The sequence below is a fragment of the Flavobacterium sp. T50_26 genome (assembly GCF_057652995.1).
Genome location: NZ_JBYFCC010000025.1, coordinates 1 through 50764, shown reverse-complemented (window position 1 = coordinate 50764; position 50764 = coordinate 1). Strand labels below are relative to the sequence as shown.

At 32.0% G+C, this 50764-nt stretch carries 35 protein-coding genes and 1 tRNA gene; 16 read left to right on the top strand and 20 right to left on the bottom strand.

The genetic code is table 11. The annotated features are described in order from the left end of the window. On the top strand, positions 1–632 hold a 632-nt coding region (locus AC23MC_RS13870; protein ID WP_487568912.1), incomplete at its 5' end, for a T9SS type A sorting domain-containing protein. Between the two features lie 215 nt (positions 633–847). On the opposite strand, the gene bioB is transcribed toward AC23MC_RS13870, so the two are convergent. The 3 genes from bioB to AC23MC_RS13855 form a co-directional block, all read right to left on the bottom strand. Continuing rightward, positions 848–1933 (bottom strand): biotin synthase BioB, encoded by a 1086-nt coding sequence (bioB, locus tag AC23MC_RS13865; protein ID WP_487568913.1) that lies wholly within the window; start codon positions 1931–1933, stop codon positions 848–850. Between the two features lie 74 nt (positions 1934–2007). Beyond that, the gene (locus AC23MC_RS13860; protein ID WP_487568914.1) at positions 2008–3342 is read right to left on the bottom strand and encodes an HTTM domain-containing protein; all 1335 of its coding nucleotides are present in this window, start codon (positions 3340–3342) and stop codon (positions 2008–2010) included. Next, a complete protein-coding gene (locus AC23MC_RS13855; RefSeq protein ID WP_487568915.1) occupies positions 3342–4268 on the bottom strand; it encodes a bifunctional riboflavin kinase/FAD synthetase in 927 nt (308 codons plus the stop codon). Before AC23MC_RS13855 ends, AC23MC_RS13860 begins: the two co-directional genes overlap by 1 nt. Before the next feature lie 164 nt (positions 4269–4432). Between AC23MC_RS13855 and AC23MC_RS13850 the strand changes: the two genes are divergently transcribed. Both AC23MC_RS13850 and AC23MC_RS13845 read left to right on the top strand, forming a co-directional pair. After that, positions 4433–7081, top strand: a complete 2649-nt coding sequence (locus AC23MC_RS13850; RefSeq protein WP_487568916.1) for a zinc-dependent metalloprotease — start codon at positions 4433–4435, stop codon at positions 7079–7081. 104 nt (positions 7082–7185) lie between these two features. Next, on the top strand, positions 7186–10476 hold the full coding sequence (locus tag AC23MC_RS13845; protein ID WP_487568917.1) for a zinc-dependent metalloprotease family protein: 3291 nt from the start codon (positions 7186–7188) through the stop codon (positions 10474–10476). Between the two features lie 68 nt (positions 10477–10544). Here AC23MC_RS13845 and AC23MC_RS13840 read toward each other — a convergent pair whose 3' ends face one another. The 4 genes from AC23MC_RS13840 to AC23MC_RS13825 form a co-directional block, all read right to left on the bottom strand. Next, positions 10545–11048: a hypothetical protein gene (locus AC23MC_RS13840; protein WP_487568918.1), complete on the bottom strand. Its 504-nt coding sequence runs from the start codon at positions 11046–11048 to the stop codon at positions 10545–10547. Positions 11049–11086: 38 nt separating this feature from the next. Beyond that, positions 11087–11710: an aminoacyl-tRNA hydrolase gene (gene pth / locus AC23MC_RS13835; RefSeq protein WP_487568919.1), complete on the bottom strand. Its 624-nt coding sequence runs from the start codon at positions 11708–11710 to the stop codon at positions 11087–11089. A gap of 319 nt (positions 11711–12029) precedes the next feature. Next, positions 12030–12638, bottom strand: coding sequence for a 50S ribosomal protein L25/general stress protein Ctc (locus tag AC23MC_RS13830; RefSeq protein WP_487568920.1), 609 nt, complete (start codon positions 12636–12638; stop codon positions 12030–12032). Between the two features lie 106 nt (positions 12639–12744). Continuing rightward, positions 12745–13686 carry a ribose-phosphate pyrophosphokinase gene (locus AC23MC_RS13825; protein WP_291091646.1) on the bottom strand — a complete coding sequence of 314 codons (942 nt, stop codon included), beginning with the start codon at positions 13684–13686 and terminating at the stop codon, positions 12745–12747. Between the two features lie 154 nt (positions 13687–13840). Between AC23MC_RS13825 and AC23MC_RS13820 the strand changes: the two genes are divergently transcribed. From AC23MC_RS13820 to AC23MC_RS13810, 3 genes are all read left to right on the top strand, one after another. After that, a tRNA-Leu gene (locus AC23MC_RS13820) sits at positions 13841–13920 on the top strand. Positions 13921–14270: 350 nt separating this feature from the next. After that, positions 14271–17627, top strand: a complete 3357-nt coding sequence (locus AC23MC_RS13815) for a TM0106 family RecB-like putative nuclease (RefSeq protein WP_487568922.1) — start codon at positions 14271–14273, stop codon at positions 17625–17627. A gap of 210 nt (positions 17628–17837) precedes the next feature. Further along, on the top strand, positions 17838–18863 hold the full coding sequence (locus AC23MC_RS13810; RefSeq protein WP_487568923.1) for an AAA family ATPase: 1026 nt from the start codon (positions 17838–17840) through the stop codon (positions 18861–18863). Here AC23MC_RS13810 and AC23MC_RS13805 read toward each other — a convergent pair. The 10 genes from AC23MC_RS13805 to AC23MC_RS13760 form a co-directional block, all read right to left on the bottom strand. Beyond that, positions 18852–21299, bottom strand: a complete 2448-nt coding sequence (locus tag AC23MC_RS13805) for a S8 family peptidase (protein ID WP_487568924.1) — start codon at positions 21297–21299, stop codon at positions 18852–18854. The genes AC23MC_RS13810 and AC23MC_RS13805 overlap by 12 nt on opposite strands. Before the next feature lie 42 nt (positions 21300–21341). Beyond that, positions 21342–24224: a type I restriction endonuclease subunit R gene (locus AC23MC_RS13800; RefSeq protein WP_487568925.1), complete on the bottom strand. Its 2883-nt coding sequence runs from the start codon at positions 24222–24224 to the stop codon at positions 21342–21344. 143 nt (positions 24225–24367) lie between these two features. After that, on the bottom strand, positions 24368–27205 hold the full coding sequence (locus AC23MC_RS13795; RefSeq protein ID WP_487568926.1) for an N-6 DNA methylase: 2838 nt from the start codon (positions 27203–27205) through the stop codon (positions 24368–24370). A 129-nt stretch (positions 27206–27334) separates the two neighbouring features. After that, positions 27335–29443 (bottom strand): DUF262 domain-containing protein, encoded by a 2109-nt coding sequence (locus AC23MC_RS13790; protein WP_487568927.1) that lies wholly within the window; start codon positions 29441–29443, stop codon positions 27335–27337. A 2-nt stretch (positions 29444–29445) separates the two neighbouring features. Beyond that, positions 29446–31281, bottom strand: coding sequence for a DUF262 domain-containing protein (locus AC23MC_RS13785; RefSeq protein WP_487568928.1), 1836 nt, complete (start codon positions 31279–31281; stop codon positions 29446–29448). A gap of 322 nt (positions 31282–31603) precedes the next feature. Beyond that, on the bottom strand, positions 31604–33757 hold the full coding sequence (locus AC23MC_RS13780) for a VapE domain-containing protein (RefSeq protein WP_487568929.1): 2154 nt from the start codon (positions 33755–33757) through the stop codon (positions 31604–31606). 45 nt (positions 33758–33802) lie between these two features. Beyond that, positions 33803–34255, bottom strand: a complete 453-nt coding sequence (locus AC23MC_RS13775) for a hypothetical protein (RefSeq protein WP_487568930.1) — start codon at positions 34253–34255, stop codon at positions 33803–33805. A gap of 70 nt (positions 34256–34325) precedes the next feature. Beyond that, the gene (locus AC23MC_RS13770) at positions 34326–34613 is read right to left on the bottom strand and encodes a helix-turn-helix domain-containing protein (RefSeq protein ID WP_487568931.1); all 288 of its coding nucleotides are present in this window, start codon (positions 34611–34613) and stop codon (positions 34326–34328) included. Positions 34614–34669: 56 nt separating this feature from the next. Next, complete coding sequence (locus AC23MC_RS13765; protein ID WP_487568932.1) at positions 34670–35716, bottom strand: hypothetical protein; 1047 nt, start codon at positions 35714–35716, stop codon at positions 34670–34672. 3 nt (positions 35717–35719) lie between these two features. Further along, positions 35720–36976, bottom strand: coding sequence for a tyrosine-type recombinase/integrase (locus tag AC23MC_RS13760; protein WP_487568933.1), 1257 nt, complete (start codon positions 36974–36976; stop codon positions 35720–35722). A gap of 477 nt (positions 36977–37453) precedes the next feature. On the opposite strand from AC23MC_RS13760, the gene AC23MC_RS13755 reads away from it, so the two are divergent. Beyond that, complete coding sequence (locus tag AC23MC_RS13755; RefSeq protein WP_487568934.1) at positions 37454–40198, top strand: CHAT domain-containing protein; 2745 nt, start codon at positions 37454–37456, stop codon at positions 40196–40198. A gap of 3 nt (positions 40199–40201) precedes the next feature. On the opposite strand, the gene AC23MC_RS13750 is transcribed toward AC23MC_RS13755, so the two are convergent. Genes AC23MC_RS13750 through AC23MC_RS13740 form a run of 3 tightly spaced genes read right to left on the bottom strand, consistent with a single transcriptional unit; the run spans position 40202 to position 42123 of the window. After that, positions 40202–40813, bottom strand: coding sequence for a hypothetical protein (locus tag AC23MC_RS13750; RefSeq protein WP_487568935.1), 612 nt, complete (start codon positions 40811–40813; stop codon positions 40202–40204). Between the two features lie 53 nt (positions 40814–40866). Beyond that, entirely contained in the window at positions 40867–41580 is a 714-nt protein-coding gene (locus tag AC23MC_RS13745; RefSeq protein ID WP_487568936.1) for a tetratricopeptide repeat protein, read from the bottom strand. A 6-nt stretch (positions 41581–41586) separates the two neighbouring features. Next, positions 41587–42123, bottom strand: coding sequence for an RNA polymerase sigma factor (locus AC23MC_RS13740; protein WP_487568937.1), 537 nt, complete (start codon positions 42121–42123; stop codon positions 41587–41589). A gap of 125 nt (positions 42124–42248) precedes the next feature. Here AC23MC_RS13740 and AC23MC_RS13735 point away from each other — a divergent pair, with 125 nt between their 5' ends. From AC23MC_RS13735 to AC23MC_RS13695, 9 genes are all read left to right on the top strand, one after another. Further along, a complete protein-coding gene (locus tag AC23MC_RS13735; protein ID WP_487568938.1) occupies positions 42249–43559 on the top strand; it encodes an OmpA family protein in 1311 nt (436 codons plus the stop codon). Between the two features lie 2 nt (positions 43560–43561). Continuing rightward, positions 43562–44200, top strand: coding sequence for a hypothetical protein (locus AC23MC_RS13730; protein WP_487568939.1), 639 nt, complete (start codon positions 43562–43564; stop codon positions 44198–44200). Between the two features lies 1 nt (position 44201). Continuing rightward, positions 44202–45425, top strand: a complete 1224-nt coding sequence (locus tag AC23MC_RS13725; protein WP_487570648.1) for a hypothetical protein — start codon at positions 44202–44204, stop codon at positions 45423–45425. Between the two features lie 12 nt (positions 45426–45437). Further along, positions 45438–46178: a hypothetical protein gene (locus tag AC23MC_RS13720; protein ID WP_487568941.1), complete on the top strand. Its 741-nt coding sequence runs from the start codon at positions 45438–45440 to the stop codon at positions 46176–46178. A 2-nt stretch (positions 46179–46180) separates the two neighbouring features. Further along, a complete protein-coding gene (locus AC23MC_RS13715; RefSeq protein WP_487568942.1) occupies positions 46181–46798 on the top strand; it encodes a hypothetical protein in 618 nt (205 codons plus the stop codon). A 6-nt stretch (positions 46799–46804) separates the two neighbouring features. Continuing rightward, entirely contained in the window at positions 46805–47194 is a 390-nt protein-coding gene (locus AC23MC_RS13710) for a hypothetical protein (protein WP_487568943.1), read from the top strand. 10 nt (positions 47195–47204) lie between these two features. Next, positions 47205–47693, top strand: a complete 489-nt coding sequence (locus AC23MC_RS13705; RefSeq protein WP_487568944.1) for a hypothetical protein — start codon at positions 47205–47207, stop codon at positions 47691–47693. Positions 47694–47784: 91 nt separating this feature from the next. Beyond that, on the top strand, positions 47785–49938 hold the full coding sequence (locus AC23MC_RS13700; protein ID WP_487568945.1) for a T9SS type A sorting domain-containing protein: 2154 nt from the start codon (positions 47785–47787) through the stop codon (positions 49936–49938). Between the two features lie 165 nt (positions 49939–50103). Further along, a complete protein-coding gene (locus tag AC23MC_RS13695; RefSeq protein WP_487568946.1) occupies positions 50104–50724 on the top strand; it encodes a response regulator in 621 nt (206 codons plus the stop codon). Positions 50725–50764 lie beyond the last annotated feature (40 nt).

The window sequence follows — 50764 nt, the reverse complement described above, 5'->3', positions numbered from 1 at the left end:
ATGGAGCAGCATGTTCTGTATTTAGTCCAATAGCCCCAGAGGCACAAATAGAAGGATGTGGAACAGAGGCAGGTTTAGCACCGGCTAATTTGAACACGGTAATTTATGCTACTCCAACATCAGGAGCAACACAATACCGTTTCACTTTAACAGACGGTGGAAGCTATAGTCAAGTGTACACAACGAGCACAAGAACGTTTAGATTAAGCAACTTTAATGCCTTGTCACCATTGACACCGGGCGGAAGCTATTCTGTAATGGTTGAGACGTTGGTTTACGGATTCTATTACCTTGGAAAAGATTGTAACATTACCGTACCAGGTGGTGGAGCTATCATTAGACCAACGGAAGTAGTGAAAGAAACAGTGGCCAGCGAATTACCAACAGAATTCAAAGCAATTGCTTATCCAAACCCATTTGCTACAAGTTTTGCACTTGATGTAAAAACTTCGAATACAGAAAAAGTAAGCTTAACTGTGTATGACATGGCAGGCAGACTATTAGAAGTAAAAGAAGTAAATGCAAGTGAAGTAGCCAACTATCAATTTGGAGATCGTTATCCATCAGGAGTTTACAACGTGATTGTAACCCAAGGAGAAGAGACCAAAACGGTACGTGTGGTGAAACAATAAGTTTCTAAGATACAAGGCAACTGAGTTGCTGAGTTAAATAAAGAGAAGCCTCCGAGAAATCGGAGGCTTTTTTTGTTTGGTAGTTGTTCGGTCTTGAAATAGGTTAGCGGTAAATAGACTTAGTGGGGAATTAACGATAATAAAAAATGCTCTTAACAATATTGTTAAGAGCATTTTAAAAAGGGATAATTATTTTTTGTAATTAAAGTTAAAATTTACTTTCTTTTAACTGAAACTTCCACATTACGTTCTATTGTATGACCCGGTCTTGTCCATTTTGGTTTTTCGCCTAATGCTTGTAGTTGCGAATCTTGTGCTTCAACTGTTTTGGGCTGTAATCCTTTTTCAAATGGTTTTTGAGGTTTTAAACCTAATAATTCAAACATTTTCATGTCTTCATTAACATCTGGATTGGGAGTGGTAAGCAATTTGTCTCCTGCAAAAATTGAATTTGCTCCGGCAAAAAAGCACATTGCCTGACCTTCTCTATTTATTTCTGTTCTTCCGGCAGATAAACGAACCTGTGTTTCGGGCATCACAATTCTAGTTGTGGCAACCATTCTAATCATTTCCCAAATTTCAATAGGTTTTTGATTTTCCATAGGAGTTCCTTCAACGGCAACGAGTGCATTGATTGGAACGGATTCCGGTTGCGGATTCAAATTTGATAATGTCACTAACATGTCTGCTCTATCTTCAATACTTTCTCCCATTCCAATTATTCCGCCACTGCAAACAGTTATGTTTGTTTTTCTAACGTTGTTAATGGTTTGCAAACGGTCTTCAAAACCACGGGTTGAAATTACTTCTTTGTAAAATTCCTCAGAAGTATCAAGGTTATGGTTGTAGGCATATAGTCCAGCTTCGGCCAAACGGTGAGCTTGATTTTCTGTAAGCATGCCCAGCGTGCAGCAAACTTCCATGTCAAGTTTATTTATGGTGCGAACCATTTCAAGCACTTGATCAAATTCCGGCCCATCTTTTACGTTTCTCCATGCTGCACCCATGCACACACGCGAAGAACCCGATGTTTTGGCTCGTAAAGCTTGTGCTTTAACATGTGGAACACTCATTAAATCATTTCCTTCCACTTTAGTATCGTAGCGAGCAGCTTGCGGGCAGTAGCCACAATCTTCTGAACAACCTCCAGTTTTAATAGAAATTAGCGTTGAAACTTGAACTACATTAGGGTCATGATGTGCTCTGTGTATTGAGGCAGATTCAAACAACAAATCCATCAAAGGTTTGTTATATAAAGCAAGTATCTCCTCCTTCGTCCAATTGTGTTTTGTGGTATTCATAAAATTTTATTATATGTCAAAAGTACTTAATTTCTTTAGATGAATCAGAAGCAAAGCAGTAGATTTTTTAAAATTTATTTCTGCATTACATTTCCTTCTTTATCATAAAGAACTATCCATTCATTATGGCCAAAATAGTTCCATTTTGCTTGTGCAAAATCAACCGATGGATCGATAAACGTTTTATATGGATGATGATTGACCGATAGTTTAGAGTCGATATAAATGCTAACATCTATTCCTTTTGCTTCATATTCTTTTTTAATATGTTGAGCCATTTGCCAAATTCCATCCGGTTTACTGGTTACTAATGCAAGTTGTTTTCGAGTAAGTTTTTCTACAATGTTATAAGGAATTTCTTCTTTTGTTTTTTTGTTGACTACTTTAAAGTTTGTAATACCGGTTTTTTGTCTAAGCATCATTCGCCAGCTTAACCGATGAGCTTCTTCTGTCCAAAGCACATCGCCTTTAATAAAATAATGTCTGACGGGAAGAATGAATTGGATAATAAAAAAGGGTATAAAAAAATAAGTAATTGCCTTTGAATAGGAAAATTGTTTGGATAAATCTTCTGGTTGAAGAATTGGTTTGTTTTTGAAAAAAATAGTTCGAATGGTTTCCGGCGAGTAGAAAAAGACAATAAAACTCAATGCAAAATAGGGGAAAATTCCAATTTGCAAGGTGATTGAATTAAATAAATGAAAAACCAAGCTTGCCAAAAAGGCAATGTTTCTGGTTTTTTTCCAAAGAAGTGCAGGTATGATAAGTCCATCAAAGAAAATTCCGGCATAAGCAATACTTATATGAAACCAATGTTCTGTGAAAATTGGTCCTAAAACAGGAAAATTAGATTGGCTTGAAAACAAAATCTTTGTAAATGTGCCATTCAACCAATCGGGATAGAACTTAGCCAAGGTGGCAAAAAAGTAAACTATCGTCATTTGAAGAATCATAACCCATGAACACCATCTAGGCATAGTTAGGTTTTGTATGGATGGATTTCTTTTCGCATCTATTGAGGCATATTGATTAGCAGGCAAAAAGAGCATTATTAAACACACTAAAATCAGCAAATAATAATGATTATTATAGGATGCTTTTTGCATTAAATAAACAGCTGTCCACATCAAAGTATATAATCCTACTGCATAACGATATTTGTAGCCAAGCATAATAAAAATACCCAAAATCCCCATTATAACAAAATAGACATACATGCCATAGCCCGGAAGAGGAACCAGAAAATCAAAACCTATGTGAGGAATGGAAACTGTGGGTTCTATCAAATTTTTTTTAACCCAGCCTGTAAAAATGGAAACAATGCTTTCTGCGGTAATCAAAAGACCTAGGCTAATCCTAAATAGAATTAATGGTGAGTTATCAATTGGTTCAAACGCTCTTTTTAGCATTACAATGAGTTTATATAGTGAATTGCAAAAGCTTTATCTTTTAAAAGTTGTTCTTTTAATTTTTCTACATTTTCAAATTTCACTTCGTCCCGTATTCGATCTAAAAGTTGAATTTGCATTTTTTTAGAATATAAATCTTTATCAAAATCAAAGAAATGAATTTCAATTGATTTGGATTCTCCATTTACAGTTGGGTTAAATCCGATATTCATCATACCATAAACCAATTTATTTTCTATCCAACTTTGAACAATATAAACACCGTTTTTAGGAATTAATTTATAAGATTCTTGTATTTGTAAATTTGCGGTAGGAAAATCTAATGTTCTCCCAATTCCTTTTCCTTGGGTTATTGTTCCGGTTAAAAGATAAAAATAACCCAAATAGTCATTGGCTAATTTTACATTACCTTCCATTAAAGCATTTCTAATTTTTGTTGAGCTTACAGAAACTTCATCAATTTCCTGAGCAGAAATTTGTTCTACTTCAAAATCATATTTTTCACCAAATTCAATTAAATCATTAATGTCTGCCGTTCTATTTCTTCCAAAACGATGGTCATAACCAATAATTATTTTTTTAACGTTAAATTGATTAACTAAGATTGTAGAAACAAATTCTTCGGCGGTTAGTCTTGAAAAGGCTTGGTCAAATGGATGGATAATTAAATTATCAAGACCCAATTTTTCCAGTAGTTCTGTTCTTTCTTCGATTGTGTTTAATAATTTTATTTCACTGCTGTCTTGCAGCACCATTCTTGGATGAGGAAAAAAAGTGAGCACTAAACTTTCACAAGAAGAAGATGCATTTTGTAGTAGTTTTTCAATAATTGTTTTGTGTCCAAAATGAACCCCGTCAAAAGTTCCCAGTGTTAACACTGTTTTGTTTTTAGGTTTAAAGTTGTATATGGATTGAAAAGTTTTCAAAGATATTTTTTTTACAAATTTAATTATTATAAAAATAAATACAACAACTTTACAATTAATAAGAATATTCTAATTGAAAGAATTAAAAAATTATGTAAATCATTAAAAATAAATTAGAATTATTAAAAATATGATATATTTGTTGCCTAATTAATTTCCAAAAAATGAAAAAAATAATACTATTAACCTTGTTTACAGTTATGTCTTTTTTTGACATGAGTGCTCAAAAAAATAATTTTTGGAGCCCTGTAAATGAAAATGTTACAGCGGTTAACAAAACCGCCCAAAGAGATTCATTCCCTTCAGATTTTGCTTTGTATAATCTCAATATTGAGGCGTTTAGAGCTGCTTTGGCAGCTGCTCCTGATCGATTTTTATCGCAAGAAGGTGTAATCATTACGTTGCCAAATTCTAGAGGAGAAATGGAACGATTTGAAATGTTTGAAGCTTCTAATTTTGACCCTGAACTTCAAGCTCAATTCCCAGAAATAAGATCGTATATCGGGATTGGGATTGACGATCCAAAAGCTCAACTTCGATTAAGTATTGACCCGAATGGTGTTCAAACCATGGTGTTTAGAGCAGGCAAAAGAAATGAATTCATGGAACCTTATTCAGAAAGTGGATTGATTTATGCTTCATATGAGTCATCCAGACAAAAAGGAAAAATGCCTTTTACTTGTTCTACAGTAGATCATGCTGTAAGCAACCGTCTTTCGGATGAAGTTGGTGATCAAGAAATAATGGCAAATAACAGTGTTTTAAAAACTTTCCGATTAGCCATTTCTTGTACAGGTGAATATGGTGCTTATCATGGCGGAACTGTTGCCGGAGCGTTAGCAGCAATGAATGCCACAATGACGAGAGTTAATGGTGTTTTTGAAAGAGATTTAGCGGTAAGATTAAATATTATTGCAACAAATAATTTAGTTGTTTATACAAATGCAGGTTCAGATCCTTATTCACCAGCATCTGGAATAGATAATTGGAATGCTGAACTTCAAAGCACATTAACAAGCGTAATTGGCGAGGCAAATTATGATATTGGACACTTGTTTGGAGCAACAGGTGGAGGAGGAAACGCCGGATGTATTGGGTGTGTATGCGTAAATGGTCAAAAAGGTAGTGCTTATACATCACCGTTAAATGGTATTCCTGCTGGAGACCTTTATGATATTGACTATGTAGCTCATGAAATGGGTCACCAATTGGGAGCAAATCACACATATTCTGAAATTAATGAAGGATCAGGTGTAAATGTTGAGCCGGGAAGTGGTTCTACCATTATGGCCTACGCAGGAATTATGGAAAATAATGTGCAAAATAATAGCGATGATTATTTTACATATAGAAGTATTTTACAAATTCAAAACAATTTAGCAAACAAAGCGTGTGCAAACAACACTCCATTAAGCAATCCTGCTTTAACCATAACTTCTGGTGGAAACTGGACTATTCCAAATGGAACTGCTTTTATTCTAACAGGAACAAATCCAACCAATAACCCGGGAGCAACTTTTACTTGGGAACAAAATAATACAGCCACAAATCAAGTTACAGGGGCAAACAGTATTTGTTATCCTACTAAACCAGCAGGGCCAAACTTTAGATCTTTACCTCCCGTAAGCACTCCGGTGCGTTATATGCCGGCACTTAGTTCGGTATTAAATAACAATTTAACTACAACATGGGAATCTGTTTTAACTATTCAACGAACAATGGCCTTTACGTTAACCGCAAGAGACAATGTTGCCAATAATGGTCAAACAAGTACAGTATCGGCTAGTATCACTACTAGTGGTAGTATTGGTCCATTTTCTGTTACTTCACAAAATACGAGTGGTATTTCTTGGGAACAAGGCTCTACACAAACTATTACCTGGAATGTTAACGGCACAACTGGTTTAACAGGATCAAACAATGTAGATATTTTATTGTCAACAGACGGCGGTCAAACGTTTGCTACTGTTTTAGCATCTGGAACTCCTAATGATGGTTCGCATACAATTACGGTGCCTAATGTAGCTGCACCATTTTGTAGAATTATGATAAAACCAACGGGCAACATTTATTATGCTTTAAACACCACGCCTTTTTCAATTGGTTATACAGTAACTACTACATGTAATACTTATAACTATACTACTCCTTTTGCAATTCCTGATAACGGATCAACTTTTACAACCGCTTCACTTAACATACCAACTAATGTTACGATTAGTGATGTAAACATTGGTGTAAATGTAACGCACTCTTATTTAGGAGATTTATTAATTGCTGTGTTAGGACCTGGAAACAATCAAGTTAATTTGTTTGAAAGACAATGTGCAGAAAACCAAAATTTAAATGTTGTGTTTGATGGTAGTGGCACCACTCTTGCTTGTGCTTCACCAACTGTTGGAACTTTTCAACCGGCTCAAACTCTAAATGTTTTTAACGGATTACAATCTGGTGGCAATTGGATTTTTGGTATAAATGATAATTTTGCTCAAGATACAGGAACGGTTAACTCTTTTTATATTGAAGTTTGTTCACAGGAAATAACATTATCTGCACCTGATTTCGGATTTGACGATTTTGTAGTTTATCCTAATCCTAACAAAGGAGATTTCTCTGTTCAATTTAGCAATTCTACCGGCGATGTAACAGTTTCTGTTCATGATATGAGAGGTCGTTTGGTCTATGAAAATCAATTTGGAGGAGGTGATTCATTTAATCAAAACATTACGTTAAATGATGCTCAAACTGGAGTCTATTTATTAAGTGTTACCGATGGTAATCGCAAAGAAGTGAAACGAGTAATTGTTGAATAAAATTCACACTTTTTGTCAATATAGTAAAAGACCGTCAATTTTGACGGTCTTTTTTTTGGTTTTTTTCAAAAAAATTGATTATTTTTAAACCCAAAAAAAAATTTATGAAAAAAATATTATTCTTATTGTTTTGCTTACTGATTTCCTTGGTCAGCCATTCGCAAAAGAACTTTTGGGAAAAGATGCCAAACGAGAATGTCTCACCAATTCAAAGAGTTCAACGCACAACAATTCCTTCTAAGTTTGATGTTTATGCTTTAGATTTACAAAGTTTTAAAGCAGAATTACTTCAAGCACCTAAAAGAGAAACGGCAAACACGCTTTCTAATGTGATAGTCAGTTTCCCACAAGCATCAGGTGAATTTGAAAGTTTCAGAATTTATGAAGCTTCTGTAATGCATCCAGATTTGCAAGATCAATTTCCTGATATCAAGTCATATGTTGGTATTGGAGTGGAAAACAAAACGGCTATGGTGCGATTCAGCACAACACTATTTGGTGTTCACGCCATGCTTTTTGCTGCAGATAGTGAAGTGAATTATATTGATACCTATACAAAGGATCTAAGTCAATATATTGTTTACTCCAGAAAAAATATACAATCCAGCTCAGATTTCAGTTGTTTGGTTGAAGATGAAATTGCTGAAGAAGTAGATGGTATTCATTTTTCTCCAAGAAATAATAACAGTATTGAATCCAATACCGGCATATTTAGAACCTATCGTTTAGCCATGGCATGTACCATCGAGTATGCACAATTTCATTGGCAAGCAGCCGGAATGACAGCGGGAACTCCCGTAGCTACTCGAAAAACAGCAGTTTTGTCTGCAATGAATGTTTCTATGACGAGAGTTAATGGAATTTATGAAAGAGACATGTCGTTGACCATGCAGTTAGTACCAAATAATTTAGATGCTATATTTATAACTAGTGACAATTTTGATAACAATAACGCACAGGTTTTAATAGGTCAAAGTCAATCAGTAATTGACCAAGTTATTGGAATAGCAAATTATGATATCGGTCATACCGTTAGCACCGGTGGCGGAGGTTTGGCACAGCTTAACTCTCCCTGTACAGGAAGTAAAGCTAGAGGAATTACTGGTTCGTTTGCACCCGTTGGAGATCCTTTTGATGTGGATTATGTTGCTCATGAAATGGGTCATCAATTTGGAGCTACTCATACTTTTAACAATTCTTGTAGCGGAAACAGGACTAATTCAACAGCGATTGAACCTGGTAGCGGAAGTACAATCATGGCTTATGCTGGTATTTGTTCGCCAAACGTTCAAAATAATTCAGATTCCTATTTTCACGCAGTTAGTTTAGCTCAAATGGATAATTTTGTTTCCGGAAATGGCAATTGTTCAAACAACATCAATAACAATAACGATGCACCCGTAATTCAACCCATTCCAAATTATACAATTCCAAGAAGTACAGCTTTTGTTTTAGAAGGAAATGCAACCGACGCAAATGGTAACACATTAACTTATTGTTGGGAACAAACAGACAATGGAATTGCCACTCAACCCCCAACCGCTGACGATGATGCAAATGGTCCAAGATTTCGTTCAAGAGCTCCTTCATCTAGAACAGATAGATACATGCCTTTTATGAACACAATTTTAGCAGGAGGAACTTCTAATTTATGGGAAGTAGTTCCATCTATCGCAAAAACGATGAAGTTTGCTTTGGTTGTTAGAGACAATGCAACACCAAATGGAGGGCAAACAGCCAGAACAAATATGACTGTGACAACAGTTGCAAATGCAGGTCCTTTTTTGGTAACAGCACCAAATACAAATGTTTCTTGGGTCGCCGGTTCAAATCAAACGGTTACTTGGGATGTTGCCGGCACCACTGCTAATGGAGTAGATACTCCTTATATTGATATTTATTTATCAACAAATGGAGGATCAACTTTTCCGGTTTTGTTAGCAAGCAAAGTGCCTAATGATGGTTCAGAAGTTATCACCGTACCTAATACGGTTGGAACTAACAATAGAATAATGGTAAAAGGACATAAAAATATATTTTTAGATGTATCTAATACAAGTTTTTCAATAACTGCTCCCACTTCAATGATGGCGATTGCTTTTAATGGAGTTGTGGGAGAACAAAATAAATCAGTTTGCCAAGGAAGTAATGTTGTTTATAACTTAGCGTATCAAACATTTGCCGGATTTAGTGCCAATTCAACTTTTTCTGCAACTGGTAATCCTGCCGGAACAACAGTCTCTTTCGTACCTGCATCTGCATCAGCACAAGGAACAATTCAAATGCAAGTTACCACAAGTATTACAACGCCAATTGGATTGCACACCATTGCTGTAACGGCAACTTCCGGAGCAATTACAAAAACTGTCAATATGTATTTAGACGTTGTAAGTGGTAACTTTAATGTTTTAACATTAATAACGCCTGCAAATGGTGCAGTAGTAGAGCCTTCGGGTGTGCCTTTTGTTTGGTCTGCAGATCCAAATGCCACTACGTATTCAATTCAAATTGCAACAGATTCGTCATTTTCAACAATTTTAGAGGAAAATGTAGTAGCTAGTAATAGTTATTCTTCATCAGATTTGCCAAACGCTTCTACATTATATTGGAGAGTTGCACCAGGAAATAGCTCTTGTTCAGGAGCTTATTCCTCTGCGTTTACTTTTTCTACAACCTATTGTGGATCAGTAGATTCAACAGATGTTCCTATTGAAATTCCGTCTTCGGGTACTTCGACAGTAAATTCGACATTGACAATTCCGGCAATAGATAATGTTATAATACAAAAAATTTCAGTCAATTTAAATATTTCTCATTCGTGGATAAATGATTTGATTGTAACTTTAATCAGTCCATCCGGAACACAAGTACAGTTAATCAACAGAGAATGTAATCCTAATCAAGAAGATGCAGATGCAGTGGCTACTTTTGATGATAGTGGTGTTGTTTTAGTTTGTGAAGCTAATCCTGCCATTTCAGGGGTTATTATTCCTCAACAACCTCTTTCTGCTTTAAACGGTCAAAATTCGCAAGGACAATGGACGCTTAGAGTGCAAGATGTATTTGATGCAGATGGTGGTGCAATTAATAGCTGGAGTTTAACTATTTGCAGTGAAAATGCTCCGGCAAGTATTGAAGATAATAGCAATTTAAATTTTGGATTGTATCCAAACCCTACCAAAGGTAATTTCTCAATTCAAATGAATAATGTTCAAGCAGATAAAGTTGGAATTGCTGTTTATGATTTACGTGGTCGATTGATTTTTGATCAATCTTATTCAAGCAATGGAACTTTCAATCAAGAAATTCAATTAGCAAATCCGCAAGCAGGAATTTATTTAGTAAAAGTTTCTGATGGAAATAATAAAGAAGTGAAACGTTTAATAGTGGAATAAAATAGTGTAAACAAAAAAAAAGACGGCACTGCTTCAAAGCAATGCCGTCTTTTTATTTTAATAGAAGATTATTTTACAGTAACACTTTTGATAATCTGTGGCACTTTATCGCAGGTAAAATTTAAATCGAAGCGTATGTCATTCTTAGCCGATAGTTGTAAATTTCCTTTGTCTATTTTAAAATAACCGGTTTGTCCTTTGCAAAAACAATGACGACCAAAAATTAGTTTGGTTTGTTGAAGTTCAGAATCAGTTAGGTCTACTGATTTATCTGAATTTTTAATTTCAAAAATAATGTCTTCGCGATAATGACCGTCTTGCAAATTGGCTTGTGTGGTTTTGTTGTATTGGTAGTGAATTACGGTTGTTCCTTCTTGGTCTTTGATGTCATAATACATTCCGCCCAAATCATCATAATGCAGAATGAGTTGTTTGTTTTTTAAAATTTCCACTTCACACGTTCCGTCTTGTGGACATTCACTACTGAGTTTTGGCATAGTTGATGAAACGTTTTTTTGAGCGTTACAAGAAAATAATAATCCGAATAAAAAGAGTACAATTATTTTTTTCATGGTTGAGGTTTTAATGAATGTTTCAAAAAGCAAGCCAATTATTTTCCGTTGAATTCGTTCATTGTGTTGCTTAATCCGGCTAAAGCAAACGATTGAATGATTTGAGACGATAATTCTAATCGTTCGGTTAGTTTTGATTTTTCTTCTTCGTCCCATTCGCCCAAAACGTAACTCACTTGTTGTCCTTTTTTAAATTGGTCGCTAATGCCAAATCGAAAACGTGGATATTCGGTGGTATTTAATAAACTTTGGATACTTTTTAATCCGTTGTGACCGCCATCGCTTCCTTTGGTTTTGATGCGGATGGTGCCGAAACTTAGGTTTAAATCGTCGGTGATAACTAAAATATTCTCTTTTTCGATGTTTTCTTTTTCCATCCAATATTTCACCGCTTTTCCGCTGAGGTTCATATAGGTGTTGGGTTTTAAGAGAATCAATGTTCGTCCTTTGATTTTGAATTCGGCTACATCACCCAACTTGGCTGTTTGAAAACTGATGCTTTCTTTTTTGGCAAAATGGTCGAGTATTTTGAATCCGATGTTGTGGCGAGTATTGATATATTCGGCTCCGATGTTTCCGAGTCCGACGATTAGAAATTTTTTCATATCCGGTGCTGTAACGGTTTTTTGGGTTTGAAAAAGTGATGTAATCCAGTTGATCATTCTGCAAAAGTACGAAAGTTTCTAATTCTAGCCGATTTTGATTTGGAGCACGTTCTACCCCTGATGGTAACGGAAAGCCTTGTGCAGCCAAAACCGATTTTTTCTTGCCGACCCAAAGCGACCAACGGAAGCTCTTGGGGCGGCTTAGAAAAAACGGGTTTGGCATACAAGCTTGTAGTGAACAGCAGGATTGGGTTCTAAAAAAAGTTGTCGGTTGTCGGTTGAGAGTTTTCTGGGATTGTGTTTCTGAAAAAAAGTTCAGAATACAAAAAAAAAGCACCGGCGTGAACCGATGCTTTTGCTATTGAGAAAATTGAAATTATTTTTTCTTTTTTGCTCCACCTTTTTCTGCTTTTGCAGCTTCTTGAGCGGCTTTCATAGCGGCACGTGAAATTCTCACTTGAGCTACAACAGTGTTGTCCGGGTGCATTAATTTGAAGTTGTTGGTTTCAATTTTTGTAACGTATAATTTGTTACCCATTTCTAATGGCGTGATGTTCGCTTCTACGAAATCAGGAAGATTTTTTGGTAAAGCTTTCACTTTTAATCTTCTTTGGTTTAAACGTAAAACTCCACCGGCTAATACACCTGGCGATGTTCCTGTTACTTTTACAGGGATTTCCATAATGATTTCTTTGTCGTCTTTTAACGCATAGAAGTCGATGTGTAAAATTTTGTCTGATACTGGGTGAAATTGGATGTCTTGTAAAATTACATCTGCTTTTTTACCGCTATTTAGTTCGATTACAACAGTGTGTGCGTTTGGAGTGTACACCAAGTTTTTGAACGCTTTTTCTTCTGCTGTAAAATGCACTGGTTGATCTCCTCCGTAAATAACGCAAGGAACCATTCCAGCATCACGTACGGCCTTCGTTGCCTTTTTGCCTACGTTTTCTCTTTCTGATCCTTTAATCGTAATCGATTTCATTGTAAATAATATATAGTTAATAATAAAATACTTGTTTGTTGTCAGTTATCAGTTGTCAGTTATTATATGCTAATCACTAATTACTATTCACTAATCACTTAACAATCTACATTAAAAATTTTCCACTGATGGAATTGTTGTGTTGCACCATGTGCATTACTTCTGCAAAAAGCGGTGCACAACTCACCACTCTAATTTTGTTTGATTCTTTCTTTAACGGAATTGAATCGGTTACTATTAATTCGCTCAATTTTGAGTTTTCAATTTTTTCGTACGCATCGCCGGATAAAATGGCGTGTGTACAAATGGCTCGAACGCTCAGAGCTCCTTTTTCAATCATTAAATCGGCTGCCTTTGCAAGGGTTCCGCCGGTATCAATCATATCGTCTACTAAAACGACGTTTCTTCCTTTTACTTCTCCGATAAGTTCCATTGTATCGATCACGTTGGCAACTTTTCGTTGTTTGTAACAAATTACAACATCCGATTCTAAAAATTTAGAATAGGCGTAGGCTCTTTTGGAACCGCCCATATCGGGGGAAGCAATCGTTAGATTCTCCAAATTCAAACTTTTTACATACGGCAAAAAGATGGTGGATGCGAACAAATGGTCAACCGGTTTTTCAAAGAAACCTTGAATTTGATCGGCGTGTAAATCCATTGTCATAATTCGGGTTGCTCCGGCTGTTTCTAATAATTTTGCTACTAGTTTTGCTCCGATTGGCACTCTTGGTTTGTCTTTTCTGTCTTGTCTGGCCCATCCGAAATAAGGAATTACAGGGGTTATGTGTCTGGCTGATGCCCTTTTCGCGGCATCAATCATCAACAAAAGTTCCATCAGGTTGTCGGCACTTGGAAAAGTGGAGCAAACGATGAAGACCCGCAATCCGCGAATGGATTCTTCAAAAGACGGTTGAAACTCGCCGTCACTATATTCAGAGAACGTTACTTTTCCTAGCGGAATTCCATAGTTTTTGGCTATTTGTTCGGCTAAGTATACACTTTTTGAACAAGCAAATATTTTTGCTTCCGGTTCGTTGTGTGACATTTTAATTCGTTGTTATGTAGTTAGTTAGTTGTGTGTCGCCTAAACGAGGTGCAAATTTAGAAATAAAAATCAACTTGTAAAGCAATTTTTCCACATTTTTCTTGAAAATGTGTCAAAAAATTATTTACATTTGCACCCACAAATAAGCATCCCTGCCCGGATGGCGGAATTGGTAGACGCGCACGACTCAAACTCGTGTACTTAGGTGTGTGGGTTCGATTCCCACTCCGGGTACTTTTAAAAACCTCTAAAGTGTTGGCAATCAGCAATTTAGAGGTTTTTTATTTTATTTTTTGCCGAAATTTTGCCGAAAATCATTTCTTATATTTGCTAAAACATTTCTTAATTAAATATTGTCTAATTTCATTTTTAGCAATTAAATCTTTCTCGTAAATTAGATTTTCATTTAATTTGTTTTCTATCATTTTATGTAATTTATATAATTCTTCGTAGGTAAGATGAATTGCAACGTTATAAACTGTTTGTGCTTTCATTTTTTATCTTATTTAAATAAAATTAATTATTAAATTTAGAAAATTTAATTTGTCCTTGTCATCAAATTAATTAAAAGTAATAAAACTAAAATGAGAAAAGCACATAATCAAATCATATTTTCAGCATCAGATTTATCCAACCATATTCATTGTAAACATTTGACTAATCTTAATTATGATGTGGTTCAAGGTTTAAAAGATAAACCAATTAGTACTAATAGAGTTTTGGATGTTTTAAGAGAAAGAGGTATTAATTTTGAAAATTCTTTTTTAAGTGATTTGGAAACTAAAGGATATGTAATCATTAAGATTTCTCAAGATGATCCAGAAGCTAGACAAAGGACAATTGATGCAATGAGTAAAGGCGTTGATTATATCTATCAAGCGAGATTGAGTAATGATAAATGGCAAGGATGGGCTGATTTTCTTATAAAAGTTAATCAGCCTAGTGATTTAGGTGACTGGTCCTATGAAGTAATAGATACCAAACTATCGACAGAAACAAGAGCTGGCACTATATTACAAATTGCTCTCTATTCTGAAATAATAGCAGAAATACAAGGTGTTTTACCTGAAAATATGTATGTAAGAACACCTGAAAGTGAAATTGTATATCGTGTAAATGATTACATATCTTATTTACGGTTAATTAAAAAACGATTAGAAATTGCTATTGCAACACCATTAAAAACTTATCCAGAACCTTGTTCTCATTGTGATATTTGTAATTGGTGGGAACATTGTAATAGCATTAGAAGAAAAGATGACCATTTGAGTTTTATAGCAGGAATGGGTACTTCTCAGATTAAAGAAGTTAAATTACATGGAATAACAACACTACAAGGAATGGCAGAGATTCCTTTACCAATACCTTTTAAACCCAATAAAGGTTCAAAAGAAACTTTTACAAAATTAAGAGAACAAGCAAGGGTTCAAAATGAAACTAGAAGTTTACAAAAGCCAATTTATGAAGTTATAGAATTAAAGGAAACTACTGGATTTTACAATTTACCTGAACCAACTGATGGAGATATTTATTTAGATTTTGAAGGTGACTCATTAGTGGAACCATCAGGACTAGAGTATTTATTTGGCTGGGTATTTCAAGGAAAATATCATTGCATTTGGGTTTCCAATATGGAGGAAGAAAAAGCTGCATTAGAACAGTTTATCGATTTTGTTTTTGATAAAAGAACTGAGTTTCCAACCTTACATATTTATCATTTCGCACCTTATGAAACTGTAGCTTTAAAGCGAATGATGGGTAAATATGCCACAAAGGAAAATGAAATCGATATTTTATTGCGGACTAATTGTTTTGTTGATTTACATAGAGTTTTAAAACAATCTATAAGAGCAGGTGTTGAAAGGTATTCCTTAAAAGATTTAGAAAAGTATCATGGTTTTGTTAGAGAAATGGATTTACGAAGTTTATCTAAATTCAAAGCTGATTTTGAATTTTTATTGGAAAGTAAAAAATTCGAACTGATTACTGATGAGATGAAACAAGCCATTCAGCTTTATAATCAGGATGACTGTTTTTCTACATTATATTTACATCAATGGTTAGAAAAAGAAAGAGAAAATTTAGTGTCAAATGGAAATACGATAGCTAGACCTATCCCTAATGAAGTAGAAACACCTGAATTTGTTACCGCACATTTGGAACGTATTTTACCTATTTATAAAGCATTAATGCATGAAATTCCACTTGATATAACTGAACGTACGAAAGAACAACAAGCCAGATTAATTTTGGCAAATATGTTGGATTGGTATAGAAGAGAACAAAAATCTTTTTGGTGGGAATTTTTTAGGATTTTAGAATTAGAACCTGATGAATTGTTAGATGAGAAAACAGCTTTGACTTATTTAGAATTTACCGGAACTAGAGAAAATGATAAAAAAAGTGTTATAGATTATTATACTTTTATTAGTCAGGAAAATGAAATAAGACCAGGTAATAAAGTAAAACTAGGTGATGAAAAAACATTAGCAGAAGTAATTGAAATAGATGAAATTAATAATATTGTTAAGTTAAGAAAAGGTCCAAGTATAAAAGATATTCATCCAATTACAATTATTAAATACGAACAAATTAGCACTAAAGATAAAGAAGAAAACTTAATTCGTTTTGCAGAATGGATTGTTACTAATGGTTTTGAGAATGAATTACCTAACTACAAAGTTACACGTAATTTATTGTTAAATAAGTTGCCTCAACTCACACAACCGCTAATTAATACAGATATTTTATTGGAAAAAAGTATTGATTGGGCTACTAAATTAGATTCTAGCTATTTACCTATTCAAGGACCTCCTGGAGCAGGGAAAAGTTTTACTGGAAGCCATATGATTTTTGATTTGATTAAAAAAGGAAAACGTATTGGAATCACTGCTCTTAGTCATAAAGTAATTATCAATATACTTGAAAAAGTAAAACAATTAGCAGATGATGAATCCTTTGATTTGCGAATAATCTACAAAGGTTCTTCAACTGAGAATGAAGATTACCCTTGGACTATGGCTAAAAAAGTCGATGACATTTCTGATTCAATTCACAATTATCATCTCATAGCTGGAACAAGTTTTATGTGGTGTAGTGAAAAACTCAAAGATTCTTTGGATTATTTATTTATTGATGAAGCGGGACAATTTGCATTAATTGACACTTTAGTAGTATCTCATGCTAGCAAGAGTATAATTTTATTAGGTGATCATCAACAATTGAAACAACCCATAAAAGGAGTTCATCCAGAAGGATCTGAAGTTTCTGCATTGGAACATTTGTTAGAAGGAAAGAAAACAATTCCAGTAGAAAAAGGAATCTTTTTAGCTAGTACATGGAGAATGCATCCCAATATTTGTTTTTTTGATTCTGAAATGTTTTATGAATCAAGATTACATTCCATTCAAGGATTAGAGAATCAAAGGATTGAAGGAAATACACAATTTATTGGTTCTGGGTTATTTTATAAATCTGTTGCCCATGAAGGTAATAGCAATATGTCATTAGAGGAAATTAATGCAATTGAAAAAATTGTTCAAGAACTTACAAAGGGTGATGTTTTTTGGTATGATGAAAAAAACGAAAAAAAAGTTTTAGTTGCTAGTGATATAAAAATAATCACACCTTACAATAGTAATGTTTTTGAAATGCAGAAGCGATTACCACATATTCAGATAGGCACTGTTGATAAATTCCAAGGACAAGAAGCACCCGTAGTTATTTATAGTATAGCAAGCTCATCGCCTGAAGATGCTCCGCGAGGAATGGAATTTTTATATAGTCCGAATAGGTTGAATGTAGCTGTTTCAAGAGCTAAGGCAATGTTTATTATGGTAGGAAATCCAAGTATATTTGAACCTGATTGTAAATCACCCGAACAAATTAAATTAGCAAACCCATTTTGTAGGTTTATTGAGCTTGCTAAATTAATTATTTAGAGTTTTTATTTGAATTAACTAAATGAAGCAAACAAAGAATTGATACTAAAAATACTTGCATAACGATAGTTATCGCCACAGTATAAGAGTGATTTTTGTACAGTTGAGCGAGGTTTTATATAAGTAAAATATTACTATTTCTTAATCAATACTTCTAAAATTAAAAGTTGTACAATTTTTGTATATTTGTTCGGAAAACATAGAATAAAAATGAGTCAATTTGATTACATAAAGGATATTGCTAAGTACGGTCTGGAAAACGATCAGGAAAAGTTATTGACTGTATTAAACGAATTGATTGAACACTCTAAAAACACTAAGAAGTTAAACTTTGCGATTCAATTACAATCTATTTTAAAGGATTCTATTCGCTTACAAAAGCACAATAGTTTAACAAAAGTAGGTAGTGACCAATATTTTAATCGATTAGAAGACAAAGAAGTTTCAGATTTAATTCTGGAAAAAATAACTTCTGATTATACTTTGTCTAACATTGTGATTGAAGATAAAGTAAAGCAAGAACTTGAGTTTTTTATTGAGGAACACCATAGACTTGATTTACTTCAACAATTTAACTTACCTGTATCCAATAAATTGTTGTTACATGGACCATCTGGTTGTGGAAAAACATTAGCTTCTTATGTTATTGCCGGTGAATTAAAGAAAATGATGATCGTTCTTAATCTAGGGGCCATCGTATCTTCTAAACTTGGTGAAACAAGTAAAAACTTATCTAAGATATTTAAAAAAGCTGCTTTGGAAGATTGTATTATTTTCCTTGATGAATTTGATAGTATAGGTAAGATTAGAGATTATAGTCAAGACCATGGTGAAATGAAACGAGTTGTAAATACTATTTTACAATTATTTGACTATTTACCTCAAAGTAGTATTGTTATAGCAGCTACCAATCAAAAAGACATGTTAGATGATGCCTTGTTGAGACGTTTTGATAATATTATTACTTTTAGCTTACCAACGGAAAAAGAAATCAAGGAGCTTATCAATCTTACTCTGAAAGATGGAAGGTTTGCCTTTAAGAATAAAAGTGAAGTAACTAAAATTATTAAGGACTGCAAAGGATTATCTTACTATAGTATTCAAAAGACTTTGATTAATTCTATTAAAAAATCATTGTTTGCTTCTGTTGGACAATCAAAAAGCTTAGTTACTTATATTGATACTACTATTTGGAAAAATTTAATAGCTATTGAAAAAGATTCATTAAACATCTAATGAATCTATTTCAATTGTAGTATCTGCATCTAAATCTCCAATTACTTCAAGATTATTAACAAGTTGTATTTCATCATATAGTAATCCTGTTTGATTTCTTGTTGTTTCTTCGATATTAATTACTAATGAAAAAGGAAATTCTTTTGGATAACCTGCTGGTAGTTCTCCAATAATTTGATCGGTAACCAAACAATGCACTGCTAATTTGAATGTGTTTTCTTCATTAATCAAATCACTAACATTTACATTTAAATCTATCTTTTGAGTATTTGAGTATGGTATTGGTTTTGATTTATATCTACCGTTTTGTGACCAAGTCAAACCTGTTTTTAATTTAGAATCTACTTCAACATTTGACTTAATTATATCCTCCGCTTCATGATTTTTGAAAATTGAAAATGCTAGATGAATTGGATTATATGATAATTGATTGTTTTTTATAGGTAAAAAGCTAAAGCATAGCGTTGCTGTAACTTTAAGAATTCTATTTTGTTTGCCTAAATCTGTTTCGGTTAAATATTTAGGAAAATTAATTGGATATACTCTTAAATCATCATCGCTTATACTATCCTCTAATATTAAAGTTGCAGAATTTTCATTTGAAAAAACACTTTTAAAATTATCAATGTAGCCATGCCCTGCAACACGATTCTTTAGTTTTGAAACCGAAGCATCAAAAGGAATCTTATTCAACGAGGCTGAATTAATTATTAAAGCTTTTATTGTTTGTGGATGTAATTCTGGATATTGTTTTTGAATTTTAGCCGCTATGTTGGCTACTAATGGAGTAGAAAAACTTGTTCCCACATCTTTAAATAATCCGATTTCAGGTCTAGCAGAAATTAAATCAATCATTGCATCATCCATATAATCTAAACTTGTTGCATTATAGTAGCCTAAATCACCACCACTTTCAATTACATCTGGTTTGAAATAATTTTTGTTGGACTTATTTCTTGAAAAAATTAAGCTTAAATCTATATTTCCTTTTCTTGAAAATAAGGATGGAAATTCTCTCCCATCTGCAATCCCACAAAATGGACCATTGGCTATATTATCTGCTGCTGCTCCTACAGTGAAATTATTCATACTATCGGCAGGCGTACATATATTCGTTTTTTCGGAATGAAAGTATCCTAAATCGTAAGAACTATTATCGTTAATAGCATCATTATTATTCGCTGTACAAATGAATATTAAACTATCCGTTTCATAAGCAAACTTATCTAATAGAAAAGTATAATCTGAAAAAGTTTCGTTTGTTGTTTTATGTCTATCGTAACAAGTTGTTAATGTAAATATTTTAATTTGAGGATATTTGGCTTTAACCTCGTAAAGCATATTTACTAATTCAATTTCAGAAATGAAACCAGTTCCGCTATTTGATATTTTTATTGATAATGCTTTAGCATCTGCTATAACATCTTGGTTAAATTGATTTAAATGATTGATTTTACCCAAAGTAGCCAAACCTGCAACAGGTGTGCCATGACCATTTCTTTGAAGATTGGCTGTATCTATAAAAGGATCTCCATTTAGAGAAAAACTTCTATCATCAATTAACAATGGTGCAATAGCCGAAGTTGAGCTAATACCTGTATCAATAATTCCAATAATTGGTAAATCTTCATCTGCATTAACAATATTGATACCTTGTGCTCGAGTTACTGTATTAAACTCTCCTGGGCGAACAGTGGTGAAAGCTGAATTTGTAGCACTTTCAATAATATCAAAGTTTTCGATAATTTCTTGAAGTATTTCAGGTGTAGGATTGTTTAATTCTAGTCTATCATTAGGTTCGTCAAATTTAAAATCTAATGATTTCTCTTTTAAATAAGTAAATAATCTTTTTAGAATGTCCGTTTTTAACCTATCATTTAATGGTAGATTCATTAATGATAAATAGACCAATCCTTGCATTTGATCTAAACGAAATTTTACAATTTCTCTTATTTGTAATAACTTGAATGAAGCAATGTACAATACATAATTTTCATATTCCAAGTCTGTTTTGTTTTCTAATTCTTTTTGAATGAATTTATGTACTTCATTCAGAAATACTTGAAACTTTTTATGGTCGATAATTGCAAAAAGTCCTTTTTTACCAAAATCATAAAATGCTACCGCTTCTAAACCAAAATTATTATAATATATTTTGAAAAAATCGCTAATTACAAATTGCCCTTGGAATGTAAATACTACATGGTCTATGTAATGCGGTACATTTAAAGTTTTACTTCTTCTATCATTTTTTATAGCAATGCTTGCAAAGAATCTTTCTCTATCGATTCTAAGCGTTTGTGCTACTCTGTAATAGTTTTTTGGTTCTTCCTCTTCCTCTTCATTTTCTGGTGCAAAACCATATCTGAATTTCATTGGAATAACCTTTTCTAATTGTTGTTCTGAAAGAAGTCTTAAATGTTTTTTATTTGGCATATATCATTTAGTTTTTGAGTAATTATTTTGTTTTAAAATATTTTAAGGATTAATGTTAGAATTGTTTTTTGATTGCCAAATAGAATCAAAAACAAATTCTTTATACCTTCTTTGAAAATCTAAATCGGTTGTGAACTTTTTAAAGATTTCGGTTTGTGAAAATAAATATTGTTGCATTAACTCCTCTACTTTTGAATCAGAGGAAATTTTTGCATTTTGTTTATCTGGTGAAGTGGTTATAGCACCCATTATACGTAGGTCTGCCCTCATAGCTTCTGGGATTTGTTTTGTAAGTATCTCGTTTACTTTGTCTTTGTCAGTCCATTCTATATCACCAAAACGAGTATTGAAAACATTGATGATATTTTCAAGTGTATCAAATTCGCTTTCTTTTTTACCACCACCTACAGTAACTGGAATTGGTTCGACCACACCAGGATCAGCTAATAACATTATTTTTTCTGTGCTCTGTAATGATGGTCTGTAGCTATCCATATTTATCGCTTCAAGAATACCATCTGCAGGATCTATGTTAGTATCAATTACTAACTTAGGCAATAGATTTTTGAGATACCACCACAATTGTTCCCAATATTGATTACTGAAATCTAGTAATTTAGCTAAATAACTATAAGTTCTAATGAATGATTTTACTTTGATTTTAAAATCAATTTTCTTTTCTAAATCTAATTCGTAGTTAAACAAATGAGCAGCAGTATCTAGAATTGGGTCAAGTTTTGTACGCTCTTCATTATTCGCATATTTTTCAAAAAAACTGATTACTACTTCTTCGTTGAAAATCTCAAATTTTTCCAAAGCATCTACTAAATCATTCAGTTTGTTTGGATTGGTTTCTTCACTTAATATGGTTGATGTATAGTAAGGTTCGAAAGCAATTTTAATATCTTCTGCGATATTATAAAAATCCAGAACAAAGGCATCTTTTTTGTACGGTTTGTAAGCTCGGTTTAATCTTGACAAAGTTTGAACCGCTTGAACATCACTTAGTTTTTTATCTACATACATGGTATGTAATAAAGGCTGGTCAAAACCAGTTTGGTATTTATTTGCTACTATTAAGAAGCGATATTCTTTTTTCTTGAAGTTTTTTGGTATATCATTTTTATATGAATCAAAATTATTCATTACCACTTCATCTACTTCAATACCCTTATAATTTCTTTTACCTGAGAAGGCAACAATTGATTTGTAAGGTGATTTTATCTCTTTCAAATATTCATCAAAAGCTTTCTTATATTTAATAGCTGCAAGAATACTTTTAGTAACTACCATTGCTTTGGCTTCTCCATTAATAAGGTGCTTTACATCACGATGAAAATGATCTATCATGATTTTAGCTTTTTCTTTAATAGCGAAATCATGTCCTTCAACATGTGCTCTTAATTTTTTTTGAGCTTCTGAAGTATCAAATTCAGGGTTTTCCTCTACAGATTTTATTAATTTATAATATGATGTATATGTTGTGTAGTTTTCTAAAACATCTATAATAAATTCTTCTTCAATTGCCTGTTTCATTGAATACAAATGAAATGCATCAAATGCCGTTTTTTCTTCACCATTATCAACATAAGTTCTAGGAACACCAAAAGTTTCTAAAGTTTTGTTTTTAGGTGTTGCAGTAAAAGCAAAATACGAACCATTTTTGATCATCTTTCGACTTTCAATCAATTCATTGATTTTGTCTTCCATTGTTTTTTCTTCTTCGTCCTCTTCATCTTCGTCTTTTTCGGCTAGTACAGCATTCATTTTAGCAGAAGTTTCACCACTTTGACTGCTGTGTGCTTCGTCAATAATTATTGCGAATTTAAGCGCTTCTAAACCTTCCATTTCTTTTAATAAATGTGGAAAGGTTTGAATGGTACAAATAATTACTTTCTTTTTGTTAGTTATAGCTTCTCTAAGGTTATCTGTTTTGCTACCTCCATCATTAGTTATAGCCGCTACAATTCCTAGCTTGGGAGAAAATTGTTTAATTTCTTCAGCTAATTGTTTGTCTAATACCGTTCTGTCTGTAATTACAATTACTGTGTCGAACAGATTATTTTCTCCTTTTTTATCGAAAAGCCCATGAAGTTGGTGTGCTAACCAAGCAATGGATTTTGATTTCCCTGAACCTGCAGAATGTTGTATTAGGTATTTTTGACTTATTCCATTATTTTTAGCATGGTCTAAAATTTGACGTACCGCAGTTATCTGATGATAGCGCGGAAAAATCATTTTCTTTTTCTTCTTTCCAGTATCTTCATCTGTTTCTTCTACCACTTGTGCAAACTGGTCGATTATGTTAGCCAAAGAATCTTTGCTTAATATTTCTTCCCAGAGATAGTGCGTTTTGAGTCCGTTAGGATTTACTGGATTACCTGCACCAAATGGTGGAAGCGTTTTTCCATCGTTTAGACCTTTGTTGAATGGAATGAAGGATGAAAATTTCCCTTTGAGCTCTGAGCACATGAAAACTTGTTCTGTATCGGCAGCAAAATGGACCATACAACGGGCAAAAGAAAATATTTTTTCTTTTGGGTCACGGTCATTTAGGTATTGACGAATACCATTTTGCACGGTTTGACCGCTTAAAGGATTTTTAAGTTCTGTAGTAATTACAGGAATACCGTTTACAAAAATGGTTAAGTCTAAACGATTTTCGTGACTCAGACTATAATGTAGTTCTTGAGTTACTGAAAAATTATTAGCGTTATAGCGTGTCGCATCTTTAACATTATAGGCTGAAGAAGGTTTACGATAAAACAGTTCGACAGTTTTATCGAAATGTTTTACCCCTTTGCGCAGTACTTCAATTACACCAAGTTCTTTAATTTTATCGTCTAAGCGCACCAAAAAACTACGTTCTCCTTTGCGTTGAATCATCTCAAACGTTCCTGGTTGTGTAGTTTCAATAAAAGCCATAAGTTGTTTTGTGTTTAAACAAAACTCTCGGTTAAACTCTAAATATGAAGTTTCGGTATACTTGTGCTCATTTACCAAATAGTTGGTAATGTACTTTTGAAAACCTCTCTCGGATGTATCTGTGAATATCATGCTAAATTTTATTAAGTAGATAAAAATAATTCATCAACCATATTTTCAATTTCATTAACCGTAATTGAATTTGCATCAATCTGTCCTGAAATAAATTTCCAGACTAAGAAGTCATATAAATTATTTTCAATGTAATTACTTTGAAGAACAATTTTTCTCCCTAAAATTTTTTGTATTACAAGAAGTTTATTTTCTAAATATGAATCAATAGCAGTAAGAATATCTGCAATTTTATTTTGGATATTCATTGGTGGTAAAATTGAATACATTCTTTTGAAATCTGTATATCGAAGACTCAATTGATCATCACATAAACCATAAGAAAATCTTTTCGAATAATTTACATAATAACTACATCTTAATTGGTAATGAAAAAATTTAGAATTAATCTTAATTTTGGGAGCAATTACAACATAAGCAGGACTTACAATACCTGCATGATTACTAACACCAACTGCTCCTTGCCACATTCTCATTTTATTGTAAACTAAATCATTCGGCAAAACATATTTATACTTTGATTTATCACTATTTGACGTATCATTTTTATCAACTTCTGATTGTTTAATAACTCCATTTGTTATTGTAACTGATAAAAGCTCGGCATCAATTTTATTTCTTTCAATTCTTTCCTTGAATATAGCTATGTTTGGCACTAATTCCCAACCTTCGGGTAATTTTTTAAAATAATTTGAATCTAAATTGACTTTAAATTTATTGTATTCTTTGAAATTTAATGATACATTATTTACTGTTGGTGGTTCATACTTATGAAAATATCTAGTAAAGGAAATTTCGTAACCTTTTACAGTTTTTTCTTTATCTATCCATGCATCTGGTATGTGTTGTAAAACTTCTCTTTTAAAGAATTCTTCAATATTTTGATCTAAAGGAACATTTTCAGAATCTCTTAAGTCACTATCGGCTTCATAAATAATAGTGCCGTCTTTTTCTTTTTTCTTAATTACCGGTTGTGCGTCTTCGTTTTTACAAGTAATGGCATCAAGCAATGCTTTTAAAGCTTTGGCATCGATATCCAACTTCAGTTCTTTTATCGTTTTGTTGAGCAAAGGCAAGAAGGTATTATAATCGTCGTATTGTTTGGTTCCTAACTTGTCTGCCAATTTATGAGCCGCTTCCATCAGATTTTTTTGTTTTTTCCAATGTGCTGTGCTTAATAAGTTTATTTTATCTGCTGGTTTTAATTTGGCTTCGGTTTTGTTGAAATGTACTGTTATTTTGTCTTTGAAATCTGTTATTTTTTGATATACTTCTTCTCCAAACTGCTCATAAGCCCATTTCATTTCTTCGAAGATGGCTTTGTCGAATCGTAAACTTTCAATCGCTTCTTTAGTGAACTGAGCTGAAAGTCGTAATGGTCTTTCTACTGTTATTTTATTATACCCGAAATATTCGTTATCATAGATTTTTGAAATTTCATTTGGTTCAAAATCCATATATAATTTTTCCACAATATCGATATGTGATGCTTTCATTTCGCAGTTTTTCTGCCCTAAGTTTTTACGCATTTTTTCATTCAAGTCCATTGCATTTATAAGTTGAACTTTGCCTTTGCGCTTTGTTTCCTTTTTATTTGATAAGATCAAAATATAAGTTGGTATACCTGTATTATAGAAAATATTAGTAGGCAATGATATTACACATTCTAACCAATCATTTTCAATTAAATATTTGCGAATTTCGCTAGAGCCACCACCTGCATCACCTGTAAACAAAGCTGTTCCACTATGAACAGTTGCGATTCTGCTTCCCAACTCAGTGTTGTGCTTCATTTTATTTACCATATTCATAAGAAATAAAAGTTGTCCATCATCAATTGATGGTAGCCCTACTTGAAAGCGAGGATCTTTTATGACTTCTTTTCCTTTTTTACCTCTATCCGACACAATAGCATCTTCGTCGATTTTCCAAGTTTTACCATAAGGAGGATTGGAAAGCATAAAATCGAAATGTAATTCTGGAAAACCATCTTTGGAAAGTGTTGAACCGTAGGCTATGTTTTCTGATTTTTCACCCTTGATTAACATATCACTGGTACAAATTGCATAGGTTTCTGGATTTACTTCTTGTCCATAAAGCATAAAGTCTGCTTTGTTTTTGGTAATTTCCATAGCATAATGCTCGGCTTCGGTTAACATACCACCGCTACCACAAGCTGGGTCGTAAATAAGGTATGTACCTTGCTTGATTTTATCTTTGACCGGTGTGAATATGATATGTGTCATCAGTTTAATGATTTCACGTGGTGTGAAGTGTTCACCCGCTTCTTCATTATTCTCCTCGTTGAATTTTCTAATAAGCTCTTCGAAAACATAGCCCATTCCTAAATTTGTAAGAGGTGGTAATGTTTCACCTTTAGAGTTTTTAGCTTCGTTTGGACCTATATTGATTTCTTTGTTGCACAGTTTTTCAATTAAAAGATAAGTTACACCTGCCTCTTTCATGGTTTCCAACTGATTGCGCAGCTTGAACTTACTGATGATTTCCTGAATATTAGGGCTGAAACCATCTAAATATACTTCTAAGTTTGAGTCAATATTGTTTGAGTCGTTAAGTAAAGTTTCAAAAGTAAAATTAGATATATTCCAAAACGGATATCCTGATTGACTTTCTAAAGCTTTTTTGTCGTCTATATTGTTTTCAATCAAAAACTTATTGGCTTGTAATACTTTATCTTTTGTAGGAACTAATAGTACGTCTAATCTTCTTAAAACTGTAAAAGGTAGAATGATGTCGCGATATTTTCCTCTTACGAAAACGTCTCTCAGAACATCATCGGCAATACTCCAGATGAAACTAACAATTTGATTGTGTACTTTATGGTTCATTTACTTTTTAATTTTTGAAATTTTTGAAATTGCAATTTAGCAATAATAATAAGATTTTTTCCTTATTTTGCTTTGTTTTATTCTTTAATCTTCTCTGTGATATTAACTCCAGCTTTTAATTTCTACCTGCTATTTTTTTGCCCAATCTATGATTTTAACGAATGGATTTTTTTTATTACCAATTCCAATTATCTCAACGTCAAGTGTATTGTTTTTATTGATGCCTAAATTGTAACGAAACTGTTGGTTATAAACTTGGAAAATAGGATTATGATTAGGGAAATATTGACAACCATCTATACCTTTTGTAAATAGTGATTTATATCCAGGTTCTTTTGTTAACCATCCAAAATTAATATTGCCGTTTTTGAAGAATGAATTGAAATTTCCGTTATAGATTCTTTTGTTGATTATGTAATAAATGTATAACTGAGTTTTTACATTTCTTATTTCCTCAAAATTTGCAAGGCTTAATTCTGTTTCTTTAATAAACTGTTTTTGAATCATTTCAATATACTCCTGAAGCGATTTAGTAGCTGAAACTTTTGAATATTTTTTAGCAAATAAAACTATTGCAGGATGCTTTTCATAATTTGGTGCTGCATCTAATCTGGAATAGTCTGTTTGATAATACAATTCTGTATTGATTAAATCACCCCAAACTTCTATGAAATCATTTTGTGATATTATGCAGTACGCATCATAAATGTTTTTTAATACTTTAAAATCGAAATGTTCTACATCAACACTAGTGAATTTGAAATTGTTTAAATCCGTTACTGTATCTCCTATTGTGCTGTAAATAAAATTTGATATGTTTCCTTCTATCAAAGGATTATCTTCTATTTGATGAATTAATTCTTTTTGATTTGGATGTCTTGTAATCAGTTTTGATTTAAATATTTCCTCATCTCTTTGGTCATTGTCGAAACCAATTATTTTTTTTGTATCAGTGAGTTTATCTAAATATTCGTATACATTTCCTGAACCAACTAATAATTCAATAGTAGGAATCATTTTTGACCATTCACGAGCTGATTTGTCTTTTGTGTTTTGAACTAAATTTCTAACAACCGTTTGATAATCTTTTAGTTCTTTTTCATCATTGCCATTGAATAAAAAGAAAATAGACGCATAAAGAATGAATAGTTCAATAGTTTCTCCTTTAGCTCTGGTTATTTCCGTTAAAATATCAGCTAAAGTTGAATTGTCTTTCCATAATAAGTTGTCTTTATTATATTCTCTTATTTTCGGAATAGTATCTAATGCATAAATTAAAAATTTTAGATTTTCTTCTTTTAAATAGATCTCACGAAGTTCTTTCAAATTTAAAAATTCATTTTTATCCTTTCTTTCTCTGGAGTCTGCTTGTTTGTAATAGAGCATTTCCGTTATGAATCGTAAGAAATTCATAAATGGTATGTCTGTTACATAAACATCCTTTTCTCTGTAATTCCAAAGATTTTCTACCCAAGCATATTCAATTTTATCTTTTACTTGCTCTAATAATTCATGATTGTAATTGATAATTTTGAAAAACTCTGATTTAAAGTTTTCGAAGTCGGTTAACATTTTACCTCTTGCATTCATTCGGATATACAAGTTTTCCGTTAATCCGAATCTATCCAAATCTGTAAAGTAAAAGGATATTATAGATGATTGAGGATTGAATAATTTATCAAACAAATCATTTTTAGATTCTGTCAATGTAGTATTTTCAGAAAATGAATTTAGTACTTGTACCATTCCAGCAATTGTAGGATCATTTTTCCAAGAATCACTAAACCATTGTGAATTTTCTATTTCATATTTCAAATTGGAAATATTTTCTACTTCTTCCATTTGAAGCAGCTTATCACAAAAATCATGTGCAGAAGGTCTTGTTTCATAAGCAAATCTTTTTAGAATTTTACTTACTTCATTTAAACGTTTCTCTTTTAAAGCTACAAAAAAGTGAAGCAAAAATAGTGTTGTTAATCTTTGTTGCCCATCCAAAGGGATGAATATTTTACGTTTATCATCACCATTTTTTTCTTCTATAATTGAACCATAAACAAAGTCTAACTCAATATTTGAATTGTTAACTAAAGCATTAACTAATACTTCGTTAATGAATTTTTTTCTAATTCTTTTTGCTTCAAAAGTATCTCTCCCTTGTGCGTAATCCCTTTGAATAATTGGAACTTCAATTTTATCGTATTTATTTATTAGCGACCAGAATGTATGTTTGTTTTCCATTATTATGATTCTTTTGTAATGAATGGTTTTAATGTTTCTTGAATGTTTGTAAAATAATTTTGCTTGTCAGATTTACTCCAATAAAAGGGTTGAATATCTTTTTCACTGTAGTATTTTAGAAACGCATTTCGGGTTGTTAGAGGGATGTATTTACCTTCTTTTTCCATTTGAATTATTTTATTTCGCTTTACTGGAAAAATGGAATTATTTAATGCCGAATTGTCTGATTTTGCTAATAAAGCTAGATTATCTAATACGTGTACTGACTCTGATTCGAATAAGCGTGTTACTCTAATTCTTAAATCATTAAAGTCATTATAATTTATTGTATCACCATTTATCATTTTTTTTATTTCATCTCTCAAAGCATCATCAATTTTCACCACATTTTGAACTGAGACTTCTTTTTCATCACTATCAAATATTTTAGATTCTGTTTCTATTTCATGAATATTTTCAATAGCTTTTAATGTATCTGACAACCATTGCTTAATAGCTTTTAATTCCTTGATTTCTTTTGATTGTTGAGCGTGAATGTGTTCAATACTCCAACCTTTTTCATTTTTGATTTTCTTGTAAAGATTGAAAGGAAATACATTTTTTTGTGCTGAATTCAAATTATCGGTTGCGATAATGTTGTGCAATAGGAAAACCTTATGCAGGTCCATTTTATTTTTCTCGTAATCTAAATTATCGAGTTTTACATTTTTTATTGATTCTACAATCTGTTCAAATACCCATTCTTGAAATATGTCTTTTTTTACATTGGAATTGGATATAATATTTTTCAGAACGTTAAAATTATTATCTTGAATAGCCAATAAATATCCTATGTGATGATATAATTTTGAATTGTTGTACCAATAAAACAAACGATTAAAATAATCTTTTGTTTTCGTCCAAAGTTTATCCGCATTCTTTTTTTCCACTAACTCATTTTCAGCACGAATTTGTTTTTCAAACCATAAGTAAGTAGAATATTTTTGTTTGCTATCATCTGCAATAAGATTAAAAATTAACTCAATTGCTGATGAAGTTTGTTCTATAGAATTATTGTTTAAAAAATACCAAAACTCTTCATTTCTTAAAGTGGTTTCTATTTGATGCCATTCATTCGATATTTCTGCTTGACGCATTAATGCTTCTCTCTCTGACAAACCAACTTTTATTTTAGAAAGTAATAATGCTCTAATTAATTCAGCATCAGTCAAAGGGATTTTTCCAATATTAAGCCTGTTAAAAATGTCAATTTTTGTGTTCTCAATTGTATTGTCACCTTCTTCTTCTTCAAGTTTTTCTAATTCATTGATTTGATACCAAATAACTTGAACATCTTTAGTTAATCTTGCTACAAAACTAAAAACATATCCCATGTCGTTTTTAGTTTTATTTTCAAACCATTCTTTTACACACTTATAAGCTTCACTCATAAAATGAAAATCTGGGTTTGAATGATTATAAGTTTCGTGATTTAGATTTTCTAGAAAATCATTACTAAGTGTTCTTTCGCCAAATAGTATGTTATATCTGGAAATTCCCAGAAACTTAAAAATGATATATAAAGTTGTCAATCTTTGTTGACCATCAATTACTTCCCAAATTCTTAAACCATCTTTATCCAAATTAGGAACAACTACAATGGGCTGTAAACAGTAAAATTCTTCTTTTGAATCAATAAAATTGTGAATATCATCCAGTAGTGCTTTTACATTTTCAATTTCCCATCTGTATCCTCTTTGGTAATAAGGAATAAGATAATGTTCCACTCGGAGTTTTCTTTCTGGAGTATTTTCATTTAAGATTAATTTGCTTACTGGTAAAGTAATTATTTGGTTCATTATGTTTTTTATTTTTTTTGAATGTGTAGAAAACAAATTTAAGTAAAGGTTTTTATTTAAACTTACGGAAATCCATAATGCGGTAATTAATTATAAAAATAAAATAACCTACCCATCTTACCCAACCTTCAAAAACAAAAGCCTAATACACGATTTATGCAAATTACCCAACTTACCTAAGTTACCCAATTAAAAAATATTTGTAGGTAAGAATTGGTAAGTTGGGTAATGAGATTTATATGAAGTTACCTTTATAAATATCAATGTTTTTAATGAATTCAGTAGAGCAGGTAAGATAGGTAAGTAAAACGGGTATGAAAGTCTAATTAATTTGCTTTTTTGCAACCCAATAACCATAAACTTGATGTTTTTTGTCTCTTTTGAATCCAATTGCTTTAAGTGCTTTACCAATAACAATGGTTGAGAGTCTAATACCAATAGTATAGGTGTTTATATAAAGAAGAACTTCAGTAGGAGTCAAAAATTCGGCTTCGTCTTTATTCTTAGGGAGAGTAAAATATTTTTGTATCAAATCTTTTTCGGGAGAAACAATTTGAAACTTGTCATTTCGTAATTCATTTAGTTGAATATCTTGAGCAGTCAAAGTTTCATCAAAATTAACGTCATTGGATAAGGCAAAGGCTTGTGACCATAGATTATCGATGTTAAATTTATCTCGATATTGCCAATTAATTTTTTTCACTACAAAACATAGCCAACGTACAGAGCCTGTTTCATCTTGCAAAAAAGTTGACATATTGGTTGAACCAATGAAGCTGGCCACTCTGGGTAGAATAGAATTCTTTTTATCGTAAGGCAATCTTTCATTAATATGTGTTTTACTGAAATATGATTTTAATTGATTGATTTCTTTTCTTGATAATGCGGCAAGTTCATCTAGGTTTATCAAAAAGTTTTTGCAAAGTAGTATTCTGGCATCTTTATCATCGCTCATATCCTCTGCAATGTAATTAGACAATTTTGGTGGACATAGAAACCTACACCAAGAGCTTTTGCCAATATTTTGACCATTACCGTCATCAGTTAAAACAAAAACCTGTTTGTTGAAGTATCCATCTAATAAAGCACACTTTACAGCCCTAACACACCATTTTTTAAAATGATAATCGAATTGCTCTCTTGATTCATCTCTTTCCAACTCAACATAATTTGCAAACATTTTTATGTAATCAGTCTTTTTATCCCATTGGGGTAAATTTTCAAAGTAATTTGCAATTGGGTTGTATTCGGGTACAAAATCACTTTTTAAAATAGAAACTAAGGAATTAATTGAAATTTTCATGTTTTTCTTTTGAAGTTCCAACCATAGACTGTTTTCGTTACATGAAAACCATTCGTTTTTATCTTTTTGGCTTATTTCAATTTCGATAGAAATTTTATTAAACCTTAAATCATAATGTTTTAAAAGATAATCCTCAACTACATGAAAAATAGTAGTAACCGACTCAATTGATGAATTGGATTCATTTTCAATGTTTTTTGTAAGACTGTGATCGATTAGTAATTGAAAATCATTTTGGGAATTTTCAAGAAAATAGTCGGCTATATCGTTATATGCATTAGGTAAGTGTAAAACTTTAATCTGAGGAAACTGGTTTATAATATTATTTGATCCCATTTCACCACCTTTGTCATTGTCATAACAGATGAAAAGATTTTTGCAAATTTTTTCCAATCTTAGAATTTGTTCTGGTGTGGGGATTTGTGTTTCGCTTCGGAATGATATGGCATTAAAACCTCTTGATATGGCAACCAATGCATCTTTTTTACCGGCACAAATTATAAGGTTCTCCACTTTTGCAGGGAGTTGTTGCAAACCAAAAATGTCATTTTGCAATAGTCCATTGCAAAAGAATTTTTGCTTGGTTTTTTGCGTTGGAATGTACACTTCATAGTTATTATTTACTTCATAACTAAAGGCGATTTCATCTGCTTTAAAACGGTATTCCCAATTTTTTTCTTTCGATTTACTGAAAAAGCTAAATCTTTCTACTGCTTTAACATTATACTTCATTAACAATTCCTTAGAAACGCCAAGTCGATTCCAAAATTCTAAATGAAAAACATTGAAATCAATATGATTTATAGTTTCTATTTTAAATGGTACTTCTTCAGTAATGACTTCAATTCTTTTTGTTTCCTTTTTTTGAGGTAAATTACTAAATGAAATAATATTCATTTCATTTGCAATAATTTTTAGCACTTCTTGAAATTGTGATTTGCAATTTAAATGGTAAAGCTCTGCAACAAACTTTATGACATCTCCACCTTTCCCGGTTGAAAAGCATTTAAAAGTTCCGTTTTTATAAAGTTTAAAAGATGGATTTTTGTCCTCCGAAAAAGGACTACTGATATTTCCTTTTGGAAATTCATTTAGATTCAAAAATTTAAGAAAAATATTTTCAGGAGATGTTTGACTAAAGATTGTATCTTTGTCTAGATTATGTGTCTTCATAATTTTAAGATTTTATGCCTTTTGTAATTGCCGTTGCAAAAGGCATTATTTTTTTGAGTTAAACGGGTTAATGGCTGGAGGGAGGTAAACAAGATTGTTAGTGAAACTATCAAAATAAGCTCTATATCCATCTGGTCTAGGGATTAAATTTTCCATTAGTTTATAACGGTCTTTTGACAATGCTTTTTTAAGCATTTCGATGTCTTTTTTCGTAGCAGGTTTATTTTCGTCATTTACAAAAATATTTTTTGCTAAAACTTCAATTCCATCAGCAATTAAAGTTCCTAAGACTACATTTTTAACACCGGCAGAACTCATTTTGTCAATTTTAACAGGCTCTGTGGTTTTATTATTTGAAGGAACAGTTGATCCAAGTTTCGGATTTCTGATCTGAAAAGCTCGTGTTCTGCAACTGTTACTGCAGTACTTTTGTTTCTTGCGTCTGTTGGGTTTATATGTTTTCCCGCAATACAGACAGGTATAATGAAATGTTTCCATGTGCGTAAATTTTACGTTAGATTGACGTTAAAAAGGATGATTTCCGGTCAAATAATTACCGAAATAGAATTTAGAACTGATTTCTTTTGGTCAATGACAAGAGTACTTCACTCTTCTTATACCTAATTTTGTTTCCAATTCGATAGGCAGCAAGAATGTCTTTCCGGGTCCAGTCCCATAGTGTGACTAAGGACACAGATAGTAGGTCTGCAGTTTCTTGTCGAGTGAGAAAGATTTCGTCGTTGTTATCAGGAATTTTTATGCCTGATTTTTTAAGTGCATTAACGACATCATTGACGATTTCACTTTTGTAGTGTTGAGCATCAATAGTTTCGATTTGAATGAATTTTTTAATCATATTGCTTATGTTTTTAAATTGAATAAGCAAATTTGATTAAAAGCGATTAGGTAATTTTAATCATTTTTATTCAGTTTTTCTTCTGAATAAACTGAATAAGATATCATTAAATTGTCAAATATTAAAAAAATGTCAGTTTTCCGCTCCTGTTTGTAGGCATTAGAAGTAATGATTCTTGAAAAATTTTCTATTAATTCTTTTTTCATTACATAAGTTCTGTAGGTTTCAGAATCTTTTTTAAACTTGTTTACCAGCTTAGATTTAGACTGTAAATAAAAATAGAGATAACTATAAAAAGCTTTGTTTTTTTCTCCAACATAATGTGAATTAATATGGTTAAAAACATCTTCACCATCATCTGTAAATAGTAAACTAGATAACGAAGGGGGATTTTTGATATTTTTTGATTTGTCATTGTTATGTAGTTCATCTATTTTCGATCTACAAAATTGAATTATTTTTTCTCTTCGATAAAATTCTAACCATATCGGAAGATAATTATCGATAATTTTTGAATTATTTAAGTTTTCCAAAGCTGTAGTTTTAAAATAGTAATGATAGATTTCATCTTCCTCTGAAAAACTTGCTGTGATCCAATCTTTCCACCACTCAGATCCCAAGGTCAGGTATGAAAGAAAATTTTCAGCATGCTCGCTATCTACACTATGGCATTCCTTAAGTAAATTTTTTAAAAAGTCCAATTCTTCTGCCGTGTTTATGCACCCCTTTAGATATAATTCAACTGAGAATTTATCCTTCTCAAAATTTCGATTGTATAAATCTTCAACAATACCTTTAAGATAATCAAATAGCTCATTTTTAAAAAGATCACTATATAAGTAAGGAGTATTATTATAAAATATTTCACAGCCCAAAGTGTAGTCTTCAAATGTAAAATCTGGGAAATATTCATGCCCCCATTCTTGTATTCCATAAAATCCACTTTTAATCATATGTTCTATCATTTCATTAGAAGGGCTATTTAAATCGAAATCATTTAAAAAGTTTTTGAAAATTAAGTTTTCAGGCAAATATTTTTTACATGGGCCGGTAATAAATAGTTGTTTTATTCCTGAATATTTGGGCTTTTCTTTAAAATCCATAATCTAAGTGTTTTTTTCCCAATACTTACTAATTTTTAGCAAGTGTTCTTGTTGAGTTGATTTGATGTATTTTAGGAATTGTTTTTCTGTTTGATGGCCAGTAGCTTTCATAATAGTTGAATTATCAAATCCACTCAAGAATAAATTAGTTGCAAAGGATCTTCTACATATATGCGAAGTAACTAACTCGTGCTTGGGGTAAATTTTAAATTCTTTACGGTTTGTATCTTTATTGATTTTTGCACCATACACCATATCTTTTAGACCTACCTTTTCACAAACTGTTTTTATATACAGATTAAATTTTTGGTCTGAAATTTCTCTCGGAAATTCTCCGTTTCTTTTATTTAAAACCTCTTGAAACTGCGGGTGTATAGGAATGTATAAATTTTGATTTGTTTTCTGTGTAGTAATATTAATCATGTTATTAATTACATTTTCTTTTCCTATTCTTAAAAAGTCAGAAACTCGTAATCCGGTTCGCAAACCGATGATAAACAAGTCTCTTGCATTATCTAAAGACTCTGAATCACTAAAATCATGTTTTGCAATCTTGTTTATTTCCTCTTCATTCAAATAAATATCTTTTGTTTCATTAGATGGTGCATTAAAATCTCGGTGTTTGTATTTTGGGTTGATTGGCAAACCATCCATTTCAATATTGCCACAAAATGTTTTTATACGAGTAATCAAAGAACCAATCGAATTATTATTCAATTTTTCTATACTTGAACAGTAATGAACAAAATCCCGATGAAAGTTCAAGTCAATATCTTCAAATCGATATTTTTGATTTTGAACTGCTTCAAATGCCTTTAATTTATTGAGCGTGGTTGTGTAGTTTTTAACAGTCCTTTCCGTTATTGGTTTTCCGTTGTAAATTCTTTTATGTGCATTTTTTACAAAAAGTTCTACCCAATCGACAAAATAAACTTTGTGATTATTATTTTCAGTAACCCTACCAAAAAAGTTTTCCACAGTCTCCTTTAACCATTTTGGTGAGATATATTTTTTTGAGTTATATTCCAAATTATATTTATCAATTACGTATCTTTCGATTTGTTCTAATTGATGGTTTATAAAATCTTTATTGGTAGTTGTGGCTTTAGGTTTTAGTCGTTGCTTTGAAGAAGACCAATCGTCAGGTGATACACTAATTCCAGTTTTAGTTTTTTGGTCGATTCGTTTACTATCCCAAAAACGCACATGGATACTTGTGTATTTACTTTTGCCTTCTACTGTGAAAAACTTCAAATTCATATTATAAATTTTGCCGAATATTTGCCGAAAAGTAGTTAATTTATTCGAATTTGACCTAATTTATCCTAATTATTTTTTGTGTTAAAATTCTTCTTATGGCTTAAATACAGGGGTTTACGGGGGTTTTTAGGACTATTTTTGTTTTTGAAAAATTAGGATTTGCGACTTCCACTCCGGGTACAAAACCTCTCAGAAATGGGAGGTTTTTTTGTTTTAGAAAATTTCTTTAAAATGTTTACTTACTCATTAATTTTACACTAATAATAATGTTCTTCAAAATGTAGAATATGCAACATTAATAATTCTAAAAAATTAATTATTTTTATTCTAAACTTATTCACGATTAAACAGATTCATGTAAACTAAATTATCCTAACAATGAGGTGTCTATTTCTAATTCTACTGATAGTATTATGTAATTGTTCGAAAAAAGAGCAAAAGCAATTAAAAAGTGATGTAAGCATTGATGCCAAATCAATGATACAGTCTTCAAATGTAAATGTATTTGAAGAGGAATTAGTAAAAAATAGAATTACAACAATAAGTGACATTGAGAAATTCATTTCTTCAACATTAAACAATCAAGATTTAGAATGGGACTATATTGCTACATTTTCTGAAGGTGTTTTAACCTCAAAAGAGTGGAAAAAAATAACAAAAGAAACCCAAGCTAAAGTGTATGTAAACTACGGCAAAGCATTACTAAATATAAAAGAGATTCAAAAAGCTACTTTTATTTTTGAGAAGGCCAATGCAGAATACACAGAAGAATTAAAGAAGATTCCTCAAGAATATTTAATCGCTAATTTAGATTTGGCTTATTGTTATAACATACTTCACAAAACAGATATTAGCAATAATTATACTGAAAAAGCCTTGTTAATCGCTGAAAAATATAAGCATGTTATAAATCCAAGTGATTATTTGACGGTATATAATAATTTGATGGGAGACCAAAAAAACATTAATAAATTACCGGACTTGTTCGAAAAATATAAACAAGCCAAAATAAACTATTTTGATACAGTTACATTTTTAAATAAAAATGACGAAGATTTTAAAGAAATCGTTTTTAAAAGATTTGAAATTAAAACCTTGTTTATTAAAAATGATACAGCCAATGCCTACAAAAAGTTGAAAGAGTTTATTGCTTGGAAACCAAAGCACGGCGAAGTAGATAAAAATAATTTTATGCTTTCCACTTTTGCAACCTTTATCGATAAATTTGATTTCGATTATAAAGAGTACAATAAATCACTTGCGTTAGCAAATGATTTTTATGATTTAGCCATTAAACAAAACGATTTTCCAAATTATCATATGTTGGCTTTGTCGAAATTGGCCCGCTCAAATCAAAATCTTGAGCAATATGAAAAAAGCAATTATTATTTTTCATTAATTGAAAAAAAAGTTCCTCAAAAAAGTACAAGTGTTGATTTTTATTCGCTTAAAATGATGAAGGCTATAAATTTATCCGAATTAAAAAGGAATAAAGAGGTAGTTACGCTTTTGGATTCAATTTTTCCATTGCTGTCAGAGAACTTTTTAAACAAAAAAATAAAAACAGAAAATCTTTATAAAGAGGATTTTAAAGATTTAAATTCCGGAGTATTTATAAATAACTTCGCTACAGCATCTAATCTGTATTTTGCTGCTTATAAGGACAATAAAAATATAAAGTTATTAGAAAAAGCGGAATCGTTGGCACTTTCAGCTGCTAAAATGTTTCAGTTGTTTTATGAGCACGAAGGTTATGATTATTACATAACAAATTATTCTAATAAAATTGCAGAAGCTCTTTTAAATATTGCCATAGAGAAATATCCTAAGCAATCCTTAAAACAAAGGGAATACATAGAAATAATTGAGAAAAATGCATCGCAACAATTATTTAATCAATTTCAACAACAAGTCATTCAAAATAATCCCAAAATAAAGTCGCTTTTTGATGAACGTGCAAAATTATCCATCAAAAAAGAAGTGCTGGAAAATGAATTGGTTTTTGTTTCAGATTCTGAAAAAACCGATCAAATTAAAATTCTTGAATCAAATCTAAATGATATTGAAAAGCAAATTAAAATTGCTTTGAAAAATTTCTCGTCAATTAAAGAAGATTTTTCTATCCAAAATATTCAAGATGAAATTAATGTAAATGAATGCGTTTTGAAATTCTACACAACAAATAATTATGTTTATAGGTTGCTTATTGAAAAAACTAAAATTTCAATTGTTAAAGTAGAATCATTAGAAAAAACCGAAAAATTAGTGAAGCAATACCTTGACGTTGTAAAAAAGCCTAATCAGAATCATACGCCAATTGCACAAGAACTTTACAAATTGTTTTGTCAAAACATTCAGTTTGAAAGAATAAATATTATACCTCAAAATTTTATTAATTACCTTCCGTTTGAAACATTAGTAAACCCAAAAGGCGAAAGTCTTATTGATGAAAGTGCCATTAGTTATAATTTTTCTCTGCCACTGTGGTATGCGAGTAGAATTTATGAATTAAAAAATGCTAATCAAAAAACTTTGTGTTTGGCGGCTGATTATACCAATTCAAAAAGAGGAACGTTACCAATTATTCATTCTAAGAACGAAGTGAATCAAATAGCTGAGTTAACAGACGGTGATAAAAATAGTGAAACTACAAAAAAATTCTTTTTAGAAAATGCTAATAATTACACCATTTATCATTTGGCATTGCATGCTAATTTAGATGATGCCAATTTTGAACAATCAAATTTATTGTTTACAGACGATGAACCGCTTTATTTTAAAGATTTTTATAAATTAAGTTTACCCGTAGATTTAGTAGTGTTGAGTGCTTGTAATACCGGAACAGGTACGATAGTGAATGGTGAGGGAATTATGAGTTTGTCCAGAGCTTTAACTTTTTCGGGAACAAGAAGTGCTGTGGTAAGCCTCTGGCAAGTGCCAGACAAAGAAACCTCAGAAATTATGATTTCTTTTTATGAAAATTTAAAAGATGGTCAATCTAAAGATGAAGCGTTAGCCAATGCCAAACGTGATTTTATAGAAAACAATCCAATGAAAAATCACCCGTTTTATTGGGCTGGATTTGTAGTAAATGGGGATGTTTCGCCCATTGTAAACAATTATTTTTGGTGGAAATTTTTGGGAGTAATTGGTATAATTTTCTTGCTAGTTTTGCTGTTTTTTAAATGGAAATCGAACAATACAAAATTGGAAGCAAAGTAAATTTTAATTCATCAAAAGGTGAAGGTTTTTTTTAGCAACACTGTCAAAAGTTTCTTGATCGATGGCACCTTCTAACAGTTCAATTTCTTTATCAATAATATCAATTGTTAACTTCAATTGTTTTTTATAATCTGCCTTATCTTCTTTAATCTCTTCAATTTTTTTATTTTTAAAATCTGTACGCATCATTTTAATATCAAAAACTAAATTTTCTTTAATGATATTGAATTGCTCAATACTCGTGGGTTGAAGTATTTCAACTAAAAGTTGTGAACGCAATGTCTCTGAAAAAAAAGGTGGCATATCAAGCTCTAAAAATTGATCTCTTTTTCGGTTGGGTAACGTGTCTACAGTTTCTGCAATTAAATCACATCTTTTCTTTAACCATTCTAATTCTTCTTTACCGGCTTGAAGAATTTTTACAGTAGTCTCTTCATCTGCTTTTTGTTCTTGTACATCAGTAAAATAAAGCCCAAGTACAATGCCTACAAAAGTTCCGACAAGGGAAATAATATACCCAAAAGTATCCGGATATTTTTCTCGAAAATTTTTAGTCCAATTTAAAAATAATAAAATGGGTAAAAAACAAATTAGAATGATAAAGGTAATACTCATATAGCTCTACATTTTTTACAACAAAATAAAACAAATCTTTACGGTAAAAAAAATTATTCTAATGCATCTAGCAATTCTTTTGCTTTGGATTGTTGCGGATTTTCTTCTTCAGCTAATTCTTTCAATAGTTGAATCGCCTTTTCTTTCTCATTTAGTTTGAGATATGATAATGCTTTATACCATTTGACAAAAGGGGAAAAGGCATTGTTATCCGATGTTTTAAATTGGTCAAATGTAGCAATAGCTTCATCGTATCGATTCAACTCCATTAACGACATGGCTTGATAAAAAAGAGCATAATCTACCTCTTCATCGGCATAAATTTTTGAAAATAATTCAAGTGATTTTTGATAATTTCCGCTGTCATATTCATAAAATGCATCCGATTTTAGATTGCGGTCGTTGTCGCCGCGAACCGTTGGAGCCACTACATTTGGATACGATTGATAATATTCCTGATACAATTTTTCAGGTGAATCTTGCATAAATTGGAACCACGCCAATCCGCCAAAAAACAACAAAAACACAGCAGCAATAGACCAGAATTGGTAGGTTTTTTTTGGTTGTTTTTTATTTGATTCAAACGATTGTAGCGTTTGTTTAAGCGTTTCTCTTTCGTTTAAAGTGATTGCTTTTTTTACGTTTTTTTGATAGGCAACTTCTTTCGCAAATTCACTGTCATTTTGCAATAAAGATTCAAACACAACTTTTTCTTCTTCAGAAAGTTGCTGCTCAAAATACTTATTTACTAACTCTTCATTTTCCATTCTACTTTACTTTTTTGTTAAGTCTTTCAGTTGCTTCAAACAACGTGATTTTTGACTTTTTAAAACATCTTTATTCGTATAACCCAAAAGAGACTGAATTTCATCTAGTTTTTTTTCTTCATAATAAAAAAGCGTCAACACTTTTTGACATTGCTCTCCCAGTTTTTTCAAACTCTGACGAAGTGAAATAAGTTGAATATTAATTTCATCTTCTGAATAGTCATCATACTCAAATTCAAAATGCTCTATTTCATCACTCGGAATCGTTTTGTTTTTTTTCTTCAATCGTTGAAAAATCATAAATTTTCCAATTCCAAATAAATAGGTAGTCAAACTGCTTTTCAACTCATCAATCTTACCTTTTTTGGCATTTTCAATCAAAGCAATCACAGCATCTTGATAAATATCAATCAATTCCTCTTTATCCAAAGCATAACGGCTGGCAAAAAGTAAAAAACCATTTTTGTTGTCTTCATAAATTTTCCGAATGGTTTTTTCATCACCGCATTTTAACTGATCAATCAAGTTAGGGGCATTTATCATTAGTGCAACTTTTTTGTGAAAGTAAACAAAGCTATATAATTTTTTTTTCTGTTCGCATGTTTACCTTTTTTAATTCTTCACACTAAATGGAAAATGAATGAATGTTAAATTAAAATTTTATACAAATGAAAAAACTTTTAACCGTGTTAGCTTTTATGATTTTTATCCAATTTTCTTTCGCACAAGAAACAACAGTTGGAGAACGCGTAATTAAAAACGCAAAAGACAAAACCTATGGTCGTGGTGAACAAAAAAGTGATGAAACCGTTGACAAAGCTTTAAATAAAGTGGAGGAAGGAATTACAGGTTTGTTCAAGAAAAAAGACAAAAAGAAAAAGAAAGAAGAAACAGAACAGCAAGAAGATAGTTCTGAAGAATCATCCGATGAAAATCAAGAATCCAATCCAAAATCTACTTCATCAAAAAAACCAGTAAAATCAAATTCTAAATTTGACTTTGAAGCAGGTGAAAAAGAATTGTATTTCGACAATTTTGAACGATTAAGTGTTGGTGATTTTCCGGCAGAATTCAATACCAATGCTAGTGGAGAAATAGTGAATGTAGACGGACAATCAGGCAAATGGCTTTCGATGACAAAAAATGGAGCTTTTATTCCGGACAACATTAAAAATCTTCCTGAGAATTTTACACTTGAATTTGAAGTAGGAATCAATGCTGATCCAACCAATAACTATCCTGGTTTTGGATTGAATTTTACAACCGAACAAGATAATTTAATGTTGGAACGTTTTTTTTCAAAAGGAATATCGGTGATTTATTTGCACCCGGGAGCAGCAACGTGCAGCGTTCAAATTATTCCGTCAAGCGGAAGTGAAATCAACAACGAAATTAAAATGCCCCAATGGGATACTTCACAAGATAACAATTTTGTAAAAGTTTCACTTTGGAGACAAAAAGGAAGACTTCGGGTTTATGTAAATGAAGATAAATTGGTTGATATGCCACGGTTTTTTTCAGAAAATAAACCCTATGATTTTGCTTTTTTTAGAAGTTTTTTTAGTGAATGCGAAGTTTATTTAACCAATATTCGCTTTGCCGCTGCAGGTGCTGATACCCGAAATAAACTCATTACTGAAGGTCGATTTGTAACCAACGGAATTCTATTTGACGTAAACAGCGACAACATTAAACCTGAAAGCGGAACTGTGTTAAAAGAAATTGCCACAACGCTTCAAGAAAACCCAACTGTTCGAGTAAAAATCATTGGTCATACCGATAGCGATGGTGCCGATGCTGCCAATTTATCACTTTCACAAAAAAGAGCAGTTGCTGTTAAAACCGCTTTATCCAGTTTTTACGGGATTGAAAGTTCGCGATTAGAAACAGACGGAAAAGGAGAAAGTCAGCCACTTAATAAAAATGCCAATTCGGCTGAAAAAGCACAAAACAGACGAGTAGAATTTATAAAATTATAAAGATGAAAAAATTTTGCTTTTCTATAGTTGTATTGAGTTTAATCTCCTGCAATAAATTGAAAGAAAGTACGCAAGATGCTCTAACCAATTCGATGGAAAAAGCAATTGAAAGTAAAACCGGAACGCAAGTTGATTTGCCTGATGCAGCCGATATGGAAAACAATGGTGCATTTGTTAATTATAAAGTTGCTGATAAAGTTTATTTAAAATCGGATGAAAAGTTACAAGCAACAGCGATTTTTAATAAAGACAACAACGGTTTAGCCATTGCCTTGCAGTTGATTGGTGAAAACGGAAAATCATTTATGATAACAATAAATCACATTCCAGAAAATTTTTCATTGCCATTGACAGGAAATTTTTCACTTAGCAATGAGTACGATGGTGTTAATCCATCCGCCACAATTCTCTTTATGAACACCAATGCAAATGTATTGGACACGTCTGAGATGCCGTTTGAAGGACAAATTACGATTTCTCAACTTTCTTCAAAAAACATCGAGTATACAATAAAAGGAAAAGGAGGTGATGCTTCCGATGTGGAAAGTCCAAGTAATTGGAAGCCTATTTCTGGAGACGGAAAAATCAGTAATCCAATCATTTTGAGTTACGGAATTGATAAAAATAAAATTTTAAAATAATATGAAATTAATTGAAACAATGAGAAAAATTATTACAGTATTACTACTATTTATTGGCTTACAAAATAGTGCACAGTCAATGTCTGATGGAGTTTACAGTACAAATTTTGGAACCATCAATCTCACTTTTGAAGTAGGAAATGAATATCCAAATGGCGGAATGGTTTATGGGGATTATAAAAATAACGGAACCATCACCGGCAGCACAGCCAACAACGGAAAAGAAATCATCGGTACATTTCATAACGGTGCTGCCGAAGGAAAATTTATATTCTTTTCACCCAGCGGAAAACAGCACTTTTTTGATAACGGGATTACCTCTTTTAATGGAAATTGGGGATATGGAACGGATAATAAATACTCTAACAATCCTGATCATAGTTGGAAAGCCACAAGCAAAACAGCCGGAAAAGAGGCAATTAAAAATGTAATAAACGTTTGGAGTGGAAAATGGAACACCACCGATGGCAATCTCATCTTGCAACAAATTGGCAATAAAGTGACCGGAACATACAAAGGAATTGGTACTGTTAACGCTACTTATACTCCTCAAACCAGAAAATTAAAGGGAACATTCTATAATAACAACACCAAGAAAACCGGCCATTTTGAATTTAATTTTGAAGGCAATAGTTTTAAAGGAAAATGGGGCTGGAATACTTCAATGACTGATGGTATTTGGGATGGAACAAAAAATATTAAAAACAATAAAGAATTACCCAAATCAACGACACAAACAAGCTCTTCTACTTCTAATTCAGGAACTACTAAGTATGTGGTGAGTGCAGTTTCAATTGATGCTTCAGAAGGCAAAATTTATGGATTTTTTGGTTGTAAACTTTTTAAAGTTACTGCTTCAGGAAGAGAACAAGTACAAAATTTTGGGAATAAATCGTCTGATTTTTTTAACACAACAGAAAATAACGAAAATAAGCTTCTTTCAAAAAAACAAGCCTTTTCAAACTCACCGGAATTTTACAGAGAATTTGTTCTGAACAATTCAGATTTAAGTAACAATGGTGTTAAATATGAACTTGAAATTTATTCGCACATGAAAGCCAAAAGAACGGGTGCATCTAACTTAAATTTTGGATTTAAGAAAGAAATTTTTCGATTAGACCAAATCAAACTAAACGAACTGATCAACATTAGTTCAAATGTAAGTGGTGCAACAATTTTCGGAACCGGTAACTGTTCATTGTATTTTAAAGTAACAAAATCCTAATTTAAGTTAAACATGAAAACATTGATTTTATCGCTCATAAGTCTTTTTCTACTCGCTTTTACCTGCGAAGGAGACAAGAAAGAAAACAATTCGTCCATGGAAACAGAACTCAATCAAGTCATAGAAGAGAACGTACTAATCGCAGAAGATTTCAAAGGAAAACTTGACGAATTGCTAACCCTTGAAATGGCTGCCGAAACAAGTGGTTATCCCTCTTCGGAAGCCAAAAAAAGTCCGGATTCTGAAATCGAAAAAAAGTATAACAAAATCTCTATTTCTTACTCTTGGGATAAAACAAATCGAACCCAACAAATTGAAATGATGGGGCGAAAAATGGATGTTCCGGTAAATGATGAGGTAACGTTGAGTTGGGTGGAAAATAGCACTTTGGACGGATTCAAAAAGAAGTACCACAATCTAACCGAAGCCGAAATCGAAGCTTCCAATCAAGGCATCAACGAAAAAACGACAGAAATGAATTCAGAAGGTAAAGCCACCCAAGAACAAACCGACATGGCCAAGTCAATAGCCAAAAATGCCATGAAAAATTTTAGTGTAGAAGAAGTGTCCAATGTGGGCGATTATGCTGTTTTTGTGAATCAAAAATTTGCCGGAGTTCCCACGCGAGAGTTAAAAGTTTTCTATAAAGGTTTGTCTTTTTCACTTTTAGTTAACCTGTCAGAGGACGCATCCTATAACGATAAAAAAGCCATCGCTTTAGCACAAAAAATTATTAATCAAAAATTAAAATAAACATGAAAACAATTCAATTGTCAATACTACTTTTAGTAGTTTCTATTTCAACTTCTTTTGCTCAATCGTTACCTCAATTGGTAAAGTATGATTTCAAATTCGATTGGTTTGCGGCACACACGGTCAATCAAAATATAAATGTTGGTACTGAAAGTGTACACGGAATTGGTTGGTGTCGTTTGTTTGTGAAAAATAAAACGACAGGAAACGAAGATCAAATTCAACCTACCGGATTCAAATATATTGGGAACTACGGACGAGTTTTTGAAGTGCCAAGAAACAGTGGAATGAAAGTGAGCAACGGAAACATCAAATCATTAATGAATACTAAAGTTCGCTTTCAATTTGAACCGGCAAAATACGGTTATAAAACATTGAAAGAACTTGAGGACAATGCTTACTTCAAAATTGTGTATGAATTAAAAGTATATAAACCGGTGAATGATGAAATTGTAGGCAAACAAGAAGCAATTGTGTTTTTAAAAGATGCTAAAGTTCCTCCTGTTACTTTGGAACAGGTGAAAAGAACAAATAACATTCCTACTCGACCCGGCTATATGCGATTTAATAAAGCAAAATATAACCTTGGAATTGTTTACAGTATTGTTCCGGTAAATTAGCTAGAAATGAGATACCTTATATTTTTCCTTTTACTAGGATTAACAACGCAAGCTCAAATTAAGTTTTGGAATACCGATCCTGTCTCTAATATGCCAAAATTTGAAGTAGTTTGGAATGAAAAAACGACTATTTTTAGTAAAGTTGGTGGAGATGTGAAGCCATTGTATGTGTTCAACAAAACAGCTCAACAAACTTTCAATGGCGATGGAAGAACCAAATATCAAATGACTGTAACAAGTACTGATAATGTAGCAAAACGAACTTTTCAAATAAGTTATACACACCATCGTCAAACCAATAATTATTTAGGCTATATCAAAGCAACCTACGTGTATCATGATAAAAGACCTACGAAGGTGTTTGAAGAATATTTTGAAACAGTAAAAAACCCATAAAATAGCAACAATGAAAAAACGAATACTTACAGCAATTATATGCTGTTTTACCTCAATTTCTTTTGCACAATTAGTGCAAGGCGAACTAAAAGTAAAAGAACAATCCAAATTAGAGTTAACCGTTCAAAGCAATAAAGCAGTTAACTTATATGCCGATTTTAGAGAAAATAAATACCCAATTCAATTTGCGTTTACAGGAAATTCTATTCCTATTAACAGCGACAAAAAAGTGGTAGTGCAATTTGTGTTTACCACTATTGTAAAGAAGGATGGAAAAGTGGTAGGCACCACCAAACGAAATCCTATTCCGTTTTTCCCGGGCGATATGTTCATGCCGGTCGAAACGTTTGATTTTATCTCGATTCTTTCCAATCTACAAAATAATTCAGAGGACAATATTTCTGAAATTCCAAAAGGAAATTATGAAATTTTACTTGAAGCGAAACCGATTAATATGAAAGGCGAAATTGCTTCGGCACGACTGTTTTTTAAAATATAATTCTCCTAAATTCGCTTATTTTTAAGTGGATTTTTTTTGATGTTTACTTTTTCAAAGATGTAACACTAACAAGAAATTTAAAACCACGATGATGAAAAAAATTACTTTATTACTACTATTTTGGGGCTGTTCATTTTCTGCTCAAAATATAAATTTTACCGATTTTTCTTTTAAAACAGTTTTGCTTACAGCGAACGCACAGAATCAATCAACTATTGCTAAAGATTTAAATGGAAATCCAACTTCTGTAGACACCAATGGTGATGGTGAAATTCAAGTTTCGGAAGCAATGAATATTTCCTATTTTAATGCTACGGGTCTATTTTCTAACATTCAAAATATTGAAGGAATCGAGTATTTTCAAAATCTTAAAACATTAATTGTAATTGGTCAACAATTAACTTCGGTTGATTTGTCAAACAATGTTTTACTGGAACAACTGTATCTTCATACCAATTCTATAGCTATTTTAGACGTTTCAAATCTATCTAATTTAATTGAATTGTCTGTAGATAATAATCCATTAACAACTATAAATTTTAATGCGAATAATGACTTGTTAAGAATTTATTGCTCTTATACTTTACTCAACGATTTGAATTTAATACAGTGCCCTAATTTAATGGAGTTGAATTGTGTTGAAACACTCTTAACTACAATCGAATTGTTTGGCACAAAAGTAACCACATTAACTACAGGCGGCGATCAGCTCGAAACTATTTTTGCTAAAAACGGGCTGCCTTCAAACATTGATATTTTTCCAAGTCCTAATTTAAGGTATTTGTGTATTGATGAAAACGAACTATCACCAACGACCTTACTTACGCTTCAAAATTTACATCCCAATTGTGTGATTAACACCTATTGTAGTTTCGTGCCGGGAGGAACGTATTATACGATTGAGGGAAATGTCAAATTAGATACAAACACGGATGGGTGTGATGCAGGCGATGTAAATCTTCCCAATCTTAGATTTGATGTTTTCAATGGTTCAACAACGGGTTCATTTTACAGTAAAGTCGGTGGCAACTTTTTGATTCCGGTGCAATCGGGTTCTTATACTGTTTCGCCAGTTTTGGAAAACCCAAGTTATTTTACATTTCAACCCACAATTTTTACAGCAGATTTTCCGGAAAATGCCAGTCCACTTAATCAATCAATTTGTTTAACGCCAAACGGAATTCACAAAGATTTAGAAATTGTGTATATGCGTTTGCCAAGAAGTATCGGCACGCCCGGAATTCCAGGCTATGATGTGCGATACAAAATCATTTATAAAAACAAAGGAAATCAAATTCAATCCGGCCAAGTTACGCTGAATTATCAAGATGAGGTGATGAATTTAATAGTGGCAAATCCAATTCAAACTTCTGTCGCAAACGGAACAATTTCTTGGGATTTTAGTAATTTTCTTCCGGGAGAAACACGAACAATTTTGGTTACATTTCTTTTGAATTCACCACAGGATACGCCGCCACTTGATGCAAATGATCAATTGAATTTTGATGCAGAAATAAATGATAGTTTGGGAATTGATGATAATAATGACGATAATTTTTTCAATTTATCAGAAACAGTTCAGTCTTCAATGGATCCAAATGATATTGCTTGTTTAGAAGGTGATAGTGTTGGTCCAAACCAAATTGGAAAATACGTTCATTACCTTATACAATTTGAAAATATTGGCACCGCCGAAGCAATCAATGTAGTGATAAAAAACACGATTGACGCAACCAAATTTGATGTCAATTCATTAATACCCTTAGACAGTAATTATAACGTTGAAACCCGAAGAAAAAATAACGACTACGAATTTATTTTCGAAAACATTAATCTTCCTTTTGCGGATGAAAATAATGATGGGTATTTAGTTTATAAAATAAAGTTGCGAAACAATCTTGTGGTAGGAAATACATTCACTAATCAAGCAAATATCTATTTTGATTTTAACTTCCCAATCGAAACCAATATAGCTTCTACTACTATTGAAACGCTCGCTGTAGATGATTTTAGTTTAGATAATTTGACTTTTTCTCCCAATCCAACATCCGGAAATATTGATATAAGCGGAATAAATAATTTGAAATTTTCTATCGAAATTTATGATTTGACTGGTAAACTTATGGTGAAGGAAAAACAAAAATCTCAAATTGATTTAAGTGCGTTTCAAAACGGAATTTATTTCATGAAAATACAAAACAATCATACCCATACTTCAGTTGTAAAGAAAATTATCAAGCACTAATTTACTTTAAATAAATTATTTTTCATCTACTTTCAAATTTGGAAATTTAGTTAGTAGTTTATCCCCTTTCGTTCAGTGGTTTGCGGAAGGGGATTTTTTCTACGCTCATTTACGTATTTCAAAAAAGTTTTACTATTTTTAATATTGCATAGTAATTCTTTACTTATGAAAAAACGAATCGGTATAGTGGAAGACGACCGCGATTTGCGAGAAGCATTGGGTATGATGATTCAATTCACGGATCAGTATGAATTAGCCGGAAGTTTCGAAAACGCCGAATTGGCTTTAAAAGAATTACCCGCTTTGGATGTGGATGCCGTTTTGATGGATATTAATTTACCCGGAGAAAGCGGAATTATTTGTGTCAATAAACTGAAGACTTCGTGTCCGCTAGTATTTGTTTTGATGTGCACTTCCTTTGAAGATGATGATAAAATTTTCCAAAGTTTGGAAGCAGGAGCAAGTGGTTATATTCTTAAAACTGAAGGACCGGCAAAAATTATCGGAGCATTAGATGAATTGTTTGAAGGCGGAAGTCCGATGAGTAGCAGCATTGCTCGTAAAGTGGTGGCGAGTTTTTCCAAAATGGAATCGCAAAATAAATTAACCGAAACCCTAACAACCAGAGAAAACGAAATTCTGAATTTGTTGGCCAAAGGGCAAATGAACAAAGAAGTGGCTCATCAATTAGAAATTAGTAACGGAACGGTTCGAAAACACATTCAAAACATTTATGAAAAATTACATGTCAATGTATATCTTCAAACTAAATTGGACTTTTGCTAATAGAGTATTTCGTTAATAATTCAAAGATAAATGATTTTTT

Excerpts from the sequence above, each read along its gene's own strand:
- AC23MC_RS13715 (WP_487568942.1), top strand. The coding sequence starts at position 46,181 with ATGAAAACAATTCAATTGTCAATACTACTTTTAGTAGTTTCTATTTCA.
- AC23MC_RS13815 (WP_487568922.1), top strand. The coding sequence starts at position 14,271 with ATGAGAAAAGCACATAATCAAATCATATTTTCAGCATCAGATTTATCC.
- AC23MC_RS13730 (WP_487568939.1), top strand. The coding sequence starts at position 43,562 with ATGAAAAAATTTTGCTTTTCTATAGTTGTATTGAGTTTAATCTCCTGC.
- AC23MC_RS13710 (WP_487568943.1), top strand. The coding sequence starts at position 46,805 with ATGAGATACCTTATATTTTTCCTTTTACTAGGATTAACAACGCAAGCT.
- AC23MC_RS13740 (WP_487568937.1), bottom strand. The coding sequence starts at position 42,123 with ATGATAAATGCCCCTAACTTGATTGATCAGTTAAAATGCGGTGATGAA.
- bioB (WP_487568913.1), bottom strand. The coding sequence starts at position 1,933 with ATGAATACCACAAAACACAATTGGACGAAGGAGGAGATACTTGCTTTA.
- AC23MC_RS13745 (WP_487568936.1), bottom strand. The coding sequence starts at position 41,580 with ATGGAAAATGAAGAGTTAGTAAATAAGTATTTTGAGCAGCAACTTTCT.
- AC23MC_RS13825 (WP_291091646.1), bottom strand. The coding sequence starts at position 13,686 with ATGTCACACAACGAACCGGAAGCAAAAATATTTGCTTGTTCAAAAAGT.
- AC23MC_RS13805 (WP_487568924.1), bottom strand. The coding sequence starts at position 21,299 with ATGCCAAATAAAAAACATTTAAGACTTCTTTCAGAACAACAATTAGAA.
- AC23MC_RS13790 (WP_487568927.1), bottom strand. The coding sequence starts at position 29,443 with ATGGAAAACAAACATACATTCTGGTCGCTAATAAATAAATACGATAAA.
- AC23MC_RS13705 (WP_487568944.1), top strand. The coding sequence starts at position 47,205 with ATGAAAAAACGAATACTTACAGCAATTATATGCTGTTTTACCTCAATT.
- AC23MC_RS13760 (WP_487568933.1), bottom strand. The coding sequence starts at position 36,976 with ATGAATTTGAAGTTTTTCACAGTAGAAGGCAAAAGTAAATACACAAGT.
- AC23MC_RS13770 (WP_487568931.1), bottom strand. The coding sequence starts at position 34,613 with ATGATTAAAAAATTCATTCAAATCGAAACTATTGATGCTCAACACTAC.
- pth (WP_487568919.1), bottom strand. The coding sequence starts at position 11,710 with ATGATCAACTGGATTACATCACTTTTTCAAACCCAAAAAACCGTTACA.
- AC23MC_RS13830 (WP_487568920.1), bottom strand. The coding sequence starts at position 12,638 with ATGAAATCGATTACGATTAAAGGATCAGAAAGAGAAAACGTAGGCAAA.
- AC23MC_RS13795 (WP_487568926.1), bottom strand. The coding sequence starts at position 27,205 with ATGAACCATAAAGTACACAATCAAATTGTTAGTTTCATCTGGAGTATT.
- AC23MC_RS13725 (WP_487570648.1), top strand. The coding sequence starts at position 44,202 with ATGAAATTAATTGAAACAATGAGAAAAATTATTACAGTATTACTACTA.
- AC23MC_RS13780 (WP_487568929.1), bottom strand. The coding sequence starts at position 33,757 with ATGAAGACACATAATCTAGACAAAGATACAATCTTTAGTCAAACATCT.
- AC23MC_RS13700 (WP_487568945.1), top strand. The coding sequence starts at position 47,785 with ATGAAAAAAATTACTTTATTACTACTATTTTGGGGCTGTTCATTTTCT.
- AC23MC_RS13775 (WP_487568930.1), bottom strand. The coding sequence starts at position 34,255 with ATGGAAACATTTCATTATACCTGTCTGTATTGCGGGAAAACATATAAA.
- AC23MC_RS13735 (WP_487568938.1), top strand. The coding sequence starts at position 42,249 with ATGAAAAAACTTTTAACCGTGTTAGCTTTTATGATTTTTATCCAATTT.
- AC23MC_RS13850 (WP_487568916.1), top strand. The coding sequence starts at position 4,433 with ATGAAAAAAATAATACTATTAACCTTGTTTACAGTTATGTCTTTTTTT.
- AC23MC_RS13720 (WP_487568941.1), top strand. The coding sequence starts at position 45,438 with ATGAAAACATTGATTTTATCGCTCATAAGTCTTTTTCTACTCGCTTTT.
- AC23MC_RS13785 (WP_487568928.1), bottom strand. The coding sequence starts at position 31,281 with ATGAACCAAATAATTACTTTACCAGTAAGCAAATTAATCTTAAATGAA.
- AC23MC_RS13695 (WP_487568946.1), top strand. The coding sequence starts at position 50,104 with ATGAAAAAACGAATCGGTATAGTGGAAGACGACCGCGATTTGCGAGAA.
- AC23MC_RS13800 (WP_487568925.1), bottom strand. The coding sequence starts at position 24,224 with ATGGCTTTTATTGAAACTACACAACCAGGAACGTTTGAGATGATTCAA.
- AC23MC_RS13765 (WP_487568932.1), bottom strand. The coding sequence starts at position 35,716 with ATGGATTTTAAAGAAAAGCCCAAATATTCAGGAATAAAACAACTATTT.
- AC23MC_RS13845 (WP_487568917.1), top strand. The coding sequence starts at position 7,186 with ATGAAAAAAATATTATTCTTATTGTTTTGCTTACTGATTTCCTTGGTC.
- AC23MC_RS13810 (WP_487568923.1), top strand. The coding sequence starts at position 17,838 with ATGAGTCAATTTGATTACATAAAGGATATTGCTAAGTACGGTCTGGAA.
- AC23MC_RS13750 (WP_487568935.1), bottom strand. The coding sequence starts at position 40,813 with ATGAGTATTACCTTTATCATTCTAATTTGTTTTTTACCCATTTTATTA.
- AC23MC_RS13755 (WP_487568934.1), top strand. The coding sequence starts at position 37,454 with ATGATACAGTCTTCAAATGTAAATGTATTTGAAGAGGAATTAGTAAAA.
- AC23MC_RS13860 (WP_487568914.1), bottom strand. The coding sequence starts at position 3,342 with ATGCTAAAAAGAGCGTTTGAACCAATTGATAACTCACCATTAATTCTA.
- AC23MC_RS13840 (WP_487568918.1), bottom strand. The coding sequence starts at position 11,048 with ATGAAAAAAATAATTGTACTCTTTTTATTCGGATTATTATTTTCTTGT.